This is a genomic window from Lentzea sp. JNUCC 0626, from assembly GCF_043632865.1.
Lineage (GTDB): Bacteria > Actinomycetota > Actinomycetes > Mycobacteriales > Pseudonocardiaceae > Lentzea.
Genome location: NZ_CP171635.1, coordinates 171671 through 227076 on the forward strand (window position 1 = coordinate 171671; position 55406 = coordinate 227076).

The window sequence follows — 55406 nt, forward strand, 5'->3', positions numbered from 1 at the left end:
GTCCATGTGTCCCGCCAGGACGTAGGCGCCGACCAGGGCGAGACTGGAGCCCTGTCCGGTGAGGAACGACGGGGCGTGCGCGGCGTCGCCGACCAGAGCGACCCGGCCGGACGACCACGCGGGCATGCGGATCTGGCTGACCGTGTCGAAGAACAGGTCGTCGGCCTCGTTCATCGCCTTGACGAGCTCCGGCACCTCCCAGCCGTCACCCTCGAACACCGACGCGACGAGGTCGCGCTGGGCGTCGGGGTCGCGGAACGCGCCGAACGGCGCCTCTGCCAGCCCGAAACTCAGGAAGCCGTGCACGCTCTCGCCCGAGCCCACCGCGTACAACGCCGCGGCGCGCCCAGGTTCGTTCCACATCAACGCTTCCTGGCGCAGCCCGAGGTGGTTGGGCAGCGTGAACCCGGCGAAGCAGTACCCGAGGTAGCGGTGGAACCGCTCCTCCGCGCCGAACACGAGAGAGCGCACGTTCGAGTGCAGTCCATCGGCGCCGATGACGTGGTCGTAGGTGCGTTGGAGACCGCTGCGGAACGTCACGTCCACGCCGCCCGGATGCTCCTGCAACGTCGTGATGCTGTTGTCGAACAAGAACTCCACGTCGTCGCGCACGGTGTCGTGGAGCATTTCGGCCAGGTCGCCCCGCCGCACTTCGAGATCGCTGCCGTCCCCGCCCGCGATCGCGTCCGGCCTGACCGACGCGACGGTGCTGCCGTCGGCGTCGAGGAACGTGATCCGCCGCGTGTGCACGTGCGCCTCCCGCAGCCGGGGGAGCAGGCCCATCCGCTCGACCACGCCTAACGCGGTTCCGCGGATGTCGATCGGGTAGCCGCCGCCGCGCAGGGTGTGCGACTTCTCCACGACCGTGACGTCGAACCCCCGCCTGCTCAGCCAGAACGCGAGCGCGGGACCGGCGATGCTGGCACCGGAGATCAGAACTGAGCTCATGACGGCCTCCAACTAGCTAACTTAGGTATCCTTCTTCGTCCGACGCGAGCATATACCTAAGTTAGGTAGGTAAGTCGATGGGCGACGCCCTGAACCCTGCGGAGATGCTGCCGCACCTGATGCGGCTGGGTACCGTGCTCAACCGCAGTCACCTGGTGGAACGGGCGATGGAGCGGGTCGGGATCCCGCTCGACCGGCCAGGTCTGACGGTGCTCATCACCCTGCGCCTGGCCGGTCAGCCGCTGCGAGTAGGGGAGATCGCGACGCGGATGCAGGTCGTCGGCCCGCACGTCACGAGGCATCTGCACGACCTGGAGCGCGCCGGTCTGGTCCGCCGCGTCACCGACCCCGACGACCAGCGCGCCCGGCTGGTCGAGCTCGCGGAGTCCGGTGACGCGGCGGCCGGGCGTTACCTCGAGGCCGTCTTCGGTTGGTTCGCCGAGGCCCTCGCCGACTGGCCCGAGGAGGACAAGGCGACGTTCGGCCGGCTGCTCGCCCGGTTCGTGACGGACGTCGAGGCCCACTTCACCGCAGGGTGAACAGGACGGTGCCGGAGCCGTGCAGCTTCACCACCGTGCCCCCGAACGTGCCCGGCGTCGACGGGGCCGCCGCCCAGCCCGTCGCCCTGCCCCGCAACTCCTCGACGGTCGACGACCGCACGGGCCTGCCGTCGATCACCACCCGCGCCACGTCCGCGGGCACCATCAGCTGCGACTCGGCCGGAGCGCCGCGCAACGTCACGAGCACGTGCTTGCCGAACGAGTCGACCTGAAGCTTTCCGAACCGGCCATCAGCTGAAGGCGACACGAGCCAGCCCGCGCGGTCGGTGCGGTCGAGGTCGTTGACACCCCACGGCTTCGCCCAGATGTCCGGGGTGCGGAAGTTGAACGGCATCGCGGCCGACGCCCGCAGGTAGAGCGGGAAGTCGTCCAAACCGGACTCCCGCGTCACGGTCCGCCCGCCGCTCACCCGCTGCCCGGAGAACAGGTCGATCCACTCGCCGCGCGGCAGCCAGACGTCGACCGGGGTGGATTTGCCCGCCGCACCATCGGTTTCTGCCCGATCGGCCGTCACCGGCGCCGCGAGCAGGTCGGGCCCGACCATGAACTGCTGGTCGGCCCGCCACGCCGCCTCCTCGCCGGGATAGCGGAACGCCATCGGTTGCGTGATCGGCGTTCCGTCGCGAGAGGCGCGCACGGCCTGCGCGTACAGGTACGGGAACAGTTCGTAGTGCAGCACGGCGGCGCGCCGGAAGCGTTCGAACGTCGCCGCGTCGTACACCCACGGCGTCGCGTTGCGGCCGGAGCTGCCGACCTGGAACACCGGCGTCACCGCGGACTGCTGCGCCCAGCGCACGAACAGCGACTCCGAGGGGCCGCCACCGAGGTTGCGGTAGCCACCGATGTCCGAGCCGTGCACGGGGTGGCCGGAGATCCACGAGTTGAGGCCGCGCCGGGTCGTGAGCCGCAGCCCGTCGAAACTCATGTCCGCGTCGGCCTGCCAGAAGCCGTGCAACAGCGTCGGCATCCCGTCACCGCCCGCGCGGAACAACGTCGTGTAGTCGTCGCCGTGCACCTTCCGCAGCATCTTCACCACGGATTCCGCGTACAGCAACGGATACCGGTTGTGGATCTGTGTGCCGGGGCCGCCCGCGAACGTCGTCTCCTCGAAGTTGTGCTCCTCGCCGCGGTCGCCCTTCACGAAGTTCACGCCCATCCGGAACACGGCTTCGAGCTTGGCCTCGTAATGGGCGCGGGCGACGGGGTTCGTGAGGTCGATGTCCCACACGTTCGTGCGATCGGACTGCGCGAACGAGCCCTCGGGGTAGTCGTGCGGGCACGTCCTGCCGTCCGAGGTCTTGTTCAGGAACGGCGCCACCCACACACCCATGTTCACGCCACGGGAACGCATCCAGTCGATCGTGCCCTGCGCGTCGGGGTACATCGTCTTGTCGAACTTCAACGCGCCGATGCACGCGTACGTCGGCCGCGCACCCTCAGGGCCTTGCTCCCACGGGTTGTCGACCCAGAGCGTGTCGAGCGGGACGCCGCGCGCCTGGAACTGCGTGACGTCCTCGACGACCTCGTCGGAGTGGTTGTACTTGTCCCGCCACTTGGTCAGCGCGAACTGGCGCGCGGGCGGCAACGCGGGCGTGCCGACGCGCTGGAAGTAGGCGCGGTTGACCTGCTCCGGCGTGCCCGCGTAGACCTCGTAGTCGAGCCGGGAAGCCTTGAAGCACAGCTGGATCCGGTCCGGCACGCCGAACGTCACCGGGCACGACGCGGGCTTGTCGGCGCAGTGGTCGTCGGCCAGCGCGCCGGGGAACGCCGTGCGGCCGATGGCCTTCGTGTCGGCGTAGACGCCATAACCTTTGCTGGACAGGAAGAACGTCGACGGTGCGCCGTTCTTGTTGCACTTGCCGAACGTCGAGGCGCCGACGAACACCGCCTTGTTGAGCAGCACCCGGCGTTGCAGGTCGACGAACATCGTGTGCGCGCCGCCGCCGAGGAAGTGCTCCTCCAACGACCCGGTGAGGTTCGCCGACACCTGCGCCACACCGGCCGCCGGGTCGAGCGTCCACCCGACCCGCAGGCCCCGCTCGGTCCGCGTCACGACGACATCGGCCGTCCGGGTCGCCTCGGTGGTCGCCACGACGTACCGCACGCCGCCCGGAACCCGTTTCTGGGCAACGACGTTCGTCAACGAGTGCGGCGTGCCGTCCGCGAGACGGTAGGACGTCTCGCGCTGGCCGGTCAGCGTCCTGCCGTTCCGGAAGTCGAGCGCGAACGGGCTGGTGGTCGCCTTCCAGGACAGACCGGAACCGGCCGTGGCGATCGGCGCGCCCGCGGTGAGCCCGGCGGTGATCAGCAGGAGCGTCAGCAGGTACCTCATGCCGGCACCACCCCGTTGATCGTGGTGTTGCGGAACACCAGGCCGTCGGTGTGCTCGATCAGATTCGGCTCGGTGATCCCGGTGAACGTCGAGTTGGTGATCTGGACGTTGCGGATGTGCTGCTGCGGGAAGCCGCGGAACGTCGCGGCGATCCGGCCGCCGTTGATCCGCATCCGGTCGATCGTGAGATTGTTGATCTGCGGGAAGAAGCCCTTCGTGCCGCCGTTCTGGTAGTACATCGACACGAACAGGATCTCGCGTTCGACGTTCTGACCGAAGACGTTGCGCAGGTGCACGCCGTCGATCACGCCCCCGCGATCCTGGTTGGTCTTGACGTAGAGCGCGTGCTTGATCGGGTAGCGGCCGGGGTAGTCCGGAGCGTTGATCTCGCAGTCGCGGCAGAACACCTCGCGCACACCACCGGACATCTCGCTGCCGATCGTGATCCCGCCCCAGCGGCCGGAGAACTTGCAGCGCTCCACGACGATGTGGGTCGACGGAATGCCCACGCGCCGTCCGTCCGCGTCGCGCCCGCACTTCACCACGACGCAGTCGTCGTTGGTGTTGAACTTCGAGTCGTGCACGTGCACGTAGGAGGACGAGTCGAGGTCGACGCCGTCGCCCTGCGAGTTGGTGGAGTAGATCTCGATCCGCCGCACCGTGATGTTCCGCGAGAACACGAAGTGCAGCGACCACATGGCCGGGTTCTTGATCAGCACGTCCTCGACCAGCAGGTTCCGGCAGCGGAAGAACTGGATCATGTTCGGCCGCATGTTCCTTCCCGGCCCCATGATCCGCTGCTCGACGGGGACGCCGTCCTCGCCCCACTGGCGCAGCAACGTCGTGGAGCCCGCGCCCCAGCTCGCCCACTTCCCGCTGGGAGCGTCACCGTCGATCGTGCCGCCGCCCGTGATGGCGATGTTCTGCTGCTCGAAGGCGTAGATGAACGGCTGGTAGTTGTAGCAGAGCGTGCCTTCCCAGCGGGTGAGCACGAGCGGCAGGTAGTCCTCGGGGTCGGTGGAGAACTTGACGGTGGCGCCGGTCGACACATGCAGGTCCACATCGGACAGAAGTCTGATGCCACCGGTGAGGAACACCCCCGGTGGCACCACGACCCGGCCGCCACCGGCGCGGTGGCACGCCGTGATCGCGCGCCGGAACGCCTCGGTGTTCTTGGTGAGGCCGTCGCCGACCGCACCGAACGCGGTGACGTCGTAGTCCTTCCTGCGGAACCGGGGTGGGCAGATCTTCGCGAGGATCAGCGGCACCTCGCGCCACGGATCGCGGGCGGCCTGCGCCACGCCCGCCGGCAGCAGGAGACCGGCCGCCGTCAGGCCCGACACGCGCGCGAAATCACGACGAGACAAGGACATCAGGGGCCTCAGACCTTCTTGCCGTTGATGGTCACGTTGGTGAACGTGGTGCCGTCCGCGTTCTTGATGCTCGGCTTCGCGGTGGTCACGTTCGTGAAGGTGCTGTTGGAGACGGTGACGCCGCGGATGTGCGACTCGGCCAGGCCGTCCAGGGTGACGGCGGTCTTCTTGACGCCGTTGACGGTGAAGCCGTCGGCGGTGATGTTCTGCACCTTGGGATTCACGATCGGGCCGAAGCCGGGGCCGGTGAGGCTGTAGTTCAGCGTCACCACGATCGCCTCGCGGTCGACGTCGGTGGCCTTGATGCGGCGGGCGTGGATGTTCTCGACGGTGCCGCCGCGCCGTTCGTTGGTCTTGATGTAGAGGACGTGGAAGGGCTTGTAGGACGAGCCCTTCCTGACCGTGCAGTCCTGGAAGAAGACGTTGCGCACGCCGCCGGACATCTCGCTGCCGACCGTCAAGGCGCCCCAGCGGCCCTCGAACGAGCAGTTCTCGATCACGATGTTCTCGCTGGCCACACCGACGCGGCGGCCGTCGGTGTCGCGTCCCGCCTTGATGGCGATGCCGTCGTCGCCGCAGTCGAACCGGCAGCCGGTGATGTGCACGTACCGCGAGGACTCGGGGTCGCAGCCGTCGACCATGCCGCCGCGGCTGTACACGAAGATGTCGCGGACCGTCACGTTGGTGCACAGCACGGGATGCACGTTCCACATCGCGGAGTTGCGCAGCCGCACGCCCTCGACGAGGACGTTGCGGCACTCGTAGAGCGTGATCATGTTCGGCTTGAGGAAGTGGCCCATGCCGAATTTCCGGTCGGTGACGGGCACGTTGTCGACGGCCTGCTTCTGCAGCCTCTCCCAGTCGGGCTGGCGCTTGCCGTCGTAGTCGAACCACGGGCCGGACGGGCCCTGGCCGTCGATCAGGCCCGGCCCGGTGATCGCGACGTTCTCGGCCTTGCGGGCGTAGATGAACGACGAGAAGTTCATGCACTCGATGCCCTGCCACCGCGTGTAGACCAGCGGGTAGTCCTGGGGATCGGTGGAGAACTTGATCGTCGCGTCCTGGGACACGACCAGGTTCACGTTGCTGAGCAGGGTGATCGCGCCGGTCAGGAAGCTGCCCTTCGGCACGACGACGTGCCCGCCACCGGCGGCGTTGCAGGCCTCGATCGCTCGCCGGAACGCCTCGGTGTTCTTGGTCTTGCCGTCCCCCTTGGCGCCGTGGGCCGTGATGTCGAACCTGGCGGCGGGGAACGTCGGCGGGACGATCTCGGCGAGGATCTGCGGCACCTGGTCCCACGGTGCGGCGTCCGGCTCCTGTGCCGCCGCGGGCAGGGAGCCGCCGAGGATCGTGATGCCGGCGGTGGTGCCCGCGACCTTGAGGAAGTCGCGGCGGTTGGTGTCCATCGGCCGTCCTTTCGCGCGCGTGCGTGGTGGCGACAGCGAGCGGCGGCGATGAGAAGGATGTGTAAACCTTTTCAACCGATGTCTACACCGGTGTCCGGCTTCGCGTCAACGGCTGAGCGACGCCGGCATGAGGGCTTGCGGTGATGCTCTGTCCGGAGACGGGCTGGCCCCTCCGAGGTCTCGCCGGTCGCGCGCAACGGCGACCGGCGCAATACCACCGGAACTTGCCGAAAGTGAATTCAGGGCAATTCTCGTGGCGGTCCGCTCGGCATCACAAAGTATTCACCCGGTGGTGGGTGCGGACTTCCGTCCTGGTCCTCCGGTATTGCCGTTCGGCTACCGCCGCTCGGTCCACCTCGGCGTGCGGTACGTCGAGCGCCGCACTGATCCAGGCTCGCCAGTAGGGGCCGGGAATGCGTTTGCCGCGTTCCCACCTCGACACTTCTTCACGGGTGACGCTGTCGTTTTGTGAGATCTCGCACAACAGGTCGGCGAGTTCGCGCTGGGTGAGGCCCTGCGCCCGCCGTGCCTGGGGAATCAGGTCGGTGATCGGCCTGGTGGCCCGGTGCTCGTGGGCTTGGGGGACTGCCTTGAGCACGGTTCTGCTCCGTTTCGACGAGATGACGGGGGTACGGCGTCCACAGTGCCGCAAAGTCGCCGAGTTCGTGCCGTGCATTGCGGTGATACCGGCGGTCGTTGAAAGTTCAGTCACCGATGTAATGACTTGATCGGTTGTTCGGAGGAAACGCAACTGGTCCAATGGGGTGTGCGCGCCCACTTTTCGCGCGCCTTGTTAGTGTGGGGAAATGCTCTCGACGGTCGAAGTGGTGCAGGTGTTCCTGGCACGCCTCGCGGCACAGGACGCACCCGGCATCGCGCGGCTGTGCGCACCGGCCGTGGAATGGGAGGCGCCCGACCCGAACGGCGCCCGGTGGGCGTTCGGCACGCGCAGCAGGCGCGAGGTCGAGGCCCAGTTCCTGACGCTCTTCGCGACCTACGGCCTGGAGCAGCTCTCGGCCCGCCAGGTGATCGTCGACGGCGGCGACGCGGCCGTGATCGGCTCGGCGCGCTGGCGGGTCCAGGCCACCGGCGACACCGTGGAGACGCGCTTCACCACTGTGCTGTCCGTGCACCTCGGGGAGATCGAGCAGTACCGGCACCTGCCGGACACGCTGGCCGCCGCCGTCGCGACCGGTCTCGCGCGGACCGGGGGATGAGCGCCCAACGCGAGAGGGCCGTGCACACGAGAACTCGTCTGCTGCGTGCTGCGGCGGAGGTGTTCGACCGCGAAGGGTTCACGGGTTCCAGCCTCACGGCCGTGTGCGCGCGTGCGGATGTGTCGAAAGGCGCGCTCTACTGTCACTTTCGTTCCAAAGAGGCCCTCGGCGTCGCGATCATCGAGGAGCAGTCGTTGCTGTGGCACCGGTTGCGCGACGAGGTGCTCGCCGTGGAGCCGTCGCCGATCCAGGCGCTGATCGCGATGTCGTTCGAGTTCGTGCGCCGGCTGGAGACCGACCTGACCGTGCGGGTGAGCGCGAAGCTGTTGCGGGAGGCGGTGTTCTTCGACGTCGCGGCGGCCGCGCAGGTGATCGGCTGGGTCACCGTCGTGCGCGACCTGCTGTCGTTGGCGCGCGAACGCGGTGAGCTGCGGCCGGAGGTGAACGTGCGGCACGCGGCCGAGCAGATCGTCGCCGAGTTGCTCGGGCTCCAGTTCGTGGCGCAGGCCCTGAGCGGCGGCACCGATCTCGGCGTGCGGCTCGGCCGGGTGTGGAGGGCGACTTCTGGCTGTCTCGTGACAGCACCTGTCCGGGAGAAGTTGCGGTTCGAGTGATGGTCGTCTCGACCCAATCGAGACAGGAATGCCTGTTCACGGCTCCGCTGTTGTGTTCCTCGTTCGTCAGGGGAGCCAACGGTAGGAGCAGGCGTGAGCAGCATCGTGGTCGTGGACCCGTACTCGGCAGGCAGGGGAATCGCACCGGCGTTCCGGCAACGGGGTGTCGAGGCGATCGCCGTGCTGACGACGGAGAAGCCTCCGCGCGGGCTCACCTGGGCGCCCGACGACTTCAGCGAGATCCACGTGCTGCACGACCTGGACGAGCTCGCGGCAAAGCTCGCCGTGCGCGACCCGATCGCTGTCGTGCCCGGCACCGAGACCGGCGTCGAGGCCGCGGAGACGTTGTCGGAACTGATCGCGCCCGGCCGTTCGAACGTGCTGCGGTTGTCCTCCGCCCGCCGGGACAAGTGGCAGATGGCCGTGGCGTTGCGCACCGCCGAGGTGCCGCACCTGCGGCAGATCAGCTCAGACTGCGTCGACGAGGTCGCCGCGTGGCTGCGCCGCGAAGGACTGGAGAACGCGCCGATCGTGCTGAAGCCGCAGTGCAGCGGCGGCACCGACGACGTGTTCGTCGCGATGCCCGGTGACGACTGGCGGGAGAAGTTCCACCGGATTCTCGGCTGCGTTAACAAGCTGGACCTCCGCAACGACAAGGTGCTCGTGCAGGAACTCGCGGTGGGCACCGAGTACGAGGTGGACACCTACTCGGTCGACGGGCAGCACGGGCTGGTCTCGGTGTGGCGCTACGAGAAGGAGCGCCGCGGCGACCGGCTCGGCATCTACCTGTCGAACACCCTGGTGCCGCCGTCGGACCCGGTCGTCGAGGTGCTGTTCACCTACGTCCGTCGCGTGCTCGAAGCCACCGGCGTCCGCAACGGACCCGCGCACGTCGAGGTGATGATGACCGCCGACGGACCGCGGCTGATCGAGATCGGCGCCCGCCTCGCCGGTGCGTCGCAACAGGAACTCACCCTGCTCGGCACCGGCGAAAGCCAGATCACCCGGATGGTGGCGCACCGCGTCGACGGCGTCGCCCGCGTCGGCCGGTACCTGCAACGCCAGCACGTGAAGTCGGTGTACCTGTCGTCGCCCGCCGCCGGCGAGCTCGGCAACTCGGTGCGTTTTGACGAGCTGGCCTCACTTTTGCCGAGTTACCAGAGCGAGGCGCTGCCGTATCGCGAAGGTTCTCAGGTTCCCCGTACCGATGACCTGTGGACGTCGTTGGGTTCGGTAGTGCTGGCCACGTCGGACGTTGACCAGCTGGAACGGGACGAGGCGGTCGTGCGGGAGATCGAAGCGGGACTGATCGTCGTCTGATCGTCAGGTGTGGCCGGGTAGCAGAAATTCCACGCGACCCGTTAGTTTGCTGGAACGCGACGGAGCGGAGACCCATGAGCGAGCGCTGGGACGGTGACCTGACGGGCGAAGTGGTCGACGACCGCTACGTGTTGGGTTCACTGCTCGGCTCCGGCGGCATGGCGGAGGTCTACCGCGCGTACGACAGATCGTCGTCGTCCTCGGTCGCGGTGAAGATCTTCACCGGCCCCGGCCTGCCCGACGACGAACTGCGCCTGCAACGCGAGGCGTCGATGCTGTCGGCTTTGGACTGTCCCGGCATCATCCCGGTCTACGCCTCGGGTTCCGTCTCGCGCCGCCCGTACTACGTGATGCGCGAGATCCCCGGCGGCACGCTGCGCCAACGCATGCGCGAACCCCTGCCCCCGCGCTTCGTGGCACGGATCGGCGCGCAGATCGCCGCAGTTCTCGACCACGTGCACGGCCTCGGCGTGGTACACCGCGACATCAAGCCGTCGAACATCCTGCTCGACGACGAGGAGAAGCAGGCCTACCTGGCCGACTTCGGCCTTGCCCTGGTCGCCGAGGTGACGCGGGTGACGACGTCGGGGGTGCTGGTCGGCACCGCCGGATACCTGTCGCCGGAGCAGGTGCGCGGCGCCGAAGTCGGACCCGCGGCCGACGTGTACTCGCTAGGACTGGTGCTGCTGGAGTGCCTGACCGGGCGGAACGAGTACCCCGGCGGCGACGCCGAGGCGGCGCTGGCCAGGCTGGCGCGCGCCCCGCGGATTCCCATCGACCTGCCGTCGGCCTGGTCTTCGCTGTTGTCCGCGATGACGGACATGGATCCGGCCCAGCGGCCCACCGCCGCTCAGTGCGCGCGGTCGTTGGACGCGGCCTTCGAGGCGAGCCGCGGGTTGCCGGCGTTGCTGGTGGACGCTCCCGTCGCCGCTGCCGTTCCTCTGCCGGTCGCCGTCACCGAACCTGTTGCCGTTCTGGTGCCCGAGCAGCGATCGCGACGGAGCAAGCGTTTGGCTATCGCGGCGGCCGCCGTGGCGGCCACGGCGGTGGCTGTGGTGGTGGCCAACTTCGCTGGTGGGTCCGAGGCTCCGGCGGCGGACCGGCCCGTGGCGCCGGACGCGCGGACGCACGTGGTGACGGTGACCCAGTCGACGGTGACCGTGGTGCAGACGTCGTCCGACTCGGGTGAGGCCGAGGCGCCTGGCGTGCCTGGAGTTCCGCAGCCCGGGGCGGGGGCGGACTCGTCGGCGCCGACAGTGGAGACGACGGAGGCGGCGGGGTCTGCAGAGCCCGAGTCGACCAAGACGAAGAAGGACAAGGAGAAGAAGAAGGACCGCAAGAAGTCCTCGGAAGCTCCAACGCCGTCGATGGCTCCGACCCAGCCCTAGCGCCACGCCACCGAGCAGCCGGGAGACGGGCAGCCGGGAGATGGGCAGCCGGGAGACGGCCAGCTAAGCGACGGGCAGCCGGGAGATGGGGCAGCCAGGAACTCAGCAACCAATGGCTTGAGGGGAACGAAGCCGAAGACATCCCAGTTGCTGGGGTGTCAAGCGGCGGCGGTGTGGTGTGGCCAGGCGGTGGTTTCGTTGTAGTGGGTGCGGGTTTTGAGGCAGCCGTGCAGGATGCCGACCAGGCGGTTGGCGAGGTGGCGTAATGCGGCGTTGTGGCCGAGGCCGCGTGTGCGTTGTCGCTGGTAGTAGGCGCGGGCGCCAGGGCTGACGCGCATGGCGACGAAGGCTTGGGCGATCAGGGCGTCGATGAGCCGGTCGTTGTGGACGTGCCGGGCCGTGACGGTGCGTTTGCGGCCGGAGGCGATGGTGAGCGGGCTGGTGCCGGCGTAGTTCTTGCGGGCTTTCGCGCTGGCATAGCGGGCGGGGTCGTCTCCGAACTCGGCCAGCACCCGAGCACCGATCACCACGCCGATCCCTGGTTGGGACAGCACGATCTCAGCGTCCGGGTGCCGGCCAAAATGGGCCTCGACCTCGCCCTGCAGACCGGTGATCTGCTCGGCCAGCGTGGCGAGGATCGCGATGGTGGCGCGGGTGGTCGCCGCGTAGGCGGCGGTCACCACCGGCGGCTGGCCGAGGTGCTCTGTGCGCAGCGCGGCCTGGATCTCGGCGGCCTTGACGTCGGCGTCGCGACGACGGGCCCGATCGAGAGCGCCGCGGATCTGGTTGAACGACAGGCTTTTCGCGGTGTCCGGGTCCGGTGCCCGGCCCAGCAGCTCCAGCGTGTCCGGCGCGTCCAGATCGGTGAACGCGGCCAGCGCGGCCGGGAAGTACTCCCGCAACGAGTGCCGCAACCGCAGCGTGTGACGGGTGCGATCCCAGATCAGCGTCTTGTGCACCCTGGCGACGACCTTGATCCCCTCGACCCCGGCCGAGTCACCCGCGACCGGCCTGAGCTGGTGGGCGTCGGTGCGGACCATGTCCGCCAGCACATGCGCGTCCCCCGCGTCGCTTTTCGCACCCGAGACCGCGTGCCGGTCCCGGAACCGCGCCACCGACAACGGATTCACCGCGAACACCTCATAGCCCGCGGCAACCAGCGCGACCACCCACGGACCCCGATCGGTCTCGATCCCGACCCGCACCCGCACATCCTCGACCTCGGCATCACCGGCGTGCTCGGCGATCAACGCGTGTAACCGGGCCATCCCGGCCACACCCTCAGGCAACCGCGCCTTCGCGAGCCTGCGCCCGCCGGCGTCCATCAGCTCGACATCATGGTGATCCTCGGCCCAGTCATCGCCCACCAACAGCAGCATCGCGTCCTCCCGTCGACACCCGTTCCACAGCGGCGGGAGAACAATCAGCGACCTAATGAACAGTGCTCACACCCACCGGCGGGCACGACATCCCAGCAGCGATCACGTTCTCCCGACACCAGCGGGGGCACGATCTTCGGCAAGGACTCACACGTCCAGGCGAGACAAGTACTCACCCACCAGCGCCACCACACCGAGCCTGCCAGACGACCGGCCCACCACTCATTAGGCGAGGCCGTGTGAGCGCGAGCATCGCGATGGCGTAGCCGAGCCCACCCAAGACCCAACGGCAATGCCGAAGGCGAGGCGTCCTCAGCTCTTGGCTCAAAACACTCCGCCCGCCCCACGCAATGCCGAAGGCGAGCCGACACTCTTGGCTGCACCGATCAGCCGGTATCGGTGACGTACCAACGCAACCCAGCCACGCACCCGAAGGGATTGGGGCTTGACTTTGGGTGCGAGGTGCTACCACTAGTGGCTCGGCCGGGCGCTTTTCAGCCCGGCCTTTCCGGTCCGACCAGCGCCTCGCAAGGGCCCCGAAGTCAAGCCCCAATCCCTATCGACGCGCCAGCGGCGATGACCCAACCCGTCCCGAAATGGTCTGCACGACCACCGCACTGGCGACGGACCCTCGCTGGAACTGGAACCGGAACCGGAATCGGAACCGCCTAGGCGCTCGGATCGTCCACCGGCGCGAACGGCAGGTCCGCCAGCTCCGCCCGCACCGAGTCCAGGTCCGGATACACCGCCGTCGCCCCGCGGTCGATCAACTCGTCCTCGCTGAACCCACCCGTCAGCAGCCCGACCGACGGCAGCCCGGCCCGCCGCGCAGCCTCGCAGTCCCACACCGAGTCGCCCACCACCACGGCCCGCGTCCCCTGCACCTGCCGCAACGCCACCTCGACCAGATCAGGTTCGGGCTTGCTCGCATCGACATCGTCGGACGTGGTCCAGGCGACCTCGCCGGGATCGATCAGCTTCAGGTAGTGCTCGACGTGCTTGCGCTTGCCCGAGCTGGCGAGCACCACGGCCAGGTCGAGGTCCAGGGCGGCCCGGACCAGCCGGTGCGCGCCCTCCAACGGCTGGATCTCGGGGAGCATCAGGTCGAAGTGGCGCTCCCACGAGGCGCGCAACGAATCGCCGTGTTCCTGCTCGACGTGGTCGCCGGCCACCGCGGCGACCAGCTTGTCGCCGCCCATGCCGATGGCCCGGTGCACCTGCCAGCCCGGCACGGTGACGCCCGCGTCGGAGAACGCGCGCAGCCACGCCACCGTGTGGTGGTAGTTGGTGTCGACCAGGGTGCCGTCCACGTCGAGGACCAGGGTGTTGCTCATGGAGCAGGTTTGCCCGTGCCCCTACCTCGGCAAACCCACCAGCTCGCGGGTCTCCTGCAACGCCGCGAGCTCCCGGCGCAGCACGCCGTCGAGCCAGGTCGCGTCCGACATCCACGACTGGTTGGTGTTGAGGCAGACGTGCACGGCGTTGCGGTACACCGACAGCGCGATGCCGACGGCGTGGCCGGGGGCGACGGGCGCCACCGGGTAGAGCTCGCACAACCCGGCGCCGTCCAGGGACAGCGGCACCGACGGTAGCGGCACCGACGTGACCAGCGTGTCGAACAGCAGGGGAGCGCAGCGGCCCATCACCGGGGCGGCCAGGCGGTGCACGAACGGCGGCACGCGGTCGGCGAGCAGGGGCAACGCGCCGGCGCCCCGGTCCGGGCCTGCGGCCTTGGCGGCCTCCATCTGCTCGCGCACCGAGCGCAGGCGTTCCAGCGGGTCGGCCACGCCCACCGGCAGGGAGACGAGGAAGCCGGAGATCTGGTTGCCCGAGGCGCCGTCGCCGGAGCGTGAGCGCTGGTTAACCGGGATCAGGGCGCGGACGACCGAGTCCGGGCCCGCGCTGCCGTGCGCGGAAAGCCAGTGGCGCAAGGCACCTGTGACGAGGGCGAGCAGCACGTCGTTGACCGTGCCGCCGTGGGCTCGGCGGATTCGGTGCACGTCCGGAAGATCCACGCGCGACATCACCACTCGGCGTGGCCGGGTGGACGCGGTGAGCACCGGCGAGTTCAGCGTCGGCGGGCGGGTGTTCATCAGGACCGACGACGCGATGTCGAGGGTGTCCTTGATGCCGCGCAGCGTCGGCAGGGACGGCAGCAGCGACCGCGACGGCGCCTCGGCAGCGTCCGGAATGGACAGCCGGGACGGGTCGAAGAGCTGAATTCCCAGGCCAACGGCCTTCATGCCGTCGCACAACGAGTGGTGCAGCTTCGCCACGACGGCGAAGCGGCCGCCCGCGAGACCGGTTACGACATGCAGCTCCCACGGCGGGCGCGCCAGGTCGAGCGGCTGCGCCATGAGGTGCGACACCAGCGTGGCGAAGCGGTCGCGGCCGCGCACGTGGTGCGTGAACACGTGGTCCTCAGGCGCGAAGCCGGGGTCCTCCACCCAGCGCGCACCGCCGAGCAACGAGGAGCGCGCGCGGTGTCGCAGACGCGGAATCTCTTGCGACCGTTCGCAGAGGACGGCGGCGATGCGGGCCGGATGCACCGGAGTGGACGGTGCGAAGGTCGCGACCGCGCCGAGGTGCAACGGATTGGTGTCGCCTTCCATTGCGAGGAAAGCGATGTCGAGGGGGGAGAGGTGGTCTGTCATATCCGTGCAAGGAAAACAGGTCCGCGTGTCATGCGCATTGCGATGAGATGGCGGTGACTCCCTACCGGCCCAAGTACACTCGAACGGTGGTACCGCTGTGACTCGTGTGGGTGCGAACCAGGTCACACAAGAGGTTCACCATCACGATCCCGAAGCCCGAGAGGCCCGTGAACGACGGCGGGAACCCGGCGCCCGCGTCGCTCACCTCGCAGACCGCGGTGCCGCCCTCGCGCCACATCCGCAGCACCCCGCGCCCCGACGCGTGCAGGATGCTGTTGGTCGCGAGTTCGTTGACCGCCAGCACCAGGTCGTCGATCTGCTCGCGCCGCAACCAGTGCGCGTACTGCGACACCAGCTGCCGCAGGTGCGCGAGCGTGCCGACGGTGAACGGGTGCTCCGCGGCGTCCGGAGGCGGCGGAGGCAGCGGCACGTTGTAGATGTCGGCGAGCCCGGACGGGTCCGTGTACCACTCACTCGCGACCCGCCGCTCGCCGTCGATCACCACGGGATGCGTGCGCCGCGCGTCCTCCAGCACGTGCCCCGCGAGCGCCGAGGCGTCGTACGGGCAGAGGATCACGCCCGGCCTGCCCTCGAACGCGGTGTTGATCAACGCCTCGTGCTGCACGCACGCCGGGTACTCGAGCGCCGTGCGGCCGGGCCACATCGGCTCGCCGATCATCCGGAACCGCCGCTGCGTGCTCGCGCTGAACGCCATCAGCACCCCGGGGATGATCCGGCCCGGGTTGCGGCCTGCCTCCGTCATGTCGATGAAGTGCACCTGGTCCGCCTGCTCGCCGAGCCGGTCGCGCAACGGCCCGATGCTCGCCTCCGGCACCGCCACCAGCACCGGCTCGCCGCTGTCGACGCCATCCGCCACGAATCTGGCCGTACCGGAGAGGAACGTGTCCTCGTCTCGGTAGAACAGGGCTTCGTGAGCGAACGGGGCAACGGAGTTCATCGGCTTCCCGGTGAGGTCGGTGATTTCGGCAGGTCACCACTCTGCCACCCGTAACGGTGTTTCGGCGGGGGCCAGGCCGGTGGTTGTCCACGGCCTGGAACGGAGGAACGCGATTCATCGTGCGTTCGGGCAAAACCCCAGGCAGACTCGCGGTTGTCGGGGCCTTTGCGAGGAGGTGACGCCGTGCTCGCGCACCACACGCTGACCGGGCCGGAGGACGCGCCGGTGCTGGTGCTCGGCAACGCGCTCGGCACGACGACCGAACTGTGGCGCGACTTCTCCCTGCCGTTCCGGCTGCTGCGCTTCGACCACCGCGGCCACGGCCTCACGCCCGCCGTGCCCGGCCCGTGCGCGATCGAGGACCTCGCACGCGACGTGCTGGAACTGTTGGACCACTTGGAACTGCGCCAGGTGTACTACTGCGGTGTGTCGCTCGGCGGCATGGTCGGCATGTGGCTCGCCGCGCACACCGACCGCGTCGCGAAGCTCGCGCTCGTCTGCACCACCGCGCACGTGCCGGACAAGGCGCGACTCGACGACCGGATCACGCGGTTGCGCGCGGGAGGCATGGCGGCCGTGGCGGACCGCGTCGTCGAACGCTGGTTCACGCCGCTGTGCCCGCCTGACGTCGTCGCCGCCTTCCGCGCGGACCTGCTCAAGATCGACCTGCCGACGTACCTCGCGTGCGTCGAGGGCGTGCGGGACATGGACCTGCGACCGGACCTGGCCAAGATCGACGCGCCCACCGTGGTGATCGCCGCCGCGCAGGACCACGCGACACCGACCGAACTCGTCCGGCAGATCCACGACGAACTCCCGGACTCGGAGCTCTACGTCGTCGGGGACGCGGCGCACCTCGCGGTCGTCGAGGCTCCGAGAACGATCTCGGTCATCCTCGACGACCACTTCGGCAACGACTAGACCTTCTCCAGTGGACGGTGCGGCTCGGCCGGCAGTTCGACGCGGATCTCGTCGCCAGGCCTGACCACTCCGCCGACGAGCACGACCGACATGATCCCCGCGCGCCGCACGAGTTCGCCGTCCGGACCGCGACCGACGACCTCCTTGAGCAACCCGTGCGCGAAGTTGTCGATCTGGAAGCACGGGTTGCGCAGCCCGGTCACCTCGACCACGGCCTCGGAACCCAGGCGCAGCACCGTTCCCGTCGGCAGACCGAGCAGATCGATGCCGCGCGTGGTGACGTTCTCGCCGATCTGACCGGGCTCCACCGTGAAGCCCTTCGACGCCAGTTCGTCGAAGAGTTCGGCGTGCATCAGGTGCACCTGACGCAGGTTCGGCTGGGTCGGATCCTGGGCCACGCGCGACCGGTGCTGCACCGTGACGCCCTGGTGCGCATCACCTTCGACGCCGAGACCGGCGAGCAGTGTGATGCTCTCCCGTGACGGCTTTGTGAACGTGTACTCCTCGTTGCGGCACACCGCTGTAACAACCCCCATGACAGCCATCATGCACGAACTGTTGAGACGCAGGGGATACGCCGAACGGAGCAGTGAAACACGGAAGGACGAATCGATCAAGGTGTCTCAATTCGAGTCACCCTGTAGTGTCCTACCTGCATCGATGCACCGGATCGTGGAAACGCTCTCACGAACTTCCGGCAAGAGTCTTGACTAAAGCTCACTTCACGCTGTTGACTCCGTCACACCTCGTCGGAACCGGTTACGGAACCGGTTTCAGGAGGCGGCGGAAGGAAGTTCGGCATGCGTGTCACGATCGCAGAGGTCGCCCAACGCGCCCAGGTGTCCAAAGCGACCGTGTCACGTGTGCTGAACGGTAAGCCGGACGTGGACGCCTCGACCGCACAGCGCGTGCGCAAGGTGATCGACGAGATCGGCTACGTCCCCAGCGCACGCGCCGTCGGTCTGGCCAGGGGCCGCACCCGCACGGTCGCGATGCTCGCGCCGTCGCTCACCTGGCCGTGGATGGGCGAGGTGCTGCAGGGCATCGTCGACACCCTCGAAGCGGACGGCTACGGGCTGCTGCTCTACACCCTCAACCGGGGTCCCGAGTCGCTCAACCAGTTCGCGAACCACGTGTCCGCCAACGCTTTCGACGGCCTGCTGGTCGTCGAGCCGCCGGACGCGCTGCACTACATCTCCACGCTCTACCGGGCGGGCCTGCCGGTCGTCATGATCGACGATCGCGGCTCGCACCCGGAGTTCCCTTCGGTGACGACGACGAATCGGCAGGGAGGCGCAGATGTCGCGAGGCATCTCGTCGCGGCAGGCCGCCGCAGGTTCGCCGTCGTCACCGGACCACCGCACTTCGGGTGCACTCAGGCGAGGCTGGACGGGTTCCGGCTCGCTTTGGCGGAAGCGGGCCTGACGCTGCACCCGGACCTCGTCGTCGACGGCGACTTCACCACGGAAGGTGGTGAGGTCGCCGTGGACAAGCTGGTCGCAAGTGGAATCCCCTTCGACGCGGTGTTCGCGCAGAACGACCTCTCGGCGGTCGGGGTGCTGCGGGCCCTGCGGGAGTCCGGCCGGAGCGTCCCCGACGACGTCTCCGTGGTGGGCTTCGACGACGTCCCGGTCGCGGGACACACCGAACCCCGGCTGACGACGATCCGCCAGCCGTTGCAGGAGATGGGTGCCGCCGCCGCGCGGATGCTGCTCTCCACGCTCGAGGGACAGCCCATGCCCGACCACCCGCTGGTGCTGCCGACCTCGTTGATCGTGCGCGAATCCGCGCCCTAGTCACCACCCTGCTCCACCACAACTGAAACGGACACGCCAGGTCTTGCCAAGACCTGGCGAGTTCGCCGTACGCATGAGAGAGCGCTCTCATGCTCCGTATCGGGAGATTCCCCCATGCGCAGAACAATCATCGTCGCGTTGGCAATGGCGCTCGCGGTGACAGGTTGCTCCTCCGGTGGTGCCTCGAAGGCCACCGGCGTGCTGACCGTCGGCATGCCCAACGGGCCGCTGACCGAGAACCACAACCCGTTCCTGCCCACGTCGGCAGCGGGTTCGCTGGGGTACCGGTACCAGATCTACGAGCCGCTGGCGTTCGTGAACAACACGCGCCCGGCCCAGGACCCGGTGCCGTGGCTCGCGACCAAGTGGGACTGGGCCCCCGACTACAAGAAGGTCACCTTCACGATCCGGGAGAACGTGAAGTGGTCCGACGGCAAGCCGCTCACGGCCGCTGACGTCGCCTTCTCGTACGAGATCCTGAAGAAGTGGCCGGCGCTCAACAACCGCGACTCGCTCAAGGTCGAGACCGCCACGGCCACGCCCGACGGCAAGGTCGAGGTCTCGTTCGCGAGCCCGCAGTTCGTGAACCGCAACAAGGTCATCAGCGCGATGGTCATTCCGGAGCACGTCTGGAGCGGCATCGCGGACCCGACGACCTACACGAACCCGAAGCCCGTCGGCACCGGTCCGTACGAGCTGAAGTCGTTCACCTCGCAGACCGTCACGATCGCGCGGCGTGCCGAGTACTGGCAGGAACTGCCCAAGGTTCCGGAGATCCAGTACACCTCGTACAACGACAACACGGCGCAGACCACCGCGCTGGCATCGGGTGCGAGCCAGTGGTCGTACGTCTTCATCCCGGACTACCAAAAGCTGTACGTCGACAAGGACCCGGCGAACCACAAGCTCTGGTTCCCCGCCGGTCTCGGCATCCACGGCCTGTGGCTGAACACGACCGTCGCGCCGTTCGACAACGCCGCGCTGCGTTCGGCGATGTCCGACGTGATCGACCGCGAGGCGATCTTCGTCAAGGGTGAGGCCCGCCTGTTCCCGAAGCTCGAGTCGAAGACCGGCATGCCGTTGCCCGCCGGTGACTCGTTCCTCGCGCCGGAGTACAAGGACGCGAAGTTCAAGATCGACGTCGAGGGCGCGAAGGCCAAGCTCACCGCCGCCGGCTTCAAGTACGCGGGCGACGTGCTCCAGGCTCCGGACGGCAAGCCCGTCACGCTCGAGCTCACGAACCCGTCCGGCTGGTCCGACTACCTGACGGTGCTCGACATCATCAAGGGTGACCTGAAGAAGATCGGCATCGAGGCGACGGTGCGCACGCAGACCGCGGACGCGTGGACGACCGACTTCGCCAACGGCGCGTTCCAGGGCTCGCTGCGCTGGACCAACACCGGTGCCACGCCGTACGAGATGTACCAGAACATCATGGACGGCGCGGAGATCAAGCCGATGGGGCAGACGGCAGCGGTGAACTTCGGCCGCTACAACAACCCCGACGCGACGGCGGCGCTGGCCGAGTACGCGAACGCGGCCGACGACGCGGCGCGGGCCAAGGCCCTCGCGGTGCTGCAGAAGATCATGGTCGAGCAGGTGCCGATGATCCCGACCTCCGCCGGCCCGATCGGTGCGGAGTACAGCACGAAGAACTGGGTCGGCTGGCCTTCCGAGGAGGACCCGTACGGTCCGCCGCAGGCCACCCTGCCGAACGCTCTCCAGATCGTCATGAAGCTGAAGCCCGCGGGGTCCTAGAACGATGAACGAAGTCGCGCTTGAAGCGAAAGGTCTGGTCAAGACCTACAAGCGCGTGCGCGCGGTGCAGGACGTCTCCATCGTCCTGCGCCGCGGGCGCGTGACCGCCCTCGTCGGCGAATCCGGCTCAGGCAAGTCGACGGTGGCGAAGCTGCTCGCGCGGCTCGTGGAACCCACCTCCGGCGAGATCCTGCTGGACGGCGAGAAGGTGCGCAGGGTCCGGGACTACCGGCGCAAGGTCCAGATGGTGTTCCAGGACCCCTTCGCATCGCTCAACCCGATCCACACGATCCGCTACCACCTGACCCGGCCGCTCAAGATCCACAAGCGGTCGGAGACGGTGGAGGAGTTGTTGCAGCGGGTGAACCTGCCCGCCGACTTCGCCTCGCGCTACCCGCACGAGCTGTCGGGCGGACAGCGGCAGCGCGTGGCGATCGCCCGTGCGCTCGCCGCGCACCCCGAGGTGCTGCTCGCCGACGAGCCGGTGTCCATGTTGGACGTCTCCATCCGGCTCGGCGTGCTGAACCTGTTGCTGGACCTCAAGGAACGGCTCAAGCTCGCGGTCCTCTACATCACCCACGACATCGCGTCGGCACGCTACTTCGCCGACGAGACGTTCGTGATGTACGGCGGGCAGATCGTCGAGGGCGGCGAGAGCGAGACCGTGACGCAGCGGCCCGCGCACCCGTACACGCAGCTGCTGATCGAGTCGGCGCCGGACCCCGAACGGGCGGTCGTCGCACTCGACGCACCGGCCGTGGAGTCGACGCAGGTCTCGACCGGCTGCCCGTTCGCGCCGCGCTGCCCGAAGGTGCAGGAGCGGTGCTGGACCGAGGCGCCCCCGCGCGTCGAGGTCGACTCGTACGGGCACTGGGCGGCGTGCTGGTTGTACGCGGAGGCTGCGGCATGACGTTCCTGCTCCGCCGTGCGCTGTTCTACTTGGTGACCCTGTGGGCGGCCATCACGGTGAACTTCCTGCTGCCGCGCCTGCTGCCGGGCGACCCGGTGCAGGCCATGATCACCAAGCTGGGTGGCCGGCTCAACAGCGACGCGATGGCGTCGTTGTACGTCCTCTTCGGACTCGACGAGAACAAGTCGATCTGGGAGCAGTACGTCGAGTACTGGGGCTCGCTGTTCCGCGGTGACCTCGGGCTGTCGTTCACGTTCTTCCCGACCCCGGTCGCGGACGTGCTCGCGCAGTCGATGCCGTGGACGCTCGGTCTCGTCGGCGTCACCACGATCATCGCGTTCGTCCTCGGCACCCTGCTGGGTGTGTACGCGGGCTGGAAGCGCGGATCGTGGATGGACAACCTCATCCCGGTCACGACGTTCCTCTCGTCGATCCCGTACTTCTGGCTCGGCCTGATCGCGATCTCGCTGTTCTCCGTGACCTGGCCGCTGCTGCCGGCGTCCGGTGGCTACGCGCCGGGCCTGGTGCCGGAGTTCTCCGGCGAGTTCATCGCGAGCATGCTGGAGCACGCGATCCTGCCCGGCGTCACGATCATCGTGAGCTCGGTGGCCGGCTGGATCCTCGGCATGCGGAACATGATGGTCACCGTGACGGCCGAGGACTACGTGCTCGTCGCGCGGGCCAAGGGCCTCACCCAGAAGCGGATCATGTTCGCCTACGCCGCGCGCAACGCCGTGCTGCCGTCGATCTCGGGTTTCGCGCTGTCGCTCGGCTTCATCGTCGGCGGCGCCCTGCTGGTCGAGATGGTGTTCTCCTACCCGGGCCTCGGCTACGTGCTGTTCCAGGGCATCGGCGGCAAGGACTACCCGTTGATGCAGGGCGTGTTCCTGGTGATCACGCTGGCCGTGCTGGTGGCGAACCTGCTCGCGGACATCGGCTACCTGCTGCTGGACCCGCGCACCCGGAAGGAGGGCTGACGGATGAACTTCAAGACCAAGCTGGGCCTGGGCATCCTGGCCTTCTTCACGCTGATCGCGGTGATCGGCGAGTGGATCGCGCCGTACGACCCGTCCGCGATGAGCGACGACCTGCTGTCGCCGCCGTCCGGGTCGCACTGGTTCGGCACGACCATGACCGGGCAGGACATCTTCTCCCAGGTGCTCGTCGGCACCAGGGGAGTGATGGTCGTCGGGCTGGTCTGCGGTGTGCTCGCGACCTTCCTGTCGATCCTCGTCGGGGTGACCGCCGGATTCCTCGGCGGCGCGGCCGACGAGGCGTTGTCCATGCTGTCCAACGTCTTCCTGGTGATCCCGGCGCTGCCGCTGATCATCATCGTGGCCTCGATGCTGCCCTCGGCGGACACCGTGCTGATCGCCGCGGTGATCTCGCTGACCGCCTGGGCGTGGGGTGCCCGCATCCTGCGCGCGCAGACGATGTCGTTGCGGCGCAGGGACTTCGTGGAGGCCGCGCGGGCGTCCGGTGAACGCACCTGGCGCATCATCGTGTTCGAGGTCCTGCCGAACCTGCTGGCCGTCATCGGCTCCGGCTTCGTCGGCACGGTGATCTTCGCGGTCATGCTGCAGATCACGCTGTCGTTCGTCGGCGTCATCTCGCTGTCGACCTGGAACTGGGGCACGATCCTGTTCTGGGCGCAGAGCAACCAGGCGCTCGGCCTGGGAGCGTGGTGGTGGTTCGTCCCCGCCGGCCTGTGCATCGCCCTGCTGGGCACCGCGCTGGCCCTGATCAACTTCGGGATCGACGAGTACGCGAATCCCCGGCTGCGGAAGGTGCGCGCATGAGCCCGGTGCTGGAGATCCGCGATCTCTCGGTCGACTACGGCACGCTTCGCGCCGTGCACAACGTCTCGCTGTCGTTGAACAAGGGCGAGGTGCTCGGGCTCGCGGGCGAGTCGGGCAGTGGCAAGTCCACGCTGGCCTACGCGGCGACCCGGTTGCTGCAACCGCCGGGGCACACGCCGACGGGCGAGGTGCTCTTCAAGGGCAAGGACCTCTTGTCCTTGAGCGAAAAGGAACTGCAGGTCCTGCGCTGGAGCGAGGTCTCGATCGTGTTCCAGGGCGCGATGAACGCCCTGAACCCGGTCCTCTCCGTCGCCACGCAGCTCGACGACGTCCTGCGCACGCACCGGCGGGAGATGAAGAAGCCGGAACGCGTCGCCAGGGCCCGCGAACTGCTGGGCCTCGTCGGCATCCCGACCGACCGGCTCTCGGCGTACCCGCACCAGCTCTCCGGCGGCATGCGGCAGCGCGTCATGATCGCGATGGCGCTCGCGCTGGAACCCGAGATCATCATCATGGACGAGCCGACGACCGCGCTGGACGTGGTGGTGCAGCGGCAGATCCTCGGCCAGATGATGCGGCTGCGCGAGACTTTCGGTTTCTCGGTCATCTTCATCACCCACGACATCTCGCTGCTGGTCGAGTTCTCCGACCGGATCGCGATCATGTACGGCGGACGCGTGGTCGAGGAGGCCCCGGCGGGCGAGATCTACCGGGCCGCCAAGCACCCGTACAGCAAAGGGTTGCTCGGCTCGTTCCCGGCGTTGCGCGGCCCCCGTCGTGAGCTGAAGGGCATTCCGGGCTCGCCGCCGGACCTGCGCTCGATGCCGACCGGGTGCCCGTTCCACCCGCGGTGCCCGTCCGCGATGGACGTGTGCGGCGAGCGGATGCCGTCGCTCGAGAACGTCGAGGAGCAGCGCCGCGTGGCCTGCTGGTTGGAGGACGTGCGTGTCTGAGGAGACTGTGCACGATCCTTTTGGAGGCCTGCCGGGTGACTTCTTCTGGGGCGTCGCCACCTCGGCGTACCAGATCGAGGGCGCGTACGACGAGGACGGCAGAACACTGTCCATTTGGGACACGTTCTGCCGTCGTCCCGGCGCCGTCGTCAACGGGGAGACCGGCGACGTGGCCTGCGATCACTACCACCGCATGCCGTCGGACGTGGCGATGATCGCGCGGCTCGGCGTCGACAAGTACCGGTTCTCCGTGTCGTGGCCGCGCATCCAGCCCGGCGGCCGCGGCCCGGTGAACGCCAAGGGCGTCGACTTCTACTCCCGGCTCGTGGACGAGCTGCTAGAGAAGGGTGTCGACCCCTGGCTCACGCTCTACCACTGGGACCTGCCGCAGGAACTGGAGGACGCGGGCGGCTGGCCGCACCGCGACACCGCCTACCGCTTCGCCGAGTTCGCGGGCCTCGTGCACGACGCGCTGGGCGACCGCGTGCCGACGTGGACGACGCTGAACGAGCCGTGGTGCTCGGCCATGCTCGGCTACGACACCGGCAGGCACGCCCCCGGCCGCACGAACTTCGCCGAGGCCATGCGCGCCACGCACCACCTGCTGCTGGCACACGGCCTGGCCGCCCAGGAACTGCGCTCGCGCGGCGTCACGTCGCTCGGCATCACGCTGAACCTGGGCACGCACTCCGCCGCGTCGGACGACCCGCGCGACCTCGACGCGGCCCGCCGCGCCGACGGCCTGGGCACCCGGATCTACCTGGACCCGTTGGTGCACGGGCGGTATCCCGAGGACGTGCTGGCCGACATCGCCGCGCGCGGTGCCGAGATCCCGGCCCGTTCCGGCGACCTGGACATCATCTCGACGCCCATCGACGTCCTCGGCGTGAACTACTACACCTCGCACGTGCACCGCGCGACCGACGACCCGGCCGTGACCGAGGTGGTGCCGCAGGGCCTGCCGGTCACCGCGATGGGCTGGGAGATCGTGCCGGAGGGCTTCACGTCGTTGCTGGTGCGCCTGCAACAGGACTACGGCCTGCCGATGGTGATCACCGAGAACGGCGCCGCGTTCGACGACCTCGACGTCGAGGACGGCTACGTCGCCGACGCCGACCGCGTCGACTACCTGCGTTCGCACATCGGCGCCGTGGCCGCCGCCGTGCGCGCCGGTGCGGACGTGCGCGGGTATCTCGCGTGGTCGTTGATGGACAACTTCGAGTGGGGTTACGGGTACGGCAAGCGGTTCGGCATCGTGCGCGTCGACTACGAGACGCAGCAACGCACGTTGAAGCAGAGCGCGCAGTGGTACCGCGACCTGATCACGCGGTCGCGGGCCTGAACACCGATCTCCGGCCTGGTCGTCGTGGAATTTCTGCGCCCCCACGGCGACCGGGCCGGTTCCACGGTCAGACCGTGGCGACCAGCAGCCCGGCGGTCACCGCCTCCACCCCGAAGTAGAACCAGACCGGGTAGAACGCCGTGGGCCGGTCGGCGAGCCGGGAGACGAGCCTGCCCAGCGCCATGCCGGCCAGGGCGGCCGCGACGGTGACGACGACGCCCGTGCGGAGGTCGTCGCGCACCAACGCGAGGACGAGCACGGCGGCGATCGCCAGGCCGAAACCGCCGTAGACTGCCCGGATCTCGGACCGCGCCTCGGGGGTCTGCGCGGTGAGGTGGAACGGCCTGACCAGCGCTGCGGGGGCCGCGAGGGCGTAGCTCCCCATGCCCAGGAAGAACACCGCGGCGAGGACGACGATCGTGGTCTGCACGCGTGGAATCATCGGGTGCGTGACCGATGCCGCGCTTCCGGAAACGTGCTGCCCGTGGGCCACGATCTGGCTGTGGCCCGGTCAGGCCGCGTACCTGGGGCCGTCCCTCGACCTCGACCCGCACCTCGGTTCGGTGCACTGCTTCGCGTTCGGGGTCGACGCGCCGTTCCTGCTGCGGATCGGCGACGACGAGCGGGAGGTTCGCAGCGCGCTCATTCCGGCCAGGACACGCCATCAGGTCGTGTCGCGGGGGCGGATGTTGTTCCGGTACCTGGAGCCCGATCTGGGGGACGACCGGATTCGCGCCGCCTTCTCCGTGCTGCGCGCGCATCCGTGCCTGAGCGCGGCGGAGGTGGCCGCCGAACTCGGCCTGTCGACCTCGCGGTTCCTGCACCTGTTCTCGGCGCGGTCCGGCACCACGTTCCGCCGCTACCGGCTGTGGGCCCGGATGTTGCGGGCGGCCGCCGCGACGGCCTCGGGCGCGGACCTGACCAGGGCTTCTGCCGAGGCGGGGTTCGCCTCGCCGAGCCACTTCAGCGACGTCTTCCACGACATGTTCGGGCTGCCCGCGAGCAGGCTGCTGCGCCAGAAGGCTCGCGTGATCGTGCTCGACGGGGACCCCAGCGACGTGGATCACGTCCGAACGCACTAGATAAGGCCGACCTTAGTTAAGTTAGGGTCACTTAACGCCTGCTGGGAGTGTTCGGAGAGGATCGCGATGGAACCGGTGTTAGACCTGGCCGGAATCGGCTTCGGCCCGTCCAACCTCGCTCTCGCGATCGCCGTGGAGGAACACGAACTCCCCGTCCGGGCCCGCTTCTTCGAACGGCAGCAGCGCTTCGGCTGGCACCGGGGCATGCTGCTCGACGACGCCACGATGCAGGTGTCGTTCCTGAAGGACCTGGTGACCCTGCGCAACCCGACCAGCGGCTTCAGCTTCCTCTGCTACCTGCGCGACCGCGACCGGCTGATCGACTTCGTCAACCACAAGCAGCTCTTCCCGCTGCGCCAGGAGTTCCACGACTACTTCGAGTGGGCCGCGGCCCGGGTCGAGCACCACGTGTCGTACGGCGTGGAGGTCTCCCAGGTGCGCGCCTGCGCCGAGGGCTTCGAGTTCACGGCGGGGGACGAGGAGGTCAGGACGCGCAACCTGGTGCTCGCGACCGGCCTCGAGGCGAACCTGCCCGACGGCGTCGAGGCGAGCGACCACGTCTGGCACAGCAAGGACCTCCTCACCCGCGTCGGCACGCTGAAGGACCCGCGCCAGGTCGTCGTGGTCGGCGCCGGGCAGAGCGCCGCCGAGGCCGTCGCGTTCTTCCACGAGCGCTTCCCCGCGGCCGAGGTGCACGGCGTCTTCGCCCGCTACGGCTACAGCCCCGCCGACGACAGCTCGTTCGCGAACCGCATCTTCGACCCCGCCGCCGTGGACGACTTCTACACCGCGCCGGAAGAGGTCAAGACCAAGCTCATGGGCTACCACGCCAACACCAACTACGGCGTGGTCGACGGCGACCTGATCGAGGAGCTCTACCGCCGGGTCTACCGCGAGAAGGTCGTCGGCAGGCAGAGGTTGTTGCTGCACAACACCTCCCGCCTCACCGACGTCACCACCGACGGCAAGTGCGTGGTCGAGTCGCTCGCCGACGGTGCCCGCCTGCCGATCGACGCCGACGTGATCGTCTACGCCACCGGCTACCGCCCGGCGAACCCCGAACGGCTGCTCGGCGACCTCGCCGACCGCTGCGCCCGCGACGAACGCGGCCGGCTGAAGGTCACCCGCGACTACCGGGTCGTCACCGACGAGGACCTGCGCGGCGGCATCTACCTGCAGGGCGGCACCGAACACACGCACGGCATCACGTCGTCGCTGCTGTCGAACACCGCCATCCGCGTCGGCGAGATCCTCGATGCCGTGCTGGACAGCCGACTCGCGCAGAACTCACCCGAGGTGGTCGCTCACGCGAGGTAGTCGGCGAATGTGCGATGGCCTACCTCTCGGCCGGGGCTCAGGTTCCCGCCGGCGCGGTAGGCGCGGTACGTCGCTCCCGGCGCCTTCAGAGTGAGGATCTTGCGCGTCTTTCCCGTGGCCGCCAGGTACATCCGCGCGAACTCGGCTGCCTCGCGGATCTCCGGCCCACCCATCTCGGGTGCCTTGCCCGACGGCGGCGCCTGGGCCAGCGAGGCGAGTTCCATCCCGACCTCCGCCTCGTCGACCGGCTGGAACCGGAACCCCGGCACGAGCATCAGCGGCAGCTTCGACGCGCCCTCGAACATCTTGCGCAGCAACGAGTGGAACTGCGTCGCCCGCAGGATCGTGCAGGGAATCCCGGACTCCAGGATCACCCGCTCGGCCGCGAGTTTCTGCTTGTAGTACGGCAGCGGCACCTCGTGGCAGCCCACGATCGAGATGTAGACCAGGTGCGCGGGCTTCGCGGCGAGCACCGACCGCGCCATCGCCACCTCGTGCCGGAACGACGTCGCGCAGTGCACCACCACGTCGGCCCGCAAAGCGCTCAACCCCGTGCCGCGCACCAGATCCGTGCCGGAGGACCGCGACACCGACCGCGCTCCCGGAAGAGCCGCGACGACGTGCCTGCCCAGCGCACCACTGCCACCCGTGACGACGAAGGTCATGCGACCACCCTGGCACGGTGGTAGTAGGCCAGCACGACGGTGCCGGAGACGGCGGCCACGGCGCTGATCACCAGGCCTGCCTGCGACAGCGCGCTCATCCCGGTGCCCTCGCCGAGCAGTCTGATGCCGATCCACGCGGCCACGATCGGGTTGACCACGGTCTGCCCGGCCACGACCAGGTCAGGCGGTCCGGCGGCGTACCCGAGCTGGATGAACCAGGCGCCGGTCAGGAACGCGATCGCCAGCCCGCCGAGCGAGAACCACTCGATCACCGGCAACGCCGTGGTGACGTCCCTGACCAGCACCGCGACCAGGCCGTACAGGATGCCGGCACCGATCGAGAGCGACAGCGCGCGCACGGTGTCCGCGGTGAACGTCGCGACCACGACGCACACCAGCACGCCCGCGACCACGAGTTGGCCCGCCTGCAACGCCACGTTCGGCGACACCTGCGTCGGGACGGCCGCGCCCGCCGTGATCGACACGAACACCACGATCCCGGCCGTCGCCACCAGCACCGCGACGGCGAGCATGCCCGTGAACCGGCGGGCCCTGGCGACCGCGATGATCGGGATGGCCAGCGCGTTCAGCGGCGCGACCACCGACACCGGGGCCAGCGACAGCGCCACGACCTGCAGCACGGCGCAGGCGAACAGGATCAGGAACCCGGAGACCCACCGGCGGGACCGCACGAGCTGGTGGGCCGAGCTCAGCTTGAGGCCTGGCAGCTCACGCACGCCGGCGTGCTGCCACATCGCGCCGAGGGCACTGCACCCGGCCGCGAGCACCGCGCACAGAATCGCGACCCCGACCACGTGGCCAATGCTACCTCGTCGCTGCTATGGTTCATTACATGAGTAACGAACCAGGGAACTAGCGATGTTCGACGACCGGAGCCCGATCTACCGGCAGATCGCCGACCGGATCAAGGCGGACGTGCTCAGCGGGGCGTTGAAGGCGGACGAGCAGGTCATGTCGACCAACCAGTACGCCTCCTACTACCGGATCAACCCGGCGACGGCCGCGAAGGCGTTCCAGCAGCTCGTGGACGAGCAGGTGCTCTACAAGAAGAGGGGGATCGGGATGTTCGTGAGCGCGCAGGCTCGCGACATGCTGCGGGCACAGGGGAGGGAGACCTTCTTCGGCGAGGTGGTGGACCCGATGGTGGCGGAGGCGCGCGCCATCGGCATCCCGCTCGCGGAGGTCATCCGCAGGATCGAGCAGCACGAGAACAACGGGGGCGTGTGATGCGGATCGACGTGCAGGGCCTGGGCGTCCGCTACGGCGCCGTGACGGCCATCGACGACATGAGCTTCTCCTTGTCCGGCAACAAGATCTACGGTCTGCTGGGCCGCAACGGCTCGGGCAAGACCAGCCTGATGTCGGCGCTCGCGGGCTACCGCAAGCCTTCAGGAAGCGTTCAGCTCGACGGAGCAGAGGTCTTCGAGAACGCCGCCGCGATGCGTCAGGTGTGCCTGGTCCGGCACTCCGCCGACGCCGCCGACAAGGGCGACAAGGTCTCGTACGTGCTGGAGTACGGCGCGGCGTGGCGCGACACGTGGGACAACGACTTCGCGCTGGAGCTCGCCGAGCTGTTCAGGATCGGGCTCAAGACCAAGGTGGGCGCGTTGTCGCTCGGCCAGCGGTCCGCGCTCGGCGTCGTGATCGGGCTCGCCAGCCGGTCGCCGCTGACGATGCTCGACGAGGCGCACCTCGGCATGGACACGCCGACGCGCTACGCGTTCTACGACGCGCTGCTCAACGACTTCATGGCGCACCCGCGGACGATCGTCCTGTCCACGCACCTGATCGAGGAGCTGGCCTCTTTGCTGGAGGAGGTGCTGATCATCGACGCCGGGCGGCTGGTCCTCCAGGAGGAGGCCGACGTGCTGCGCTCGCGCGGCACCGAGGTCACCGGCAACGCCGCCGACGTCGACGAGTTCACCGCGGCGCTGACCGTGCTGAGCGAGAAGTCGTTGGGGCGCACCAAGGCCGCGATGGTCTACGGCGCGCTGGACGACGACCAGCTCGTGCGGGCGCGTCAGCTCGGGCTGGAACTCGGGCCGATCGCGTTGCAGGACCTGTTCGTGCACCTCACCGATCCGGTCGGAGGCAAGCGGTGAAGATCTTCCGGCACCTGACGACCACGGTCGGCCTGTTCTGCGTGCTGATCGCGGCCGGAGCCTTCGCTCTGGCCGTCGTGACGCCGTTCGCGGTCGACGCGTTCACCCGCGTCGAGCTCAGCTCGTGGAACGTCGTGGTCTCGCAGATCGCGCGCTGGTTCCTGTTCTGGGTCGGCATCTACCTGATCCACAACCTGCTGCCGATCGCGGTCGCGCACGGCCGCACCCGCCGGGAGTTCCTCGCCGGGGCGTCCGCCTTCGCCGTCGCGCTGGTGCTGGTGATGGCGCTGTTCGGCTGGCTGGGATTCCTCGTCGAGGGCGGGATCTACTCGGCGATGGACTGGGGTTCCGACGAGCACGCCTCACCGTGGGCGTACTTCCTGATGTTCCTCGTGTGGACCTTCGTCGGCATGTTCTGCGCGGCGGCGTTCGACCGGTACGGCTCTGCCGGTGTCTTCTCGGTGCCCGTCGGGTTCGTGCTGGCGATCGTCCCGACCGTGCGGATCCCCGGATCGGGCAACATCCCGTTCGTCCGCAACGTCCCGTCGCTGCTGGGCGCGGGCTGGCACCTCGCGTCACTGGCGGCGTTCGTGGTCGCGCTCGGCCTCACGTGGGCCGTCGCCAGGACCATGCCGGTGCGGACGCGCACGTCGTGATCAGCCGCTTCCCCGCACCACCAGGGAAGGTTCGAAGACCACCGAGGTGGCGGGGGAGTGCGGCGCGGCGAGCTGGCGCAGCAGTTGCCGGGCCATCTCCGCGGCCATGTCGGTGATCGGCTGCCGCACGGTCGTGAGCTCGGGTTCGGTGGTCAGCGCGGCACTGCTGTCGTCGAACCCCACGACCGCCACGTCGTCGGGCACCTTGCGCCCGGCCCGGTGCAGCACGGGGATCGCGCCGTTCGCCATCAGGTCGGAGGCGACGAACACGCCGTCGACGTCGGGGCAGTGGCGCAGCAGCTGTTCCATCGCCCGCACGCCGGACTGCCGGGTGAAGTCGCCGTGCACCACCACGGCGTCCGGCACCTCGGCGAGGAACCCGGCCAGCCGGTCCTGGCCCGCAGGCGTGTCCTGCGGGCCGGTGATCGTCGCGATCCGCTTGCACCGCAACGACTTGAGTCGTCTTCCGGCGAGCGCGGCACCGACCGTCTGGTTCACGTCGACGTAGGTGATCGGCATCGGCTTGAGCGGACGGCCCGCCAGCACCACCGGCAGTCCGGCCGCGAGCAGCTGGCCCGGCACCGGGTCCGCCGGATCGGTGTGCACGAGGATCACGCCGTCCAGGCGCCCGCAGCGCAGGTCGCTCAACGCCTGCTCGCGGGTGCCCGGCCCGGTCATCATCAGCACCAGGTGGATGCCGAGCGGGCGCACGACCCGCGTCACGCCGCTGACGACGCTCGCGAGGTGCGGGTCGCCGTCCATCCGGCGTTCGTCGGGCAGCAGCAGGCCGATGGCGTCGGCGCGGCGGGTGACGAGCGAGCGCGCGGCGATGTTCGGCAGGTAACCCGTGCTGGAGATGGCTCTCTCGACCGCGTGCCGCAGCGCCTCGTCGACGCTGGACGCGCCGTTGACCACTCTCGACGCGGTCGCGCGCGACACTCCGGCCACGCGGGCCACCTCCTCCAGGGTCACGCGCTTCACCCCGCCGCCAGCTCGGCCGTGCGGTGGCGTTCCATGAGCTGCACGACCTCGGCGGTCGGCGGGTGCGTGATCGCCGAACCCGCCGACCGCACCACTTCGAGTGATTCGGTGAGGTGCGTGCGGACGAACTGGTCCAGCGCGTCCCGGCTGGAGGCGGCGAGCGCGATCTCGGCGTCCGTCGGCATGCCCGGCATGTCGTGCCCGGCGTGCTGGTTCACGTACGGCGCGTCGAGGAGCTTGCGCAGTGCGGTGAGCTCGATGGTCCGGTTCTCCTTGAGATCGGCGCGATCGGTGAGGTCGAGCAGTTTGAGCGCCTGCTCGTCGGTCGCGATCGCCAGCTCGACGAACGCCCGTTCCGTTGCGCCGTAAGCGTTTGCGGTGGTGGTCGATGGGGCTGGTGGTGGGGCTGGGGGTGGAGCCTGCTGGCAGGCCGCGAGAAGGCCTGCCAGCAGGAGAACAGTTACCCGTGGTTGCCGGCGTGGTCGCACTTGATCACCACGTTGATGCAGTTGCGGACGCGGCGCTCCATCTCGGCGCGCGGCCACACGTTGAAGAAGTCGCCGTGCATTGTTTGTCCTGTACCGGAAGCGAGTCGCAGTCCGGCGGTGCTGCCGGTGACCGGATACCTCAGCACCATGCGGAGCTTCGGCACCGGGACGGGGTGGCTCGCCGCGCAGCCGCCCGCGACCGGGTAGGCCATGTGGGACTTGTGGTCGGCCGAGTCGAGGTTGCGGCCGTCCCAGCACTGCGGGAAGTCCAGGTAGGTCTCGAGCATCGTGCCCGCCGGGCAGGTCACGAAGTTCTTGGACGGGTTGACGTGTCCGGCGTGCAGGCAGGACCAGCGAGCGATGCTGTCGGCGTCGCCCGTGGCTTTCGCGTTGCCCGCCACGATCTTGAGCCCGTACGGGGTGGGCTGGATCGCCGCCGGGTTGTTCACGCCCTCACCGAGGTAGTAGAAGGTGACGCCGGTGGGGGCGATCGCGGTGTTGTTCCGGTAGAGCGTCGGCACCCAGTACGACGAGATGTCCGCGACCGGGTTGCAGTTGCCGGTCTGGCCCTCCAGCGACTGCTGGGTGGACCGGGCGTTCGTCGAGTGGTTGCCGAAGAAGTCGTGCATGTGCGACGCACCGGCGAGGTTCGGCAGGACGATCGGGTCGTCCGGCAACCGGTGACTGATGGGACATTCTGCGAGGAACTCGGCCACGCGGACCGGTTCTCCTTGCGCCGCAACGGGAATGCTGAAGGCCGTGGCTATCAGCCCGATGACGGCGGCGATGTGGAACAGACGCTTCCTCATTGAAGCTTTCCTCTCCGCAGCAGGATTGGGAGAGCGCTCTCACGCCAATCGAGCATGGCGCAGTTCGCAATCGGCCGTCAATCCGCAAGAAACGTTCAGAAGTCCCGGTTTTCTTGACAGGGCGTGTCCGCTGCCCTGACTCTCGGTGCCGAACTCCTGTCGCAAGAGAGCGCTCTCTCGCCGTCACCTCTCGTTCTCCGACCCAGGAGCGTCCATGTCAGGAAGGCTTCAACGAGGAAGATTTCCTCTGGTGGTCGCGGCATTGGCCGTGGCCGCACTGATCGTCCCCGTGACCGCGTCGGCCGCGGGGCCGCTGATCTCGCAGAACCGTCCGGTCACCGCTTCGAGCAGCGAGAACGTCGCTTTCGGAGCGGCGGCCGCGGTCGACGGTGATGCCGGTACGCGCTGGTCCAGCACGTTCAGCGACCCGCAGTGGATCCAGATCGACCTCGGCTCGTCCGCGCGGGTCGACCAGGTGGTGCTGGCCTGGGAGACGGCCAGCGCGCGGGCGTACACGCTCAGCATCTCCGCTGACGGGAACAGCTGGCAGGAGCTGCGCCGGACGACGACCGGTCCGGGTGGCACCGAGACCCTGCCCGTCACCGGCACCGGCCGGTACGTGCGGCTCGACCTGACCCAGCGGGCGACCCAGTGGGGGTACTCGCTGTGGGAGTTCCAGGTCTTCGGCACGCGGGACGTCGGCGGCGGGGAAACCCTGCTGTCGTACGGGAAAACCGGTGCCGCGTCGAGCTCGCAGGACGACGGTACCTGCTGGCAGTGCTTCCCGGTCAGGGCGTTCGACCGCGATCCCGCCTCGCGCTGGGCGACGAGCCCGGTGAACGGCTGGGTCGACCCCGGCTGGATCTCCGTCGACCTCGGTGCCACCGCCCAGATCTCGAAGGTCGTGCTCCAGTGGGACGCGGCGTTCGCCACCGCCTACCGGCTCGAGGTGTCCGACGACAACGCGAACTGGCGGCAGATCTACTCGACCACGACCGGCCGCGGCTTCAAGGAGACGCTGACGGTCGGCGGCACCGGCCGTTATGTGCGCATGTACGGCACGGCGAGGTCGAACGGCTACGGCTACTCGTTGTGGGAGTTCCAGGTCTACGGCACAGGTGGTGCGCCGATCACGCCCCCGCCGCTGCCGCCGAACCCGTCGTTCCCCGGCAGGCTGGTGTGGGCGGACGAGTTCAACGCGCCCGCGGGCACCGGGCCGGACGCCTCGAAGTGGACGCCGGAGACCGGTCCGGGCGTGAACAACGAGCTGCAGTACTACACGAACAACAACAACGCCCGGCACGACGGCAACGGCAACCTGGTGTTGCAGGCCCGGCGTGAGGTGACGCCCGGCAGCGCGTGCCCGGTGGACCCGGTGAGCGGCAGCGGGACCTGCCAGTACACGTCGGCGAGGCTCAACACCTACGGCAAGTTCAAGTTCACCTACGGCCGGGTCGAGGCGCGGATCAAGGTGTCGTCGACGCAGGGGCTGTGGCCGGCGTTCTGGATGCTGGGCGCCGACTTCTTCGACCAGGGCAGGCCGTGGCCGTACACCGGCGAGATCGACATCATGGAACACGTCGGCAAGGAACCGAACACCGTCTACTCGACCCTGCACGCTCCCGCCTACTTCGGTGCGGGTGGGTACGGGTCACCGCTCGCCCTCGGCCAGCCCGCGTCCTCGGCGTTCCGCACGTTCGCGGTGGAGTGGGACTCCAGCCACATGACGTTCAGCGTGGACGGCAACCGGTTCTTCACCGTCGACCGCAACGTCCTGGAGACCACGCGCGGGCCTTGGGTGTACGACCACCCGTTCTTCCTGATCATCAACAACGCGGTGGGCGGCGACTGGCCCGGCCCGCCGGGGGCCGGGACGCAGCTGCCGCAGGACATGGTGCTGGACTACGTCAGGGTGTACCAGTGATCGAGACCCGGACCGGTGGCGAGACGTCGAACGCCTCGCTGACCGCTTCGACCTCGATCTGCGCGGTCTCGCTCGGTGTGAGCGGGATCGCGGGCACGAAGTACGCGTCGTTCGTCGTGCCGCCGAGGAAGATCCGTTCGGTGCCGGTCCACTTGTAGACCCGGTACTGCCGGACGTTCGGTGATCTCGTCCAGGTGAGCCGTGCCGACGCCGTGGTGGCGTTGGTGCGGCTGACCTGCTCGACGGCCAGGTTCGTCGGTGCCGCGGGCCCGGTCATGACCGGGTTCGTGACGCCGATCCGGCCGATGAGCGCGGTGACGGCCGCGCCCGGGAGCACCCGCAGCGAGATCTCCGTCAGCGTCGCGCCGGAGTGGTCCCCGAGCGGGAAGACGCTGCGCCGCCACGCGCCGCTGACACCGCCGAGGTCGAGGACGCGTTCGGTGGTGCCGAACCGCAGCACCGCCTGGAGCCGCGACGGCCCGCTGCCGGTGCGGTGGACGACCTCCAGCTGGGTGTTGCCGGAGATCGTCAACGACGTCGCGAACAGGCGGACGTCGTTGGCCTGCTGGGGAGTTCCGGTGATCTTCAACGCCGTGCCGCCGTCGTACGGGTCGTCCCAGTCGAGCGACGGCGTGACCTTCGTGCCGGTGCCGCTGACGCTCCACCGCCAGGTGGGCAGGACGTCCTGCAACGACAGGTTGTTCCACTGCTGCGTCGAGCGGACCGTGCCGTTGACGGCGAACTTCCGGCCGTGGCCGGTGTTGAAGTTCGTGACGAACGGCAGGTTCGTGATCGGCGTCAGCTCGGTGACGTAGTGCGCGACGCCCTTCCAGTTGGACGTCGTGGTGGTGTTGGCCGGGTCGCCGTTCTGGCCGACCCAGAACCGGTTGTCGCGGGCGTAGAAGTCCGCCGGGCTGGTCGCCGACTTGAACGTCCACTCCGGACGGTAGAAGCCGAGCGACGTGACGTGCGGCTGGTTCTCCGGGAACACGCTGGCCCAGCTGATGCTGGTGTTGTAGCCGTTGGCCTCGACGTCCACTCCGGACGCCAGGTCGTACGGGCTGCGCCCCATCTGCCGGGCGAGCGCCGCCGAGTTCTGCAACCCCGTCGCGCTCCACCAGAAGTTCATGAACATCTCGTCGGACGGCTCGAAGAACATCCGGTTGCGCGCGGTCAGGGCGTTCTGCCAGCTGACGCTGCCGCTGTCGGTCATCGCGTCGTACCAGATGACCCGAAGTCCGGACTTCTTCATGTAGACGATGAAGTCGCGCATGTCGTTCGCGAGTTGGGTGTTGCCGCCGGCCGTCTCCTGGTTGAGGAACCAGCCGTCGAACCCGTAGTGCCGGGCGACCTGGATCATCTTGTCCGCCACCGGGAACCGGTCGCCCTCGCGCTTCACGAAGTCGCGGACCCACTGGATCTGGCCGCCGTACGCGGTCGGCGGCAGGAACACGTTGCCGATGACCTTCACGCCGTTGCGGTGCGCGGCGTCGGTGACGGTCGCGTTGGGAGCGAGGATCAGGCCCTCGGACGCACTTCCGCCCCAGAACACCAGTTCGTCGATGTACTGCCAGTAGTTCGTGGCGTAGTAGTTCATGTCGAGCGCGCCCTGTGCCGGGTTGTTGCTCGTGGGCGCGTACGCCACCAGCGCCTGCACGCGGGCCTCGTTCGGATGGGCGTGCGCGTTGGCCGGTCTGGCCGGGACGACCCGTCTGGCGAGCGGGACCGTGCTGCGGTTGTACCGCGCGTCCCGGTCCGTCGCCGGATCCCAGTTCAGGATCGTGGCCGGATGCCAATAGGACGCGTACGGCTGCGCGGTTTCGGCGGCGGCGGACGCGGGAGTCTCCGACAGCAGACCGGTGAGTGCTGCTGTGGAGCTCAGAACGAGGAACTGTCTCCGTGTGGGCACTCGATCACCCTCGTGGGCCGTCTGATTCGCCGCATACCGCCTCTTCGGTGACTGGACAGGACGACAACGTCCCGGTCCGCTGCGCTGGGTGACCGAGTCGAATTCGACGGCCACCCGTCGAACGGCGTCGACGGCCCGTGGCAACCGTCCGGCGTCCGGTGTCCCAACGCGGCCGAAACATCCCGGTAACCATCCATGTGGCCGAATCCTCCCGCCCCTACCGGGCGGTAGCGTGAGCCTCGCCGTCGCTTTTGGTTCCCCTGCAACCAATCGAGGTGTCTTCGTCGTGCGCATCAAACCTGTGCTTGCGGCGCTGGTCCTGGCGCTGATCCCAGCCACCGCCCCGGCCGTCGCCACCGCGGCGGCCAACCCCTACGAACGCGGCCCCGCACCCACGGCCGCCACCGTCGAGGCCGCTCGCGGCACGTTCGCCGTGACCTCGGCCGCCGTCGCCCGCCAGTCGAACTTCGGCGGCGGCACGGTCTACACCCCGACCAGCGACCTCACGTTCGGCGCGGTCGCGATCTCACCCGGCTTCACCGCGAACCAGTCGTCGGTGGCGCACTTCGGCCCGCGACTCGCGTCCTACGGGTTCGTCGTGGTCACCATCAACACGTTGTCCGGCTTCGACGACCCCGACAGCCGCGGCCGTCAGCTGCTGGCGGCACTGGACTACGTGGTGCGCACCAACCCGCGCGTCGACGCCTCGCGGCTCGCCGTGATGGGGCACTCGATGGGCGGCGGGGGAGCGCTGCGGGCGTCCGCGACGCGGCCCGCGTTGCAGGCCTCGATCCCGATGGCCGGCTGGCACACCACCAAGAGCTGGTCGTCCGTCCAGGTGCCGACGCTGGTGCTCGGCGGTCAGAACGACCCGACCGCGCCGAACTCGCAGCACTCCACGCCGTTCTACAACTCGATCACGGCCGCGCCGGACAAGGCGTTCCTGGAGTTGCGCGGCGGTGACCACTCGGCGCCGCGCAGCGACAACGTGACGGTGCGGAAGTACACGCTGTCGTGGTTGAAGAGGTTCGTGGACGACGACGTGCGGTACGACCAGTTCCTGTGCCCGGCGCCCGCGCCGAACACGCTGATCAGCGCCTACCGGGACACCTGCCCGCACGCGTGACGACGAGAGGGCGCTGCACCGGCCACAGCGACGGCCCGGCACAGCGCCCTCACGACGTACGTCACTCGTAGGCGATCGCGTCCAGCACGTTCAGCCGGGCCGCGCGGATCGCGGGCAGGATCGCGGCGATCACGCCGACGAACGCCGCGACCACCAGGTACTGGACCATGGTCATCCAGGGGAACCCGATCTCCGAGATGCCCTGGTCCTTCAGCGCCTGCACGGTCGCGACGCCCAGCGCGAGCCCGACCGCGAGGCCGAGCACCGCGCCGAACACCGAGATCACCACCGACTCGACGGTGATCATCCGCATCACCTGCGCCCGCCGCATGCCGATGGCGCGCAGCAGACCGAGTTCGCGGGTCCGTTCGATCACCGACAGCGCCAGGGTGTTGATGACGCCGAGGACCGCGATCAGGATCGCCAGCGCCAGCAGGATCTGGATCATCAGCAGGACCGTGTCGAACTGCGAGGTCGTCTGCTTCACGAACCCGCTGCGGTCCTGGACGGTGATCTCCGGGTTGTCGGCGAGCAGCGGCTCGACGCGCTTCTGCACGTCCGCCACGTTCGTACCCGGCGTGACCTGGACGAACGCCTGCCCGATGCCGTCGGAGCGGAACTCCTTCGACGCCGACTCCGGCAGCACGATCGCGCCCTGCAACACCTGCGACTTCGTCCAGACGAACGCGACCGTGAACGTCTTCGGCGCGCTCGCCTTGGCCAGCTGCAACGACACCTGCGACCCGACGTTCCAGCCCTTGTCGGTCGCCACGTCCTCCGGCAGCCCGATCTGGTCGTCCTTCAGCGCAACGAGGTCACCGGACTTGGGCTTGAGCGCGAACATGGTCTTGAGAGCGGGCACGTCCGTGACCGCGATGCCGAACATCTGGTCCTCGCCCTGCAGCACGCCGTCCGACGACCAGCCGACCGTCGACGCGACGCCGTCGGTCTTCTCGATCTTGGCCAGCACGTCCGGCCCGAACGTCGCCGGCTGGCCCTCCATCTGGCCCTCGCCGGAGATGATCAGGTCGGTCTGCAGCTGCCCGGAGGCGAGCTTCTCGATCGACTTGGTCGCCGACGTCAGCACCACGCTCACGCCGGTGATCAGCGAGATGCCGACCATCAGCGCGGCCGCGGTGATCGCCGTGCGGCGCGGGTTGCGCGCGGAGTTGCGGCGCCCCAGCAGTCCTGGCATCGACCACGACAGCAGGCGGCCGATCAACGACACCATAGGCTTGGACAGCATCGGCGTCAGCAGCGCGACACCGACGAACGCCACCAGGATGCCGCCGAAGATCAACGGCAGCGAGGCCTGCTGGAAGCCGAAGCCCAACGCGGTGCCGCCCGCCGCCGCGACGAGCGCGCCGGTGATCGTGATCTTCGTCAGCGGCCGGTCCGGCGTGGCCGCCTCGCGCATCGCCGCGACGGGCGCGATCCGCGACGCCCGCAGCGCCGGCGTGACGGCCGCGATCATGGTGACGATGATGCCGACCGCGAAGGACGAGATGACCGCCGACATCGGCACCCCGATGCCCGCGAGTTGCAGGCTGGAGCCGCCGATCGAGCTGAAGATCTTCGCGAGCAGCGCCCCGACGCCGACCCCTGCCCCGAGACCGACGATCGACGCGATCAGGCCGATCACGAACGCCTCCATCACGACCGAGCCGATGACCTGGCCGCGTGAGGCGCCCATCGACCGCAGCAGCGCCAGTTCCCGCGTGCGCTGGGCGACGATGATGGAGAACGTGTTGAGGATGATGAAGATGCCGACGAACAACGCGATGCCGGCGAACCCGAGCAGCACGTAGTTGAAGAACTTCAGGCCCTCGTTGATCTGGTCGGCCTGCTCCTTCGCGAGTGTGGCCCCGGTCTTCACGTCGTAGTTCGCGCCGAGCTTCGCCGCCACCGCGTCGCGCAGGGCGTCGTCGGAGGTGCCCTGAGCCGCCGTGACGGTGATGCCGGAGAACACGTTCTCCTGGCCCAGCAACAACTTCTGCGCGACCGGCTGGGTGAACGCGACAGCGAGTTCGCCACCCATCGACTCGCGGCCACCCGCGTACTCGAACACGCCGGTGATCTTGAAGGTCTTCTTGGGTTCCAGCGTCAGCAACGCGATGTCGTCGCCGACCTCGAACCCGCCACTCGACGCCAGGTACGCGCCGACCACGACCTCGTTGTCGGCACTCGGTGCCTTGCCGCCGTCGCGGAGCTTCTCGAGTCCGGTGCCGGTCCAGTTGAACCCGAACCGCGGCGCGCCGGACGTGGTCATCACCTTGTTGTTCTTACCGATCGGCCGGGCAGAGCCCTGCACGTCACCGACGGCGTTCGCCACCCCGGACACCGACTTGACGTCGTCGATCGCCTGCGGCGTCAGCGGTTCCGGCTGCTTGCCCTTCTCCGCCTTCGGCGACACCGAAACGTCCACATTGGCGAACGCCGACGAGAACAGGTCGGTGAACGAACGCTGAAGCGTGTCGGTCAGCACGAACGAACCGGACACGAACATCACGCCCAGCACGACGGCGAGCGCGGACAGCACGAGTCTGAGCTTGCGCGAGAGCAAGCTCTTGATGGTGGCCTTAAACATGCGGCACCGCGACAGCTGAGTCGAGGTGCTTCATCGTGTCGAGAACCTCGTCCGCCGACGGCGACAGCAGTTCGCGGACGATCTGGCCGTCCTTGAGGAAGATGACGCGGTCGGCGTACGACGCGGCGTTCGCGTCGTGCGTGACCATCACGATCGTCTGCCCGAACTCCCGTGCGGAACGCTGGAGGAACCCCAGCACCTCCGCGCCGGACTGCGAGTCCAGGTTGCCCGTCGGCTCGTCCGCGAACACGACGTCAGGACGTGACACGAGCGCACGCGCACACGCCACGCGCTGCTGCTGCCCACCGGAAAGCTGCGTGGGCCGGTGCGAGAGCCGGTCACGCAGACCGACCGTGTCGACGACGACGTCGAACCACGCCTTGTCGACCTTCTTGCCGCCGATCGCGAGCGGCAGCGTGATGTTCTCCTCCGCGGTCAGCGTCGGCAGCAGGTTGAACTGCTGGAAGATGAAACCGACCTTGTCGCGCCGCAGTTCCGTGAGACCGCGGTCCTTCAACCCGGTGACCTTCGTGTCACCCACCCACACCTCACCGCTCGTGACGTCGTCGAGGCCTGCCAGGCAGTGCATCAACGTCGACTTGCCGGACCCCGACGGGCCCATGATCGCGGTGAACCTGGACTTCGCCAGGTCGACGCTCACCCCCGCGAGCGCGGTCACGGCGGCATCGCCGGACCCGTAGGACTTCCACACGTCGACGGCTCTGGCCGCGACACCTTCGGACGCGCTCACCTGTCTGTTCCCCTCTGTGGGTCTCTGGTGCGCACCATCTTGAGCGACGCCACCACACCGCTGGCTCAGGTTCTCCCCTGAGATGAACCCTGAACCGTGCGCCCAATCCCCCGAGTGGGCACGCTGAGAAACCACTCAGCTCCGGTGCGTGTGCGTCGGCACTGGCCGCGAGAGAAACGGTATTTCATTGGCAGGACAGTGTCTTCCGCCTTCGGATGACTAGGCGGTCAACTTCCGTCGCATGGGGACGGTGTCCATCACCCACGAAACCAATTCCACGCGGAGGCCTTCCCTCAACGCGTTCTCGGCGAGCCAGTGGTCCACGTCACCCCGGTACGCGCGCGCCGGCCGCGGCCAGTTCACGAGCTCCTCCAGGAACGCCGCGTTGCACGCGATCGGACCGCCGGGCGGCCTGACACCGAGCACGAGCACGGGGTCCTCTCCGGTGACGAGAGAGGCGGCGGTGTCGTGCACACCACCGAAGAGGACCCGATCCGCACCCAACTCACGGGCTTTGTCCGCCACCCCGAAGAACGCCGACCCGCGCCCGTGTGCGCGCACCACCACCTGATGCGCGTGGAGGTCGGTGTCGAGGAACTCGTCGGCGAACGTCCCGTCATCGGCCAGCACCAGCACGTTCGTGCCGCCGGGGAGAGCCCCGACCTGCCCAGGATGCGTGATGCCGATGACGTTGATGCCCACGACGTCCATCGTGCCGGGCTTGTGTTAACCCTTGGCACCGCTCGCGTTAAACAAGTTTCGGCAGCACTTCCGCCCCGAACAACCGAATCGTCTCGATGACGGATTCGTGCGGCATGCCCCCGATGTCCACCATCACCAGGTGCGTGTCGATGGAAAGCCGCTCCGCCAACGTGTTCAGGCGGTCGGCCACCTCGTCCGGCGTCCCGCACACCGCCGCGCCGTCCATGATGGCGTCGACATCGATGTCGCCGTCCCCGCGCCACGGGTCCGCGAACCGCGCGTACTCCGCCAGGTGCGGCCGCCAGCGTTCCCTCGCGTCCTCGTTCGCCACGAACACGTGACTGGGCACACCGACGCGCCCTTCGGGGAAGCGTTCGCGGTACCGCCGCACGACTTCCAGGTAGATCGAGGGGTCGCGGAGCGTCGACGGCAGCATCAGCGGCATCTCCAGCTCGGCGCCCAGATCCGCCGACACGGCCGACCCGCTGCCGATCCAGACCGTCGGCCTCGGCGTCTGCACCGGGCGTGGGGTCGTCGTGACCTCGCTGAGCTGGCCGCGGAACTTGCCGTCCCAGCTGACTTCGGGCTCTTCCAGGAGTTTGAGGAGGAGTCGCAGGTGTTCTTCGAACCTGGCCCTGAGTTCGCCTGGTTGGACGCCGAACGCCGCGTCGGTCTGCTGGTCCACGCCGCGCGCCACGATGAGCTCGGCCCTGCCGTCCGACAGCACGTCGAGGGTGGCCAGCGCCTCGGCCACCAGGACCGGGTCGCGGTGGGCCAGCAGCGTGACGCCGGTGGAGAGCCTGAGGGTGGATGTGCGCGCTGCCACCGCGGCGAGGAGGAGTTCCGGGGCCGAGACGATGTAGCGGGTGAAGTGGTGTTCGCCGATGGCGACGCCCGCGAAGCCGGACTCCTCGGCCACGACCGCCTGCTCGATCATCGCGCGCAGCCGGTCGGCCTGCGGCACCTCCTGCCCGGTGCACGGGTTGGGCAGGTGGTCACCCAGGATCAGGAGGTAGACGTCCATGCCTGCCATTTTCCATCTTCCGAGGCAAGATGGTTGATGTGGTCACCAACAACGACGCCCTGAGCCGCTACGAAGTGCACGTCGACGGCAAGCTCGCCGGCTTCCTCGAGTACCGCAAGATCGGCGAGGTCCTCGCCCTCGTCCACACCGAGGTCGACGAGGCCTACGCGGGCCAGGGCCTGGGCGCCCAGCTCGCGAAGTACGCGCTGGAAGACGTGAAGGCGAGGGATGTCAAGATCTCCCCGTTGTGCCCGTTTGTCGCCAAGTACATCGACAAGCACCCGGAATACCGTGTTACCGTCCGGTAGTAGTTGCTTAAGCTAACAACGTTGTGCGCTGACAATGAGGTGGGCGAGCGTGTGGAGTGAGCCGGGCGCGTTCGAGGTCGCACCAGGGGTGCACCGGATTCCGCTGCCGCTGCCCAACGACGGGTTGCGCGCGGTCAACGTCTACGCCATCGAGGACGGCGACGGCCTGGTCCTGGTCGACTCCGGCTGGGCGCTGGACGAGGCGCGCGACCAGTTGGAAGCGGCGCTGGGCACCCTGAACAAGGGCTTCGAGGACATCAGGCGCTTCCTCATCACGCACGTCCACCGCGACCACTTCACCATGGCCGTGTCGTTGCGCCGCACGTTCGGCAGCAAGATCGCGCTGGGCCTCGGCGAGCAGCCGTCGCTGCTGCACATGCTGCACGGCCAGGAGGACCAGCACGTCGCCGACCTGCGCAAGTGGGGCGCCGGCGAGCTGGCCGAGACGTGGATCAAGATCATGCACCACGTCGACCGCGGTGACGCGTTGCGCGACTACGAAGAGCCCGACGAGTGGCTCACGCGGTCCGTCGTCGACCTGGAGCACCGCATGCTCGAGGTCATCCCGACGCCGGGGCACACGCGCGGACACGTCGTGTTCGTCGACCACACGGCGAAGGTGTTGTTCTCCGGCGACCACGTGTTGCCGCACATCACGCCGTCCATCGGCTTCGAGCCGCTGCGGCCCGAACTGCCGCTCGGCGACTACATGACGTCGCTGCGGCTCACCCGCGAGCTGCCCGACCTGAAGCTGCTGCCCGCGCACGGTGAGGTGACCGACAGCTCGCACGCGCGGGTCGACGAACTGCTGCACTTCCACGAGCAGCGCCTGGAGGAGATCGGGAAGGCGGCGTCGGGCACTGCGTTCGAGACGGCGCGCAAGATCGGGTGGACGCGGCGCCAGCGCCGGTTCGACGACCTCGACATGTTCAACCAGGTGCTGGCCATCGGTGAGACGGCTGCTCATCTCGACGTTCTCGTCGAACGTGGCGAATTGACCCGAACTGAGAACGCCGGCGTGCTCGAATACCAGGCGTGACACCGATTGAGCTGGCCGCCTGGACCTGGAAGATGCCCCGCCGGGGCAGGGGATTCTGGTTCTCGCTGGCGATCGACGTCCTGTGGCCCGTCGTCGTGCTGTTCGTGCGCCTGAGGGTGCGCGGCAAGCAGCACGTGCCGGGCAGCGGGGGAGTGATCCTCGCGTTCAACCACCTGTCCAACGCGGACACCGTGGCGGCCGTGGTGTTCTCGCTGATGTCGAACCGGGTGCCGCGCGTGCTCGCGAAGGCCTCCCTGTGGCGCACGCCGGTCATCGGCTGGGTGATGCGATCGGGAGGTCACATCCCCGTCGAACGCGGCACGGTGAAGGCCTCGGAGGCGTTGAAGCCCGCCGTGCAGGCGTTGCGCGACGGCGAGTGCGTGATGGTGTTCCCCGAGGGCACGTTCACCGACGACCCCGACAACTGGCCGATGAAGGGCAAGTCGGGGGTGGCGCGGATGGCGCTGGAGTCCAAAGTGCCCGTCGTGCCGGTCGCCGAGTGGGGCACGCACGAGTTGCTGCCGAAGGGCACGATCCTGCCGAGGTTGTTGCCGCGCAAGAAGATTGACGTGGTCGCCGGCGCGCCGGTGGATCTGTCCGACCTGTACGACCGGGAACTGACCGCGGAAGTGCTGGCAGAGGCCACGCGCAGGGTCATGGCGGCCATCACGACCATGCTGTCGGGCATACGTTCCGCTCAGGCGGGTACCCAGAGTGCATGACCACGCGAGAGGAATTCGAGTTACGCAGGAAGCGTCGTCCCGGCGGAACGGGGATCTGGGCACCGGTCATCCCCGACCCGCGTGAACCCCAGGAGTGGGTCAGGCAGGCCGACGAGGAGCCCGTGATCGTCCGCAGCGTCGACTGAGGGCCGTCAAGTACCCCTAGACGGCGTCTAGGCAGACTAGACGCGTCTAGCTACCGTAGACGGCATGACTCTGGACGAGGAACTGCTGGCAGTGGCGCGGAAGGCGGGTACCGCCTCCGCCGCCGCCCAGGACCAGGCGGACATCGCCAAGGCCGTCTACCACCACAGCGTGCTGAAGCTGCACCGCGCGGGCGGGTCTATGCGCGAGATCGCGGAAGCGCTGCAGATCAGCCACCAGCGCGTGCATCAGATCGTGGAACAGTCCAAGCGCACCGAACGCTGCTGGTTCTGCGCGCGGGGCGCCGACCAGGTCGACAAGATGATGGCCGGACCGGCGGCGTTGATCTGCAACCTCTGCATCGCCGAGGCTCAGGTCGAGAACGAGGGCACCTGCTCGTTCTGCAGCGAGACCAAGCCCGTCCACGAAGGAGCGGACGCCAAGATCTGCCGCTCCTGCCTGGACTTCAGCGCCGCCGTGATCAGCGGGGCAGCTTCACTACGGTGACGAAGAAGTCGTCGATCTGACGGACGACCTCGATGAACCTGTCGAAGTCCACCGGCTTGGTGACGTAGGCGTTCGCGTGCAGGCTGTAGGAGCGCAGGATGTCCTCCTCGGCCTCCGAGGTCGTCAGCACCACGACGGGGATCGACCGGAGCTCGGGGTCGTTCTTCACCTCGCCCAGCACCTCGCGGCCGTCCTTGCGGGGCAGGTTGAGGTCGAGCAGGATCAGGCCAGGCCGCGGTGCGTTCTCGTACTGGCCCTCGCGGCGCAGGAACTCGATCGCCTCGACGCCGTCCTTCACCACGTGCAGGACGTTGCGGATCTTGTGGTGCTCGAACGCCTCCTGCGTCATCAGGGCGTCGCCCGGGTCGTCCTCGACGAGCAGGACGTCGATCACGTTCAGCGACTCAACCATGGACTTCCTCAAGTTCGGCGGGCGCGTGGACTACGGGCAGGGTGAACTCGAAGGTCGTACCGGAGTCCACGTCGGTCTTCAGCCAGATGGTGCCGCCGTGGTACTCGACGATCTTCCGGCACATCGCCAGTCCGATCCCGGTGCCGGGATACGCGTCCTTCGGGTGCAGGCGCTGGAAGATGACGAAGATCCGGTCAGCGTACTCCGCCTCGATCCCGATGCCGTTGTCCCGCACCGTGAACTTCCACAGCTCGCCGTCCCGTTCGACGTCGACGGAGATCAGGGGTGCCTCGGCGCCGGTGAACTTCAGCGCGTTGCTGATCAGGTTCTGGAACACCGCGCTGAGCAACGACGCCTCGCCGCGCACCGACGGCAGGTCGGCGATCTCCAGCCGTGCGCCGGTCTCCTCGACGCGGTCGGAGTAGCTGTCGACGACCTGGCGCACCAGGACGTTGAGGTCGATCACGGTCAGCTCGCGGGTCATCCGGCCGACGCGGGAGAACGCCAGCAGGTCGTTGATCAGCACCTGCATCCGCTTGGCGCCGTCCACGGCGAACTCGATGTACTGGTCGGCGCGCTCGTCGAGCTGGCCGCCGTAACGTCGTTGCAGCAGCTGGCAGAACGACGCGACCTTGCGCAGCGGTTCCTGGAGGTCGTGCGAGGCGACGTAGGCGAACTGCTCCAGTTCGGAGTTCGAGCGCTGCAGCTCGGTCTTCGCCGCGTCGAGAGTCGCGAGCTCCTGCACGATCCGGTGCCGCATGGCGTTGACGTCCTCGCCGAGCATGACCATCTCACGTGGACCGTGCGCGTCGATCACGTGCTCGAAGTCGCCAGAGGCGACCTGCCTGCTGTGCGCGGCCAGGCTCGCGAGCGGTTCGATCAGCAGGCGGTACAGCACCAGCGTCAGGCCGCCGATCACCGCGACGAGCAGCACGCCCATGCCGATCACGAGCCACAGCACCACGTTCGCCGAGGTCTCCAGGTCCGCGCGGGCCTGCCGGGAGAGCGCCGCGATGTCGGACTGCAGTGCCGCCGTCTCGGACCGGATCTGGTCGAACAGGACCTTGCCGCGCTCGATGTCGCCCACCACGCCGACGGACGGTCCGGAGAGCTGGATGGCGGTGACCGTGGGTTCCGCGTACCCGGACCGCCACTGCCCGGAGAGCTCCTCGATGCGGGTGACCCGCCCGTTGACGTCACCGAGGAGGTCGCGCACGCCCTTCACGGCCTCCGCCTCCGCGGCCTGACCGTCCAGGTACGGCTTCAGGAAGTCCTCCTGCCCGGTGAGGATGTACCCGCGCACGCCGGTCTCCTGGTCGAGCATGGAGCGGCTCAGCGCCTGCGCGCGGCGGGCGGCGGGTTCGATCTGGTCGACCGACTTCGCCCGAGTGTCGCTCAGCGCGTCCAGGGCGAGGACCGTGGACGAGATCGCCACGGCGGTCATGGCGAGCAGCACGGCGACGGTGACGACGAGCAGCCGGCTCGCGGGCAGCCTTTGCGGCAGGTTCACTTTCCGTCCTTCAACAGCAGAATGGCCACGTCGTCGTCGAGCGCCCCGCCGTTGAGCTCCGTCACCTCCGCGATGACCGAGTCCATCCAGCTGGGGCCGGCGCGCAGATGTCTGGCGAGGATCTCGCAGAGCCTCTCCACACCGAGCCGGTCGACGTCGTCGGGTACCCGGCCCTCGATCAGTCCATCCGTGTAGCAGGCGATCGACCAGCCGGACGGCAGCGGCACGTCCACTCCGGTCCAGGCGTAGTCGGGCAGCACGCCGAGCGGTACGCCGATCTTCGACTGCGGCAGGTCGACGATCTGGTCGCCGACCATCATCAACGGCTCGGGGTGCCCGGCGAGGAAGTACCGCGCCGACCGCCGGTCCGGCGCGACCGTGATCATGCACGCCGTGGTGAAGATGCCCTCACCGTGCCGTTCCGCGACCAGCACCTGGTCGAGCGTCTTCAGCACCTTCTCGGCCGGTTCTCCCGCCAGCACCAGCGCACGCCACGCGATCCGCAGGCAGACGCCCAGCGCGGCCTCGTCCGGGCCGTGGCCGCAGACGTCGCCGATGATCGCGTGCACCGTGCCGTCCGGCAGGCCGACGGCGTCGTAGAAGTCGCCGCCGAGCAGCATCCGCTGGCCGCCGGGCTGGTAGCGGACCTCGTGGTCCACGTCGGAATTCCGCAGCAGCGGGGGAGGCAGCAGGCCGCGTTCGAGCCGGGCGCGTTCGGCACCGAGCAGCTCGGCCTCGCGCAGCTGGCGCTGGGCGTCCTCGGCACGGCGGCGTTCGACCGCGTACCGGACGCCGCGCAGCAGCAGTTCGCCGTCGACCTTGCCCTTGATGAGGAAGTCCTCGGCGCCCGCGGCGACCGCGGCGAGTCCCTCGCTGTCGTCGTCGTGACCCGTCAGCACCAGGATCGCCGGTGCGTTCGGCTTGGCCAGCAGGCGGTGCAGGCCGTTGAGCCCGTGCGAGTCGGGCAGTCCCAGGTCGAGCAGCACGCACTCGGCGTCGGAGAGCATCCGCTCCGCCTCCGCGAGTGTTTCCGCGCGCGACAGGACGAACGGCGCGCTCGCTTCTTCGAGCAGCGCCTCGACGAGCAGGGCGTCGCCGTCGTCGTCCTCGACCAGGAGGACGCGCACTGTCTTGGTTCGCATCGGGTCGGACTTTAACGTTATTGGGCTGTGCTGCTCGCGTCAGACCTACCAGGATGGTGGGCGTGTTGATCCGTCTCGCCCAACCAGCCGAACTGCCGTACCTCCAGCAGCTCGAAAACGCGTCCGGAGAACAGTTCCGCGACGCCGGAATGCCCGAGATCGCCGACGACGCGCCGATGTCCCTGGAGGACCTCGGCGCACACGAGGTGTGGGTCGCCATCGGTGCCGAAGGGGTGCCCGTGGCGTTCATCGCGGTCGGCGACGTCGACGGCGCGACGCACGTCCACCAGGTGAGCGTGCACCCCTCGCACGCTCGCCAGGGGATCGGCGCCGCGCTGATCGAGCACGTCACGCACGCCGATCGCGCCGTGACGCTCACGACGTTCCGCGACATCCCGTGGAACGCGCCGTACTACGAGCGCCTGGGTTTCCAGGTGCTCGAGGACGTCTCGCCGGGCCTCGCCTCGATCATGAGCGAGGAGGCCTCACGGGGCCTCGATCCCGCGACCCGTGTCGCCATGGGTCTTCTCCCAGCGCAGGTACGAGCCTGACGCCACCGAAAGACTGCTGAGCAACCACACGAGGACACCCGCGTCGTCGGTCACACCGATCACCGGAAGGAACTCCGGCAGGACGTCGATCGGCGACACGAGGTAGACCAGCGCCACCGCCCACATCACCACCTGGCTGCGCGGCAGCTCCGGGTACTGCCCGCTGCGCCAGGTCTTCCACAGCCGCGGCAACGCCTTCAGTCGCGTGACGGGGTTCCCGACCGGGCCGGGCCCCTGCTGCGCGCGTTTGCGGCGGTTGCGCAGCACCCCCAGGCCCGCGAACACCAGGCCCAGGGGGAGCAGCACCCAGCCGACGACGGCAGGGCTCAGGCCGCCGAGCGGGGCGTCGCGGAACACCAGGATGACGAGACCGGACAGCGAGACGAGCGACCCGAAGACGACCATGGCTAACTGGGCTCCTGGAACAGCATCGTGGGTGCCGGTTTGGCGGGCTGCTTCTGTTGCGGTTCTGGCTGCTTCAGCTCGATCACAGGCTCGGGTTCCTCAACGGGAACCTCTTTGACCACCGGCTTTCGCACTGCTTTGACGGGTGCGACGACCGGGGCGTCCAGCGCGGTGCGGGCCTTCGAGATCCACACCTTCTGCATGGCCTCGTCCTTGCTGCCTGCCGCCGTGGCCGCGAGTCCGGAGAGGACTCCCCTGATCCGCGGGACGAGGGCCGGCTGACGCCGGATCGCCTGCCACACCGCGTGATCACCCGGCAACCGGGAGGACACGAGTCGCGAGACCTGCGCACGCAGTTCCTCTGTGGACAGATCGAGCCAGCGCTCTACCGCTGACGGGCCAATTGCCACGTGGCCAGCCTTCCCAGAACCTCAGGTGAAACGACAACTGCCCCCACAGGATCTCACGGATCCGATGGAGGCAGTGGCCTGGTGTGGTGAAACGTCAGGACGCGACGACTTCGAGCAGGGTCTTCCCGTTCTCGTCGACGATCCGGAACGTCGCGATCTCGTGCCAGCGCATGGCGACGTTGGCCGCGAGCTTGATGGTCTTCTTGTCGCCCGCCACCGGTTCCGGCGCGTACCAGGACGTGATCTGGGCGACGCGTCCCGCGCGGCCCACGGCGACGAGCGAACCCCTGCCGGGGCCCGACATGCCGGTGATCTCGATGTCCATCGCGGTGCCAGAGGGCTCGTCGGACGCGATGATCTTCGTGCCGACTCCGCTGTTGGGGTCCTGGTGCTTGACCTCCATCGACGTGTCCTGCGAGTTGTTCGCCACTCGCGTCTGGGACGTCGACGTACCGGGGCTCTGGGGCGCTGCCTGGTTCGAACCGTCGTCGGCGCCGCGCACCACGAGCGTGGTCACGACAGCCGTCACCGCCACGACGCCGGCGGCGGCGGCCGCGACGCCCTGGGCGACGAACCACCGTCGGCGCTTCCTGCGCGCCGAGACGGCGTCGAGCATGACCCGGACCGACTTGCCGTCGGGGCGTTCCGGTGCTGTCCCGCGCAGCATCCCGCCCGCGTCGGCCTCGTCGATGAGGTCGGGCACCACCGCGAAGTCGCGCAGGTCAAGAGCACACCGCCGACACTCGGTCAGGTGGTTCTCGAACGCCTCCACCTCATCGGCATCGAGGATGCCGAGCACGTAGGCGGCGACGTCGAGGTGATCTGGTGCCGTTGTCACCGCGTCTCTCCCCGATCGTGCAACGCACGCCGCAACGCACGGAGCGCGTAGTACACCCTCGACTTGACCGTTCCCGGTGGCACACCCAGTGCCGCCGCGGCCTCACCGACGGTGCGGTCCCGCAGATATGTTTCGAGAATAGCCTCCCTGTGTTCCTCGGAGAGACCGTTCATCGCCTCGGCCACGACGATCGCCGCGAGGGTGCGATCCTCTTCGCTGCCGGAGGGCGACTCGTCCGAAGGGGTCAGTTCGAACTCCTGCGGACGGACGCTTCTCTTACGCCTGTCGTCAATGACCAACCGCCTTGCCACCGTGAACAACCACGACCGCAACAGCACCGGGTCACGTTCGAGCTTTTCGGCATTGCGCCATGCCCTGACCAGTGTCTCCTGCACGATGTCCTCGGCCCACTGACGATCATGGCCCGTCAACCGCATGCAGTGACCCAGCAGGGCACTACCGAATTCCTCGTACAGCCGTCGGATCAACTCTTCCTCGAGAGATCCCGGTCTTGGTGATTGTTCGTCTAACTCACGTTGACGTCTATGCCGCGCCACGGGGGACATCCTTGCCTCATCAAGCGCCGGAAGTCGAGAGGCAAATATTCCTCACGAAGTCCGTGAACCGTTGCCGGATCGTGTCCGTACTCCTCGGTACCCCGCCGAGAAAGGACCTGCCGATGCGACGTGGACCAGCCACCACCGCCCTGGCGGCACTGGCTATCTCCCTCACCGCGTGCGGCAGCACCCAGACGCCTCCCGGCGGGGAGGCCGCTCCTGGCGCCTTGCAGGCAAATCCCGCTGATCTGGGTGGTTACAACAGCTACTTCATCTCGAACACCGAGCAGATGGGGTGGTTCGTGATCGACGCCGAGGGCCTGCCCATGTACCGCTACGACAAGGACGTCCCCAAGCCGTCCAAGTCGAACTGCGAGGGCGAGTGCGCGAAGGCGTGGAAGCCGGTGCTCGCGGACAAGACGCCGCTGGCGACGGGTATCGACCCGATCTCCATGGGTGTCCTGACCAGGCCGGACGGCACCAAGCAGCTCACGATCCAGGGCTGGCCGCAGTACACGTTCGCCGAGGACAAGGTCGCCGGCGACATGAAGGGCCAGGCCAAGGGTGGCGTGTGGTGGGTCACGGCCCCGAACGGCGCCAAGATCACCGGCGGGAAAGCGCAGAACAACAGCAAGAGCAGCAGTACGCCGAACACGCCCCCCAAGTCGGGAACGGCGCAGACACCGCAGTCCGCGCCACCTCCGGCCGCACCCGGCTACTGAGCCCACTGCTCTACGCAATTCATTCACCCCCTATCTACTTCCTTTGGACGACGAGGACCACAAGACGATGACCAGAGCCCTCGCCACCGTCTTTGCGATGTTGTTCCTCTTCTCCGGCCTGACCGCCACGGCTGCCGCGCAGCCCGCGGACACCGGGGGAGTGATGGACACCCCGAGCGGGCCCTTGACCGCGAGCGACCGCGAACTGCTCAACAGGGTGCGCCTGGCCGGCCTGTGGGAGATGCCCATGGGCGAGCTCACGGCCACCAAGGCGTCCAACGCCAGGGTCAAGCAGATCGGTAAGATGATCATGCTCGACCACATGATGCTGGACTCGCTGACGAAGAAGACGGCCGCCGGGTTCGGGCTGACCACGCCCGACGTGCCGAACCCGACGCAGCAGTCGTGGATGGAAGAGATCAACGCGCTCGAAGGCGACGCGTTCGACCAGGCGTTCATCTCCCGGTTGCGCGCCGCGCACGGCCAGATCTTCCCCTTCATCGCGAAGGTGCGTTCGGGGACCCGCAACGACGTCATCCGCGGGTTCGCGCAGGCGGGCATCGACGTGGTGATGAAGCACATGACGTTGCTGGAGAGCAGCGGGATCGCCGGTGACGCGGCGTTCGCCGAACCGCAGCCCGCCGGCGGCATCATCAACGCGACCCTGGCCTCCAACGAGGGGCCGAACATGTGGGTGATCCTCACGGTCACCGCCGCGGGAGCCGTGCTCACGGTGCTCCTGCTCCGAGTACTCCGCCCGCGACGAGCGGCGCGGTGAGTCTGCAAGACCCCGTTGTGTGACGGGAAACGGAGGTGGTGTCCCAAGGTCAGAGGCACTCCAACGCGGACCTGTTCCCACCCGCCCGGACCTGATGTGTCCACTCCTGCACGACAGGACCGGGCGGGTTCCCGCGAGGTAGTTCCCCGCTGAGAGGTTTTCCGGAGGAAGAGTTGTTGTCGAGCCAGATTCCGCTCCTGGTGGCCCAGTCAGCCGAGTTCGACTCGGGTGTCAAGAAGATGGCCCAGATCTCCGCCAGGCTGGCTTACGTCATGATGTGCGCCACCTTGTCCTGGGGCGTGCTGATCGCGACCGGATGGGCCGAGAAGCTCACCGGCCGTGAAGGTCTGAAGAACGGGCACATGGTGCTCGCGTCCCTGGCGATCGCGTTCGGCTGCATCCACGCGTTCGCCTTCACACTGATCCAGACCGGCACGTTCAGCTTCGTGAAGCTGATCCTGCCGTTCGTCGACGGCGGCCTGTTCCGGCACGCGCTGGGCATCCTCGGCCTGGAGGTCATGCTCGCGATCGCCGTCCTCGCCTCGATGAGGCACAAAGTCTTCTACCGCAAGTGGTTGCGGTTCCATCAAACGGCGTACATCGCGGTGGGCATCACCGTGGTGCACTCCTGGTTCGGCGCCATCGCCAACGGCAACCTGTCCGTGCTCTGGCTGGGCGGCCTGACCGTCCTCGTGCCCACCGCGACCCTGGCCCTGGCCCGGTTCCTGCCCCCCGAGGTGCTGACGCGCATCGGAATGCTCGAGTCCGAGCGCGGCAAGGAACCCGGCATCGGCGAGGGCGACGCGATGGACGTGAGCGTCAACAACGAGAAATGCCATCGCTACGGCACCTGCCAGGCGGAAGCGCCCGACGTCTTCCAGCTGATCGAAGACAACCGCCTGACCTACAACCGCAGACCGCCTGAGGAGCACTTCGCTCAGGCCCGTGCGGCACAGCGCGCGTGTCCGATGCGCGCGATCGAGATCAGGGAGCGAGTGAAGTGAGCGAACGGATCGTGGTCGTCGGCGGCGGGCTCGGTGGAGTCCGTTCCGCGGAACGGCTGCGGGAGATGGGTTTCGACGGGCAGATCACCATCCTGTCCGCCGAGCGGCACCTCCCGTACCACCGCCCGTGCCTGTCGAAGCAGATCATCACCGGAGAGTGGACGCCCGACGACTCGTTGCTGTCGTTCTCGGGCGACCTCGACGCCGAGTGGCGGATGAACTCCCCGGCCCTGCACCTGGACCCCAAGAAGCAGTCGGTCTGGGTGCCGGGAGGCGAGGAGATCAAGTACGACGGCATGATCATCGCGACGGGCGTCGACGCCCGGGCGATGGGCGGCGCTCCGCGCCACGACCCGCGGGTGCACGTGCTGCGGACGTTGGACGACGCGGTCGCGATCCGCAAGAACATCCGGCAGTCGCAGGGACTCGTCGCCGTCATCGGCGGTGGTTTCATCGGCTGTGAGCTCGCGTGTTCGATTCGTCACATGGGGCGCGACGTCGCCCTGATCGTCCGCTCGCCCGCTCTGCTGGGTGGCGTGGTCGGCGACGACATCGGCAAGAAGATCACCGAGGCGCACGTCGAGC

58 protein-coding genes (2 of these 58 running past the window's edge) are annotated in these 55406 nt (G+C 68.4%); 30 read left to right on the forward strand and 28 right to left on the reverse strand.

The window, feature by feature from the left end:
• A protein-coding gene (locus JNUCC0626_RS00810; protein WP_394617671.1) for an FAD-dependent monooxygenase crosses the window boundary here: on the reverse strand, positions 1 to 948 show its 5' portion. The gene continues 201 nt to the left of window position 1, outside the view; only the first 948 of its 1149 coding nucleotides appear in the window; the start codon lies at positions 946 to 948; its stop codon lies beyond the left edge, outside the window.
• Between the two features lie 77 nt (positions 949 to 1025).
• Between JNUCC0626_RS00810 and JNUCC0626_RS00815 the strand changes: the two genes are divergently transcribed.
• On the forward strand, positions 1026 to 1487 hold the full coding sequence (locus tag JNUCC0626_RS00815; protein WP_394617672.1) for a MarR family winged helix-turn-helix transcriptional regulator: 462 nt from the start codon (positions 1026 to 1028) through the stop codon (positions 1485 to 1487).
• Here the strand turns inward: JNUCC0626_RS00815 and JNUCC0626_RS00820 are convergent.
• From JNUCC0626_RS00820 to JNUCC0626_RS00835, 4 genes are all read right to left on the reverse strand, one after another.
• A complete protein-coding gene (locus JNUCC0626_RS00820; RefSeq protein ID WP_394617673.1) occupies positions 1474 to 3840 on the reverse strand; it encodes a TIM-barrel domain-containing protein in 2367 nt (788 codons plus the stop codon). The two genes, JNUCC0626_RS00815 and JNUCC0626_RS00820, sit on opposite strands and share 14 nt — an antisense overlap.
• Positions 3837 to 5213 carry a glycoside hydrolase family 28 protein gene (locus JNUCC0626_RS00825; protein ID WP_394617674.1) on the reverse strand — a complete coding sequence of 459 codons (1377 nt, stop codon included), beginning with the start codon at positions 5211 to 5213 and terminating at the stop codon, positions 3837 to 3839. Before JNUCC0626_RS00825 ends, JNUCC0626_RS00820 begins: the two co-directional genes overlap by 4 nt.
• Before the next feature lie 8 nt (positions 5214 to 5221).
• On the reverse strand, positions 5222 to 6619 hold the full coding sequence (locus tag JNUCC0626_RS00830; RefSeq protein ID WP_394617675.1) for a glycoside hydrolase family 28 protein: 1398 nt from the start codon (positions 6617 to 6619) through the stop codon (positions 5222 to 5224).
• A gap of 271 nt (positions 6620 to 6890) precedes the next feature.
• Positions 6891 to 7217, reverse strand: coding sequence for a helix-turn-helix domain-containing protein (locus tag JNUCC0626_RS00835; protein ID WP_285630652.1), 327 nt, complete (start codon positions 7215 to 7217; stop codon positions 6891 to 6893).
• Between the two features lie 208 nt (positions 7218 to 7425).
• Here JNUCC0626_RS00835 and JNUCC0626_RS00840 point away from each other — a divergent pair, with 208 nt between their 5' ends.
• From JNUCC0626_RS00840 to JNUCC0626_RS00855, 4 genes are all read left to right on the forward strand, one after another.
• A complete protein-coding gene (locus tag JNUCC0626_RS00840) occupies positions 7426 to 7836 on the forward strand; it encodes a nuclear transport factor 2 family protein (protein ID WP_394617676.1) in 411 nt (136 codons plus the stop codon).
• Positions 7833 to 8450 (forward strand): ScbR family autoregulator-binding transcription factor, encoded by a 618-nt coding sequence (locus JNUCC0626_RS00845; RefSeq protein ID WP_394617677.1) that lies wholly within the window; start codon positions 7833 to 7835, stop codon positions 8448 to 8450. Before JNUCC0626_RS00840 ends, JNUCC0626_RS00845 begins: the two co-directional genes overlap by 4 nt.
• A gap of 93 nt (positions 8451 to 8543) precedes the next feature.
• Complete coding sequence (locus JNUCC0626_RS00850; protein ID WP_394617678.1) at positions 8544 to 9770, forward strand: ATP-grasp domain-containing protein; 1227 nt, start codon at positions 8544 to 8546, stop codon at positions 9768 to 9770.
• Positions 9771 to 9844: 74 nt separating this feature from the next.
• Positions 9845 to 11158: a serine/threonine-protein kinase gene (locus JNUCC0626_RS00855; RefSeq protein WP_394617679.1), complete on the forward strand. Its 1314-nt coding sequence runs from the start codon at positions 9845 to 9847 to the stop codon at positions 11156 to 11158.
• Between the two features lie 158 nt (positions 11159 to 11316).
• On the opposite strand, the gene JNUCC0626_RS00860 is transcribed toward JNUCC0626_RS00855, so the two are convergent.
• The 4 genes from JNUCC0626_RS00860 to JNUCC0626_RS00875 form a co-directional block, all read right to left on the reverse strand.
• Positions 11317 to 12534 (reverse strand): IS110 family transposase, encoded by a 1218-nt coding sequence (locus JNUCC0626_RS00860; protein WP_394621944.1) that lies wholly within the window; start codon positions 12532 to 12534, stop codon positions 11317 to 11319.
• A gap of 671 nt (positions 12535 to 13205) precedes the next feature.
• Complete coding sequence (locus JNUCC0626_RS00865; protein ID WP_394617680.1) at positions 13206 to 13871, reverse strand: HAD family hydrolase; 666 nt, start codon at positions 13869 to 13871, stop codon at positions 13206 to 13208.
• A gap of 21 nt (positions 13872 to 13892) precedes the next feature.
• On the reverse strand, positions 13893 to 15191 hold the full coding sequence (locus JNUCC0626_RS00870) for a wax ester/triacylglycerol synthase family O-acyltransferase (protein WP_394617681.1): 1299 nt from the start codon (positions 15189 to 15191) through the stop codon (positions 13893 to 13895).
• Positions 15192 to 15252: 61 nt separating this feature from the next.
• Entirely contained in the window at positions 15253 to 16149 is an 897-nt protein-coding gene (locus JNUCC0626_RS00875) for an anti-sigma factor RsbA family regulatory protein (protein WP_394617682.1), read from the reverse strand.
• A 183-nt stretch (positions 16150 to 16332) separates the two neighbouring features.
• On the opposite strand from JNUCC0626_RS00875, the gene JNUCC0626_RS00880 reads away from it, so the two are divergent.
• A complete protein-coding gene (locus JNUCC0626_RS00880; RefSeq protein ID WP_394617683.1) occupies positions 16333 to 17070 on the forward strand; it encodes an alpha/beta fold hydrolase in 738 nt (245 codons plus the stop codon).
• Here JNUCC0626_RS00880 and JNUCC0626_RS00885 read toward each other — a convergent pair.
• Positions 17067 to 17606 carry an MOSC domain-containing protein gene (locus JNUCC0626_RS00885; RefSeq protein ID WP_394617684.1) on the reverse strand — a complete coding sequence of 180 codons (540 nt, stop codon included), beginning with the start codon at positions 17604 to 17606 and terminating at the stop codon, positions 17067 to 17069. The genes JNUCC0626_RS00880 and JNUCC0626_RS00885 overlap by 4 nt on opposite strands.
• 264 nt (positions 17607 to 17870) lie before the next feature.
• On the opposite strand from JNUCC0626_RS00885, the gene JNUCC0626_RS00890 reads away from it, so the two are divergent.
• From JNUCC0626_RS00890 to JNUCC0626_RS00920, 7 genes are all read left to right on the forward strand, one after another.
• Complete coding sequence (locus JNUCC0626_RS00890) at positions 17871 to 18866, forward strand: LacI family DNA-binding transcriptional regulator (protein WP_285630682.1); 996 nt, start codon at positions 17871 to 17873, stop codon at positions 18864 to 18866.
• 114 nt (positions 18867 to 18980) lie between these two features.
• Positions 18981 to 20624, forward strand: coding sequence for an ABC transporter substrate-binding protein (locus JNUCC0626_RS00895; RefSeq protein ID WP_394617685.1), 1644 nt, complete (start codon positions 18981 to 18983; stop codon positions 20622 to 20624).
• A gap of 4 nt (positions 20625 to 20628) precedes the next feature.
• Positions 20629 to 21534 (forward strand): ABC transporter ATP-binding protein, encoded by a 906-nt coding sequence (locus JNUCC0626_RS00900; protein WP_394617686.1) that lies wholly within the window; start codon positions 20629 to 20631, stop codon positions 21532 to 21534.
• Complete coding sequence (locus JNUCC0626_RS00905; protein ID WP_394617687.1) at positions 21531 to 22511, forward strand: ABC transporter permease; 981 nt, start codon at positions 21531 to 21533, stop codon at positions 22509 to 22511. The genes JNUCC0626_RS00900 and JNUCC0626_RS00905 overlap by 4 nt, the downstream gene beginning before the upstream one ends.
• Positions 22512 to 22514: 3 nt before the next feature.
• On the forward strand, positions 22515 to 23333 hold the full coding sequence (locus JNUCC0626_RS00910) for an ABC transporter permease (protein ID WP_189152514.1): 819 nt from the start codon (positions 22515 to 22517) through the stop codon (positions 23331 to 23333).
• Positions 23330 to 24286, forward strand: coding sequence for an ABC transporter ATP-binding protein (locus tag JNUCC0626_RS00915; RefSeq protein WP_394617688.1), 957 nt, complete (start codon positions 23330 to 23332; stop codon positions 24284 to 24286). The genes JNUCC0626_RS00910 and JNUCC0626_RS00915 overlap by 4 nt, the downstream gene beginning before the upstream one ends.
• Complete coding sequence (locus JNUCC0626_RS00920) at positions 24279 to 25628, forward strand: GH1 family beta-glucosidase (protein WP_394617689.1); 1350 nt, start codon at positions 24279 to 24281, stop codon at positions 25626 to 25628. The genes JNUCC0626_RS00915 and JNUCC0626_RS00920 overlap by 8 nt, the downstream gene beginning before the upstream one ends.
• Before the next feature lie 67 nt (positions 25629 to 25695).
• Here the strand turns inward: JNUCC0626_RS00920 and JNUCC0626_RS00925 are convergent, their stop codons facing one another.
• Positions 25696 to 26058: a DUF4345 domain-containing protein gene (locus JNUCC0626_RS00925; protein ID WP_394617690.1), complete on the reverse strand. Its 363-nt coding sequence runs from the start codon at positions 26056 to 26058 to the stop codon at positions 25696 to 25698.
• Positions 26059 to 26077: 19 nt separating this feature from the next.
• Between JNUCC0626_RS00925 and JNUCC0626_RS00930 the strand changes: the two genes are divergently transcribed.
• A complete protein-coding gene (locus JNUCC0626_RS00930; RefSeq protein WP_394617691.1) occupies positions 26078 to 26710 on the forward strand; it encodes a helix-turn-helix domain-containing protein in 633 nt (210 codons plus the stop codon).
• Between the two features lie 66 nt (positions 26711 to 26776).
• The gene (locus JNUCC0626_RS00935; RefSeq protein WP_394617692.1) at positions 26777 to 28027 is read left to right on the forward strand and encodes a lysine N(6)-hydroxylase/L-ornithine N(5)-oxygenase family protein; all 1251 of its coding nucleotides are present in this window, start codon (positions 26777 to 26779) and stop codon (positions 28025 to 28027) included.
• Here JNUCC0626_RS00935 and JNUCC0626_RS00940 read toward each other — a convergent pair.
• Both JNUCC0626_RS00940 and JNUCC0626_RS00945 read right to left on the reverse strand, forming a co-directional pair.
• Positions 28015 to 28692, reverse strand: coding sequence for an SDR family oxidoreductase (locus JNUCC0626_RS00940; protein WP_394617693.1), 678 nt, complete (start codon positions 28690 to 28692; stop codon positions 28015 to 28017). The genes JNUCC0626_RS00935 and JNUCC0626_RS00940 overlap by 13 nt on opposite strands.
• Positions 28689 to 29507, reverse strand: coding sequence for a hypothetical protein (locus tag JNUCC0626_RS00945; RefSeq protein WP_394617694.1), 819 nt, complete (start codon positions 29505 to 29507; stop codon positions 28689 to 28691). Before JNUCC0626_RS00945 ends, JNUCC0626_RS00940 begins: the two co-directional genes overlap by 4 nt.
• Before the next feature lie 64 nt (positions 29508 to 29571).
• On the opposite strand from JNUCC0626_RS00945, the gene JNUCC0626_RS00950 reads away from it, so the two are divergent.
• Genes JNUCC0626_RS00950 through JNUCC0626_RS00960 form a run of 3 tightly spaced genes read left to right on the forward strand, consistent with a single transcriptional unit; the run spans position 29572 to position 31471 of the window.
• A complete protein-coding gene (locus JNUCC0626_RS00950; RefSeq protein WP_394617695.1) occupies positions 29572 to 29940 on the forward strand; it encodes a GntR family transcriptional regulator in 369 nt (122 codons plus the stop codon).
• Positions 29940 to 30815 (forward strand): ATP-binding cassette domain-containing protein, encoded by an 876-nt coding sequence (locus JNUCC0626_RS00955; RefSeq protein WP_394617696.1) that lies wholly within the window; start codon positions 29940 to 29942, stop codon positions 30813 to 30815. The genes JNUCC0626_RS00950 and JNUCC0626_RS00955 overlap by 1 nt, the downstream gene beginning before the upstream one ends.
• Entirely contained in the window at positions 30812 to 31471 is a 660-nt protein-coding gene (locus tag JNUCC0626_RS00960) for a hypothetical protein (protein ID WP_394617697.1), read from the forward strand. Before JNUCC0626_RS00955 ends, JNUCC0626_RS00960 begins: the two co-directional genes overlap by 4 nt.
• On the opposite strand, the gene JNUCC0626_RS00965 is transcribed toward JNUCC0626_RS00960, so the two are convergent.
• Genes JNUCC0626_RS00965 through JNUCC0626_RS00975 form a run of 3 tightly spaced genes read right to left on the reverse strand, consistent with a single transcriptional unit; the run spans position 31472 to position 33749 of the window.
• A complete protein-coding gene (locus JNUCC0626_RS00965) occupies positions 31472 to 32443 on the reverse strand; it encodes a LacI family DNA-binding transcriptional regulator (protein WP_394617698.1) in 972 nt (323 codons plus the stop codon).
• A gap of 5 nt (positions 32444 to 32448) precedes the next feature.
• Positions 32449 to 32940, reverse strand: a complete 492-nt coding sequence (locus JNUCC0626_RS00970) for a hypothetical protein (protein WP_394617699.1) — start codon at positions 32938 to 32940, stop codon at positions 32449 to 32451.
• The gene (locus tag JNUCC0626_RS00975) at positions 32913 to 33749 is read right to left on the reverse strand and encodes a DUF1996 domain-containing protein (protein WP_394617700.1); all 837 of its coding nucleotides are present in this window, start codon (positions 33747 to 33749) and stop codon (positions 32913 to 32915) included. The genes JNUCC0626_RS00970 and JNUCC0626_RS00975 overlap by 28 nt, the downstream gene beginning before the upstream one ends.
• Before the next feature lie 214 nt (positions 33750 to 33963).
• On the opposite strand from JNUCC0626_RS00975, the gene JNUCC0626_RS00980 reads away from it, so the two are divergent.
• Positions 33964 to 35673 (forward strand): discoidin domain-containing protein, encoded by a 1710-nt coding sequence (locus tag JNUCC0626_RS00980; RefSeq protein ID WP_394617701.1) that lies wholly within the window; start codon positions 33964 to 33966, stop codon positions 35671 to 35673.
• Here the strand turns inward: JNUCC0626_RS00980 and JNUCC0626_RS00985 are convergent.
• Positions 35657 to 37582: an endo-beta-N-acetylglucosaminidase gene (locus tag JNUCC0626_RS00985; protein ID WP_394617702.1), complete on the reverse strand. Its 1926-nt coding sequence runs from the start codon at positions 37580 to 37582 to the stop codon at positions 35657 to 35659. The genes JNUCC0626_RS00980 and JNUCC0626_RS00985 overlap by 17 nt on opposite strands.
• A gap of 286 nt (positions 37583 to 37868) precedes the next feature.
• Here JNUCC0626_RS00985 and JNUCC0626_RS00990 point away from each other — a divergent pair, with 286 nt between their 5' ends.
• Positions 37869 to 38708, forward strand: coding sequence for a dienelactone hydrolase family protein (locus JNUCC0626_RS00990; protein WP_394617703.1), 840 nt, complete (start codon positions 37869 to 37871; stop codon positions 38706 to 38708).
• A gap of 61 nt (positions 38709 to 38769) precedes the next feature.
• Here the strand turns inward: JNUCC0626_RS00990 and JNUCC0626_RS00995 are convergent, their stop codons facing one another.
• From JNUCC0626_RS00995 to JNUCC0626_RS01010, 4 genes are all read right to left on the reverse strand, one after another.
• Entirely contained in the window at positions 38770 to 41271 is a 2502-nt protein-coding gene (locus JNUCC0626_RS00995; RefSeq protein ID WP_394617704.1) for an ABC transporter permease, read from the reverse strand.
• A gap of 16 nt (positions 41272 to 41287) precedes the next feature.
• Entirely contained in the window at positions 41288 to 42046 is a 759-nt protein-coding gene (locus JNUCC0626_RS01000; protein WP_394617705.1) for an ABC transporter ATP-binding protein, read from the reverse strand.
• 219 nt (positions 42047 to 42265) lie between these two features.
• Positions 42266 to 42748 (reverse strand): hypothetical protein, encoded by a 483-nt coding sequence (locus tag JNUCC0626_RS01005; protein WP_394617706.1) that lies wholly within the window; start codon positions 42746 to 42748, stop codon positions 42266 to 42268.
• Positions 42749 to 42794: 46 nt separating this feature from the next.
• Positions 42795 to 43772, reverse strand: a complete 978-nt coding sequence (locus JNUCC0626_RS01010) for an LLM class flavin-dependent oxidoreductase (protein WP_394617707.1) — start codon at positions 43770 to 43772, stop codon at positions 42795 to 42797.
• A gap of 38 nt (positions 43773 to 43810) precedes the next feature.
• Here JNUCC0626_RS01010 and JNUCC0626_RS01015 point away from each other — a divergent pair, with 38 nt between their 5' ends.
• From JNUCC0626_RS01015 to JNUCC0626_RS01035, 5 genes are all read left to right on the forward strand, one after another.
• Positions 43811 to 44080: a GNAT family N-acetyltransferase gene (locus JNUCC0626_RS01015; RefSeq protein WP_394617708.1), complete on the forward strand. Its 270-nt coding sequence runs from the start codon at positions 43811 to 43813 to the stop codon at positions 44078 to 44080.
• Positions 44081 to 44114: 34 nt separating this feature from the next.
• Entirely contained in the window at positions 44115 to 45119 is a 1005-nt protein-coding gene (locus JNUCC0626_RS01020) for an MBL fold metallo-hydrolase (protein WP_394617709.1), read from the forward strand.
• Positions 45116 to 45841, forward strand: coding sequence for a lysophospholipid acyltransferase family protein (locus JNUCC0626_RS01025; protein WP_394617710.1), 726 nt, complete (start codon positions 45116 to 45118; stop codon positions 45839 to 45841). The genes JNUCC0626_RS01020 and JNUCC0626_RS01025 overlap by 4 nt, the downstream gene beginning before the upstream one ends.
• Positions 45838 to 45987 (forward strand): hypothetical protein, encoded by a 150-nt coding sequence (locus JNUCC0626_RS01030; protein ID WP_394617711.1) that lies wholly within the window; start codon positions 45838 to 45840, stop codon positions 45985 to 45987. Before JNUCC0626_RS01025 ends, JNUCC0626_RS01030 begins: the two co-directional genes overlap by 4 nt.
• Positions 45988 to 46051: 64 nt before the next feature.
• Entirely contained in the window at positions 46052 to 46492 is a 441-nt protein-coding gene (locus tag JNUCC0626_RS01035) for a ClpX C4-type zinc finger protein (protein ID WP_394617712.1), read from the forward strand.
• On the opposite strand, the gene JNUCC0626_RS01040 is transcribed toward JNUCC0626_RS01035, so the two are convergent.
• The 3 genes from JNUCC0626_RS01040 to JNUCC0626_RS01050 are packed head-to-tail and all read right to left on the reverse strand — an operon-like array spanning position 46467 to position 49556.
• The gene (locus JNUCC0626_RS01040) at positions 46467 to 46904 is read right to left on the reverse strand and encodes a response regulator (protein ID WP_394617713.1); all 438 of its coding nucleotides are present in this window, start codon (positions 46902 to 46904) and stop codon (positions 46467 to 46469) included. The two genes, JNUCC0626_RS01035 and JNUCC0626_RS01040, sit on opposite strands and share 26 nt — an antisense overlap.
• Positions 46897 to 48414 carry a sensor histidine kinase gene (locus JNUCC0626_RS01045; protein ID WP_394617714.1) on the reverse strand — a complete coding sequence of 506 codons (1518 nt, stop codon included), beginning with the start codon at positions 48412 to 48414 and terminating at the stop codon, positions 46897 to 46899. Before JNUCC0626_RS01045 ends, JNUCC0626_RS01040 begins: the two co-directional genes overlap by 8 nt.
• The gene (locus JNUCC0626_RS01050; RefSeq protein WP_394617715.1) at positions 48411 to 49556 is read right to left on the reverse strand and encodes a PP2C family protein-serine/threonine phosphatase; all 1146 of its coding nucleotides are present in this window, start codon (positions 49554 to 49556) and stop codon (positions 48411 to 48413) included. The genes JNUCC0626_RS01045 and JNUCC0626_RS01050 overlap by 4 nt, the downstream gene beginning before the upstream one ends.
• A 65-nt stretch (positions 49557 to 49621) precedes the next feature.
• On the opposite strand from JNUCC0626_RS01050, the gene JNUCC0626_RS01055 reads away from it, so the two are divergent.
• Entirely contained in the window at positions 49622 to 50107 is a 486-nt protein-coding gene (locus tag JNUCC0626_RS01055; protein WP_394621945.1) for a GNAT family N-acetyltransferase, read from the forward strand.
• Here JNUCC0626_RS01055 and JNUCC0626_RS01060 read toward each other — a convergent pair.
• The 4 genes from JNUCC0626_RS01060 to JNUCC0626_RS01075 all read right to left on the reverse strand — a co-directional run bounded on the left by JNUCC0626_RS01060 (position 50042) and on the right by JNUCC0626_RS01075 (position 52326).
• Entirely contained in the window at positions 50042 to 50512 is a 471-nt protein-coding gene (locus JNUCC0626_RS01060) for a YkvA family protein (RefSeq protein ID WP_394617716.1), read from the reverse strand. The two genes, JNUCC0626_RS01055 and JNUCC0626_RS01060, sit on opposite strands and share 66 nt — an antisense overlap.
• Positions 50513 to 50514: 2 nt before the next feature.
• Complete coding sequence (locus tag JNUCC0626_RS01065) at positions 50515 to 50922, reverse strand: hypothetical protein (RefSeq protein ID WP_394617717.1); 408 nt, start codon at positions 50920 to 50922, stop codon at positions 50515 to 50517.
• A gap of 94 nt (positions 50923 to 51016) precedes the next feature.
• A complete protein-coding gene (locus JNUCC0626_RS01070; RefSeq protein ID WP_394617718.1) occupies positions 51017 to 51760 on the reverse strand; it encodes an anti-sigma factor family protein in 744 nt (247 codons plus the stop codon).
• Entirely contained in the window at positions 51757 to 52326 is a 570-nt protein-coding gene (locus tag JNUCC0626_RS01075; protein WP_045315736.1) for a sigma-70 family RNA polymerase sigma factor, read from the reverse strand. The genes JNUCC0626_RS01070 and JNUCC0626_RS01075 overlap by 4 nt, the downstream gene beginning before the upstream one ends.
• Before the next feature lie 113 nt (positions 52327 to 52439).
• On the opposite strand from JNUCC0626_RS01075, the gene JNUCC0626_RS01080 reads away from it, so the two are divergent.
• The 4 genes from JNUCC0626_RS01080 to JNUCC0626_RS01095 all read left to right on the forward strand — a co-directional run.
• Entirely contained in the window at positions 52440 to 53039 is a 600-nt protein-coding gene (locus JNUCC0626_RS01080) for a hypothetical protein (RefSeq protein ID WP_394617719.1), read from the forward strand.
• 67 nt (positions 53040 to 53106) lie between these two features.
• The gene (locus JNUCC0626_RS01085; RefSeq protein ID WP_394617720.1) at positions 53107 to 53817 is read left to right on the forward strand and encodes a DUF4142 domain-containing protein; all 711 of its coding nucleotides are present in this window, start codon (positions 53107 to 53109) and stop codon (positions 53815 to 53817) included.
• Between the two features lie 176 nt (positions 53818 to 53993).
• Complete coding sequence (locus tag JNUCC0626_RS01090) at positions 53994 to 54821, forward strand: 4Fe-4S domain-containing protein (protein WP_394617721.1); 828 nt, start codon at positions 53994 to 53996, stop codon at positions 54819 to 54821.
• Positions 54818 to 55406 carry the beginning of an NAD(P)/FAD-dependent oxidoreductase gene (locus JNUCC0626_RS01095; RefSeq protein ID WP_394617722.1) on the forward strand. 794 nt of this gene lie beyond the right edge of the window, so 589 of the gene's 1383 nt are visible here — the first part of the coding sequence; it begins with the start codon at positions 54818 to 54820; its stop codon lies off the right edge, out of view. The genes JNUCC0626_RS01090 and JNUCC0626_RS01095 overlap by 4 nt, the downstream gene beginning before the upstream one ends.

Excerpts from the sequence above, each read along its gene's own strand:
- JNUCC0626_RS00870 (WP_394617681.1), bottom strand. The coding sequence starts at position 15,191 with ATGACAGACCACCTCTCCCCCCTCGACATCGCTTTCCTCGCAATGGAA.
- JNUCC0626_RS00955 (WP_394617696.1), top strand. The coding sequence starts at position 29,940 with ATGCGGATCGACGTGCAGGGCCTGGGCGTCCGCTACGGCGCCGTGACG.
- JNUCC0626_RS00935 (WP_394617692.1), top strand. The coding sequence starts at position 26,777 with ATGGAACCGGTGTTAGACCTGGCCGGAATCGGCTTCGGCCCGTCCAAC.
- JNUCC0626_RS00820 (WP_394617673.1), bottom strand. The coding sequence starts at position 3,840 with ATGAGGTACCTGCTGACGCTCCTGCTGATCACCGCCGGGCTCACCGCG.
- JNUCC0626_RS00900 (WP_394617686.1), top strand. The coding sequence starts at position 20,629 with ATGAACGAAGTCGCGCTTGAAGCGAAAGGTCTGGTCAAGACCTACAAG.
- JNUCC0626_RS00940 (WP_394617693.1), bottom strand. The coding sequence starts at position 28,692 with ATGACCTTCGTCGTCACGGGTGGCAGTGGTGCGCTGGGCAGGCACGTC.
- JNUCC0626_RS00815 (WP_394617672.1), top strand. The coding sequence starts at position 1,026 with ATGGGCGACGCCCTGAACCCTGCGGAGATGCTGCCGCACCTGATGCGG.
- JNUCC0626_RS00865 (WP_394617680.1), bottom strand. The coding sequence starts at position 13,871 with ATGAGCAACACCCTGGTCCTCGACGTGGACGGCACCCTGGTCGACACC.
- JNUCC0626_RS00825 (WP_394617674.1), bottom strand. The coding sequence starts at position 5,213 with ATGTCCTTGTCTCGTCGTGATTTCGCGCGCGTGTCGGGCCTGACGGCG.
- JNUCC0626_RS00885 (WP_394617684.1), bottom strand. The coding sequence starts at position 17,606 with ATGGGGGTTGTTACAGCGGTGTGCCGCAACGAGGAGTACACGTTCACA.
- JNUCC0626_RS00950 (WP_394617695.1), top strand. The coding sequence starts at position 29,572 with ATGTTCGACGACCGGAGCCCGATCTACCGGCAGATCGCCGACCGGATC.
- JNUCC0626_RS00915 (WP_394617688.1), top strand. The coding sequence starts at position 23,330 with ATGAGCCCGGTGCTGGAGATCCGCGATCTCTCGGTCGACTACGGCACG.
- JNUCC0626_RS00875 (WP_394617682.1), bottom strand. The coding sequence starts at position 16,149 with ATGAACTCCGTTGCCCCGTTCGCTCACGAAGCCCTGTTCTACCGAGAC.
- JNUCC0626_RS00830 (WP_394617675.1), bottom strand. The coding sequence starts at position 6,619 with ATGGACACCAACCGCCGCGACTTCCTCAAGGTCGCGGGCACCACCGCC.
- JNUCC0626_RS00855 (WP_394617679.1), top strand. The coding sequence starts at position 9,845 with ATGAGCGAGCGCTGGGACGGTGACCTGACGGGCGAAGTGGTCGACGAC.
- JNUCC0626_RS01035 (WP_394617712.1), top strand. The coding sequence starts at position 46,052 with ATGACTCTGGACGAGGAACTGCTGGCAGTGGCGCGGAAGGCGGGTACC.
- JNUCC0626_RS00980 (WP_394617701.1), top strand. The coding sequence starts at position 33,964 with ATGTCAGGAAGGCTTCAACGAGGAAGATTTCCTCTGGTGGTCGCGGCA.
- JNUCC0626_RS00905 (WP_394617687.1), top strand. The coding sequence starts at position 21,531 with ATGACGTTCCTGCTCCGCCGTGCGCTGTTCTACTTGGTGACCCTGTGG.
- JNUCC0626_RS01080 (WP_394617719.1), top strand. The coding sequence starts at position 52,440 with ATGCGACGTGGACCAGCCACCACCGCCCTGGCGGCACTGGCTATCTCC.
- JNUCC0626_RS01050 (WP_394617715.1), bottom strand. The coding sequence starts at position 49,556 with ATGCGAACCAAGACAGTGCGCGTCCTCCTGGTCGAGGACGACGACGGC.
- JNUCC0626_RS00890 (WP_285630682.1), top strand. The coding sequence starts at position 17,871 with ATGCGTGTCACGATCGCAGAGGTCGCCCAACGCGCCCAGGTGTCCAAA.
- JNUCC0626_RS00975 (WP_394617700.1), bottom strand. The coding sequence starts at position 33,749 with ATGAGGAAGCGTCTGTTCCACATCGCCGCCGTCATCGGGCTGATAGCC.
- JNUCC0626_RS00845 (WP_394617677.1), top strand. The coding sequence starts at position 7,833 with ATGAGCGCCCAACGCGAGAGGGCCGTGCACACGAGAACTCGTCTGCTG.
- JNUCC0626_RS01030 (WP_394617711.1), top strand. The coding sequence starts at position 45,838 with ATGACCACGCGAGAGGAATTCGAGTTACGCAGGAAGCGTCGTCCCGGC.
- JNUCC0626_RS01060 (WP_394617716.1), bottom strand. The coding sequence starts at position 50,512 with ATGGTCGTCTTCGGGTCGCTCGTCTCGCTGTCCGGTCTCGTCATCCTG.
- JNUCC0626_RS01020 (WP_394617709.1), top strand. The coding sequence starts at position 44,115 with ATGAGGTGGGCGAGCGTGTGGAGTGAGCCGGGCGCGTTCGAGGTCGCA.
- JNUCC0626_RS01075 (WP_045315736.1), bottom strand. The coding sequence starts at position 52,326 with ATGTCCCCCGTGGCGCGGCATAGACGTCAACGTGAGTTAGACGAACAA.
- JNUCC0626_RS01040 (WP_394617713.1), bottom strand. The coding sequence starts at position 46,904 with ATGGTTGAGTCGCTGAACGTGATCGACGTCCTGCTCGTCGAGGACGAC.
- JNUCC0626_RS01085 (WP_394617720.1), top strand. The coding sequence starts at position 53,107 with ATGACCAGAGCCCTCGCCACCGTCTTTGCGATGTTGTTCCTCTTCTCC.
- JNUCC0626_RS00895 (WP_394617685.1), top strand. The coding sequence starts at position 18,981 with ATGCGCAGAACAATCATCGTCGCGTTGGCAATGGCGCTCGCGGTGACA.
- JNUCC0626_RS00840 (WP_394617676.1), top strand. The coding sequence starts at position 7,426 with ATGCTCTCGACGGTCGAAGTGGTGCAGGTGTTCCTGGCACGCCTCGCG.
- JNUCC0626_RS00910 (WP_189152514.1), top strand. The coding sequence starts at position 22,515 with ATGAACTTCAAGACCAAGCTGGGCCTGGGCATCCTGGCCTTCTTCACG.
- JNUCC0626_RS01010 (WP_394617707.1), bottom strand. The coding sequence starts at position 43,772 with ATGGACGTCTACCTCCTGATCCTGGGTGACCACCTGCCCAACCCGTGC.